The sequence below is a fragment of the Gracilimonas amylolytica genome (assembly GCF_002911695.1).
Classification (GTDB): Bacteria; Bacteroidota; Rhodothermia; order Balneolales; family Balneolaceae; genus Gracilimonas; species Gracilimonas amylolytica.
The window spans coordinates 230,686-288,356 of record NZ_PQBS01000010.1; the positions used below are offsets into that span (position 1 = coordinate 230,686).

48 protein-coding genes (2 of these 48 only partly in view) are annotated in these 57,671 nt (G+C 45.4%); 28 read left to right on the forward strand and 20 right to left on the reverse strand.

Annotated elements, in window-relative coordinates:
- The 11 genes from nqrC to C3B73_RS03415 form a co-directional block, all read right to left on the reverse strand.
- A protein-coding gene (nqrC, locus tag C3B73_RS03365; RefSeq protein ID WP_103664220.1) for an NADH:ubiquinone reductase (Na(+)-transporting) subunit C crosses the window boundary here: on the reverse strand, window positions 1-114 show its beginning. The gene continues 618 nt to the left of window position 1, outside the view; the window shows 114 of its 732 coding nt (coding positions 1-114); its start codon is at window positions 112-114; its stop codon lies off the left edge, out of view.
- Between the two features lie 5 nt (window positions 115-119).
- Window positions 120-1,310 carry an NADH:ubiquinone reductase (Na(+)-transporting) subunit B gene (locus C3B73_RS03370; RefSeq protein WP_103664221.1) on the reverse strand — a complete coding sequence of 397 codons (1,191 nt, stop codon included), beginning with the start codon at window positions 1,308-1,310 and terminating at the stop codon, window positions 120-122.
- A gap of 37 nt (window positions 1,311-1,347) precedes the next feature.
- Window positions 1,348-2,709 (reverse strand): Na(+)-translocating NADH-quinone reductase subunit A, encoded by a 1,362-nt coding sequence (locus C3B73_RS03375; protein ID WP_103664222.1) that lies wholly within the window; start codon window positions 2,707-2,709, stop codon window positions 1,348-1,350.
- A 249-nt stretch (window positions 2,710-2,958) separates the two neighbouring features.
- Window positions 2,959-3,960, reverse strand: coding sequence for a tRNA preQ1(34) S-adenosylmethionine ribosyltransferase-isomerase QueA (queA, locus tag C3B73_RS03380; RefSeq protein ID WP_103664223.1), 1,002 nt, complete (start codon window positions 3,958-3,960; stop codon window positions 2,959-2,961).
- A 15-nt stretch (window positions 3,961-3,975) separates the two neighbouring features.
- Complete coding sequence (locus C3B73_RS03385; RefSeq protein ID WP_103664224.1) at window positions 3,976-4,635, reverse strand: hypothetical protein; 660 nt, start codon at window positions 4,633-4,635, stop codon at window positions 3,976-3,978.
- Window positions 4,632-6,560: a 1-deoxy-D-xylulose-5-phosphate synthase gene (gene dxs, locus C3B73_RS03390; protein WP_103664225.1), complete on the reverse strand. Its 1,929-nt coding sequence runs from the start codon at window positions 6,558-6,560 to the stop codon at window positions 4,632-4,634. The genes C3B73_RS03385 and dxs overlap by 4 nt, the downstream gene beginning before the upstream one ends.
- A gap of 16 nt (window positions 6,561-6,576) precedes the next feature.
- Window positions 6,577-6,780 carry an exodeoxyribonuclease VII small subunit gene (gene xseB, locus C3B73_RS03395; RefSeq protein WP_103664226.1) on the reverse strand — a complete coding sequence of 68 codons (204 nt, stop codon included), beginning with the start codon at window positions 6,778-6,780 and terminating at the stop codon, window positions 6,577-6,579.
- A 127-nt stretch (window positions 6,781-6,907) separates the two neighbouring features.
- The gene (locus tag C3B73_RS03400) at window positions 6,908-8,107 is read right to left on the reverse strand and encodes an amidohydrolase family protein (protein ID WP_157939411.1); all 1,200 of its coding nucleotides are present in this window, start codon (window positions 8,105-8,107) and stop codon (window positions 6,908-6,910) included.
- A 134-nt stretch (window positions 8,108-8,241) separates the two neighbouring features.
- Window positions 8,242-10,593, reverse strand: a complete 2,352-nt coding sequence (locus C3B73_RS03405; RefSeq protein ID WP_157939412.1) for a DNA internalization-related competence protein ComEC/Rec2 — start codon at window positions 10,591-10,593, stop codon at window positions 8,242-8,244.
- A 115-nt stretch (window positions 10,594-10,708) separates the two neighbouring features.
- Window positions 10,709-11,863 carry a PQQ-dependent sugar dehydrogenase gene (locus tag C3B73_RS03410; RefSeq protein WP_232802969.1) on the reverse strand — a complete coding sequence of 385 codons (1,155 nt, stop codon included), beginning with the start codon at window positions 11,861-11,863 and terminating at the stop codon, window positions 10,709-10,711.
- 22 nt (window positions 11,864-11,885) lie between these two features.
- The gene (locus C3B73_RS03415; RefSeq protein WP_103664229.1) at window positions 11,886-12,344 is read right to left on the reverse strand and encodes a thioredoxin family protein; all 459 of its coding nucleotides are present in this window, start codon (window positions 12,342-12,344) and stop codon (window positions 11,886-11,888) included.
- A 140-nt stretch (window positions 12,345-12,484) separates the two neighbouring features.
- Between C3B73_RS03415 and C3B73_RS03420 the strand changes: the two genes are divergently transcribed.
- From C3B73_RS03420 to C3B73_RS03460, 9 genes are all read left to right on the forward strand, one after another.
- Window positions 12,485-12,685, forward strand: coding sequence for a hypothetical protein (locus C3B73_RS03420; RefSeq protein ID WP_103664318.1), 201 nt, complete (start codon window positions 12,485-12,487; stop codon window positions 12,683-12,685).
- Between the two features lie 220 nt (window positions 12,686-12,905).
- Window positions 12,906-13,325 (forward strand): helix-turn-helix domain-containing protein, encoded by a 420-nt coding sequence (locus C3B73_RS03425; protein ID WP_103664230.1) that lies wholly within the window; start codon window positions 12,906-12,908, stop codon window positions 13,323-13,325.
- Window positions 13,312-13,596: a hypothetical protein gene (locus C3B73_RS03430; RefSeq protein ID WP_103664231.1), complete on the forward strand. Its 285-nt coding sequence runs from the start codon at window positions 13,312-13,314 to the stop codon at window positions 13,594-13,596. The genes C3B73_RS03425 and C3B73_RS03430 overlap by 14 nt, the downstream gene beginning before the upstream one ends.
- A 62-nt stretch (window positions 13,597-13,658) precedes the next feature.
- The gene (locus tag C3B73_RS03435; protein ID WP_103664232.1) at window positions 13,659-14,351 is read left to right on the forward strand and encodes a response regulator transcription factor; all 693 of its coding nucleotides are present in this window, start codon (window positions 13,659-13,661) and stop codon (window positions 14,349-14,351) included.
- Window positions 14,341-15,660 (forward strand): sensor histidine kinase, encoded by a 1,320-nt coding sequence (locus C3B73_RS03440; RefSeq protein WP_103664233.1) that lies wholly within the window; start codon window positions 14,341-14,343, stop codon window positions 15,658-15,660. The genes C3B73_RS03435 and C3B73_RS03440 overlap by 11 nt, the downstream gene beginning before the upstream one ends.
- A 65-nt stretch (window positions 15,661-15,725) precedes the next feature.
- Window positions 15,726-16,970, forward strand: a complete 1,245-nt coding sequence (locus C3B73_RS03445; protein ID WP_103664234.1) for a TolC family protein — start codon at window positions 15,726-15,728, stop codon at window positions 16,968-16,970.
- A 15-nt stretch (window positions 16,971-16,985) separates the two neighbouring features.
- Window positions 16,986-18,215 carry an efflux RND transporter periplasmic adaptor subunit gene (locus C3B73_RS03450; RefSeq protein WP_103664235.1) on the forward strand — a complete coding sequence of 410 codons (1,230 nt, stop codon included), beginning with the start codon at window positions 16,986-16,988 and terminating at the stop codon, window positions 18,213-18,215.
- 18 nt (window positions 18,216-18,233) lie between these two features.
- Complete coding sequence (locus tag C3B73_RS03455) at window positions 18,234-21,323, forward strand: efflux RND transporter permease subunit (RefSeq protein WP_103664236.1); 3,090 nt, start codon at window positions 18,234-18,236, stop codon at window positions 21,321-21,323.
- Window positions 21,324-21,339: 16 nt separating this feature from the next.
- Entirely contained in the window at window positions 21,340-21,801 is a 462-nt protein-coding gene (locus C3B73_RS03460) for a hypothetical protein (RefSeq protein ID WP_103664237.1), read from the forward strand.
- On the opposite strand, the gene C3B73_RS03465 is transcribed toward C3B73_RS03460, so the two are convergent.
- The gene (locus C3B73_RS03465; RefSeq protein ID WP_103664238.1) at window positions 21,755-22,366 is read right to left on the reverse strand and encodes an NUDIX domain-containing protein; all 612 of its coding nucleotides are present in this window, start codon (window positions 22,364-22,366) and stop codon (window positions 21,755-21,757) included. The two genes, C3B73_RS03460 and C3B73_RS03465, sit on opposite strands and share 47 nt — an antisense overlap.
- Window positions 22,367-22,430: 64 nt before the next feature.
- On the opposite strand from C3B73_RS03465, the gene C3B73_RS03470 reads away from it, so the two are divergent.
- From C3B73_RS03470 to C3B73_RS03480, 3 genes are all read left to right on the forward strand, one after another.
- On the forward strand, window positions 22,431-23,024 hold the full coding sequence (locus C3B73_RS03470; RefSeq protein WP_103664239.1) for a CDP-alcohol phosphatidyltransferase family protein: 594 nt from the start codon (window positions 22,431-22,433) through the stop codon (window positions 23,022-23,024).
- Between the two features lie 8 nt (window positions 23,025-23,032).
- Window positions 23,033-23,986, forward strand: coding sequence for a signal recognition particle-docking protein FtsY (gene ftsY / locus C3B73_RS03475; RefSeq protein ID WP_103664240.1), 954 nt, complete (start codon window positions 23,033-23,035; stop codon window positions 23,984-23,986).
- Window positions 23,987-24,228: 242 nt separating this feature from the next.
- On the forward strand, window positions 24,229-27,150 hold the full coding sequence (locus tag C3B73_RS03480; protein ID WP_198597264.1) for a CHAT domain-containing protein: 2,922 nt from the start codon (window positions 24,229-24,231) through the stop codon (window positions 27,148-27,150).
- Window positions 27,151-27,215: 65 nt separating this feature from the next.
- On the opposite strand, the gene C3B73_RS03485 is transcribed toward C3B73_RS03480, so the two are convergent.
- Window positions 27,216-28,847: a M28 family peptidase gene (locus C3B73_RS03485; protein ID WP_103664242.1), complete on the reverse strand. Its 1,632-nt coding sequence runs from the start codon at window positions 28,845-28,847 to the stop codon at window positions 27,216-27,218.
- Between the two features lie 26 nt (window positions 28,848-28,873).
- Window positions 28,874-29,617: a segregation and condensation protein A gene (locus C3B73_RS03490; RefSeq protein WP_103664243.1), complete on the reverse strand. Its 744-nt coding sequence runs from the start codon at window positions 29,615-29,617 to the stop codon at window positions 28,874-28,876.
- A gap of 145 nt (window positions 29,618-29,762) precedes the next feature.
- Here C3B73_RS03490 and C3B73_RS03495 point away from each other — a divergent pair, with 145 nt between their 5' ends.
- Together C3B73_RS03495 and C3B73_RS03500 are read left to right on the forward strand one after the other, a co-directional pair.
- A complete protein-coding gene (locus tag C3B73_RS03495) occupies window positions 29,763-30,260 on the forward strand; it encodes an RNA polymerase sigma factor (RefSeq protein ID WP_232802971.1) in 498 nt (165 codons plus the stop codon).
- 90 nt (window positions 30,261-30,350) lie between these two features.
- Window positions 30,351-31,151 (forward strand): tetratricopeptide repeat protein, encoded by an 801-nt coding sequence (locus C3B73_RS03500; RefSeq protein WP_103664245.1) that lies wholly within the window; start codon window positions 30,351-30,353, stop codon window positions 31,149-31,151.
- A gap of 20 nt (window positions 31,152-31,171) precedes the next feature.
- On the opposite strand, the gene ppk1 is transcribed toward C3B73_RS03500, so the two are convergent.
- A complete protein-coding gene (gene ppk1, locus C3B73_RS03505; protein ID WP_103664246.1) occupies window positions 31,172-33,409 on the reverse strand; it encodes a polyphosphate kinase 1 in 2,238 nt (745 codons plus the stop codon).
- 88 nt (window positions 33,410-33,497) lie between these two features.
- Here ppk1 and ruvB point away from each other — a divergent pair, with 88 nt between their 5' ends.
- From ruvB to C3B73_RS03525, 4 genes are all read left to right on the forward strand, one after another.
- Window positions 33,498-34,514 (forward strand): Holliday junction branch migration DNA helicase RuvB, encoded by a 1,017-nt coding sequence (gene ruvB, locus C3B73_RS03510; protein ID WP_103664247.1) that lies wholly within the window; start codon window positions 33,498-33,500, stop codon window positions 34,512-34,514.
- A 105-nt stretch (window positions 34,515-34,619) separates the two neighbouring features.
- On the forward strand, window positions 34,620-35,744 hold the full coding sequence (gene metK / locus C3B73_RS03515) for a methionine adenosyltransferase (protein ID WP_103664248.1): 1,125 nt from the start codon (window positions 34,620-34,622) through the stop codon (window positions 35,742-35,744).
- Window positions 35,745-36,014: 270 nt separating this feature from the next.
- Window positions 36,015-36,836, forward strand: coding sequence for a DUF6962 family protein (locus C3B73_RS03520; RefSeq protein ID WP_103664249.1), 822 nt, complete (start codon window positions 36,015-36,017; stop codon window positions 36,834-36,836).
- 10 nt (window positions 36,837-36,846) lie between these two features.
- A complete protein-coding gene (locus C3B73_RS03525; protein WP_103664250.1) occupies window positions 36,847-38,187 on the forward strand; it encodes an amidohydrolase family protein in 1,341 nt (446 codons plus the stop codon).
- A gap of 22 nt (window positions 38,188-38,209) precedes the next feature.
- Here the strand turns inward: C3B73_RS03525 and C3B73_RS03530 are convergent, their stop codons facing one another.
- Window positions 38,210-38,890 (reverse strand): DUF748 domain-containing protein, encoded by a 681-nt coding sequence (locus tag C3B73_RS03530; protein WP_103664251.1) that lies wholly within the window; start codon window positions 38,888-38,890, stop codon window positions 38,210-38,212.
- A 139-nt stretch (window positions 38,891-39,029) separates the two neighbouring features.
- Between C3B73_RS03530 and C3B73_RS03535 the strand changes: the two genes are divergently transcribed.
- The 3 genes from C3B73_RS03535 to C3B73_RS03545 are packed head-to-tail and all read left to right on the forward strand — an operon-like array spanning window position 39,030 to window position 42,025.
- Entirely contained in the window at window positions 39,030-40,352 is a 1,323-nt protein-coding gene (locus C3B73_RS03535) for an amidohydrolase family protein (RefSeq protein WP_103664252.1), read from the forward strand.
- Window positions 40,349-41,539 (forward strand): amidohydrolase family protein, encoded by a 1,191-nt coding sequence (locus tag C3B73_RS03540; RefSeq protein ID WP_103664253.1) that lies wholly within the window; start codon window positions 40,349-40,351, stop codon window positions 41,537-41,539. Before C3B73_RS03535 ends, C3B73_RS03540 begins: the two co-directional genes overlap by 4 nt.
- Window positions 41,540-41,554: 15 nt before the next feature.
- Window positions 41,555-42,025, forward strand: coding sequence for an SgcJ/EcaC family oxidoreductase (locus tag C3B73_RS03545; RefSeq protein WP_232802973.1), 471 nt, complete (start codon window positions 41,555-41,557; stop codon window positions 42,023-42,025).
- 113 nt (window positions 42,026-42,138) lie between these two features.
- Here C3B73_RS03545 and C3B73_RS03550 read toward each other — a convergent pair whose 3' ends face one another.
- The gene (locus C3B73_RS03550) at window positions 42,139-44,721 is read right to left on the reverse strand and encodes a M14 family metallopeptidase (RefSeq protein WP_103664254.1); all 2,583 of its coding nucleotides are present in this window, start codon (window positions 44,719-44,721) and stop codon (window positions 42,139-42,141) included.
- Between the two features lie 145 nt (window positions 44,722-44,866).
- Here C3B73_RS03550 and C3B73_RS03555 point away from each other — a divergent pair, with 145 nt between their 5' ends.
- From C3B73_RS03555 to C3B73_RS03570, 4 genes are all read left to right on the forward strand, one after another.
- Complete coding sequence (locus C3B73_RS03555) at window positions 44,867-46,117, forward strand: Nramp family divalent metal transporter (RefSeq protein WP_103664255.1); 1,251 nt, start codon at window positions 44,867-44,869, stop codon at window positions 46,115-46,117.
- A 186-nt stretch (window positions 46,118-46,303) separates the two neighbouring features.
- Complete coding sequence (trhA, locus tag C3B73_RS03560; protein ID WP_103664256.1) at window positions 46,304-46,969, forward strand: PAQR family membrane homeostasis protein TrhA; 666 nt, start codon at window positions 46,304-46,306, stop codon at window positions 46,967-46,969.
- Window positions 46,969-49,902 (forward strand): TolB-like translocation protein, encoded by a 2,934-nt coding sequence (locus C3B73_RS03565; RefSeq protein WP_232802974.1) that lies wholly within the window; start codon window positions 46,969-46,971, stop codon window positions 49,900-49,902. Before trhA ends, C3B73_RS03565 begins: the two co-directional genes overlap by 1 nt.
- A complete protein-coding gene (locus tag C3B73_RS03570) occupies window positions 49,903-50,478 on the forward strand; it encodes a DUF2911 domain-containing protein (RefSeq protein WP_103664258.1) in 576 nt (191 codons plus the stop codon).
- Between the two features lie 67 nt (window positions 50,479-50,545).
- Here C3B73_RS03570 and C3B73_RS03575 read toward each other — a convergent pair whose 3' ends face one another.
- The 3 genes from C3B73_RS03575 to C3B73_RS03585 form a co-directional block, all read right to left on the reverse strand.
- Window positions 50,546-51,136: a porin family protein gene (locus C3B73_RS03575; protein ID WP_103664259.1), complete on the reverse strand. Its 591-nt coding sequence runs from the start codon at window positions 51,134-51,136 to the stop codon at window positions 50,546-50,548.
- Window positions 51,137-51,265: 129 nt separating this feature from the next.
- Window positions 51,266-54,079, reverse strand: coding sequence for an excinuclease ABC subunit UvrA (uvrA, locus tag C3B73_RS03580; RefSeq protein WP_103664260.1), 2,814 nt, complete (start codon window positions 54,077-54,079; stop codon window positions 51,266-51,268).
- 202 nt (window positions 54,080-54,281) lie between these two features.
- Window positions 54,282-55,226, reverse strand: coding sequence for a DUF4097 family beta strand repeat-containing protein (locus C3B73_RS03585; RefSeq protein WP_103664320.1), 945 nt, complete (start codon window positions 55,224-55,226; stop codon window positions 54,282-54,284).
- Window positions 55,227-55,349: 123 nt separating this feature from the next.
- Here C3B73_RS03585 and C3B73_RS03590 point away from each other — a divergent pair, with 123 nt between their 5' ends.
- The 3 genes from C3B73_RS03590 to C3B73_RS03600 all read left to right on the forward strand — a co-directional run.
- Window positions 55,350-56,201: a proline dehydrogenase family protein gene (locus C3B73_RS03590; protein WP_103664261.1), complete on the forward strand. Its 852-nt coding sequence runs from the start codon at window positions 55,350-55,352 to the stop codon at window positions 56,199-56,201.
- A gap of 88 nt (window positions 56,202-56,289) precedes the next feature.
- Window positions 56,290-56,670, forward strand: coding sequence for a DoxX family protein (locus C3B73_RS03595; RefSeq protein ID WP_103664262.1), 381 nt, complete (start codon window positions 56,290-56,292; stop codon window positions 56,668-56,670).
- Window positions 56,671-56,788: 118 nt separating this feature from the next.
- Window positions 56,789-57,671, forward strand: partial view of a hypothetical protein gene (locus tag C3B73_RS03600; RefSeq protein WP_103664263.1) — the 5' end (the start) only. It continues 1,250 nt past the right edge of the window; the window shows 883 of its 2,133 coding nt (coding positions 1-883); its start codon is at window positions 56,789-56,791; its stop codon lies beyond the right edge, outside the window.

Sequence of the window (57,671 nt, forward strand, 5' to 3'; positions counted from 1 at the left end):
ATTTCTGTCCTGAAGTGGTTTTAACTGCGTTGCAGCAAATGATAACAGGGCTGCTACCACAACCACCATCACCGCCGCAAACATAAATGTGTAACTGTTCTTATTTACGTCCATCGGAATTAACCCTCAGCAGTTTTTAAAGTTCTTTTTTGACGTCTCTTAATGTTCGCCTGTAATACATAGTGGTCGACCAACGGTGCCATCGTGTTCATAAACAGAATGGCCAACATCACGCCTTCCGGATAGGCCGGGTTAAAGACGCGGATCATAATAGCCAGGAATCCGATGAGGAATCCGTAGATCCACTTTCCGGTATTGGTGCGGGCACCGGTAACCGGGTCAGTTGCCATAAAGACAATACCAAAGGCAAATCCTCCTACGATCAGCTGCTCCCAGAAAGGGACTGCCATAAATTGTTGTTGTACTTCTGTGATCGCATAAGGGGCTACAGCATTAAAAATAAGTCCCATTGCAGCACCACCGGCTAATGCACTCAACATAATCCTCCAGCTTCCGATGCCGGTAAAGATCAGTAAGCCGGCTCCGATCAATATCATGATCACAGAGGTCTCCCCAACTGAGCCCGGTATGGTTCCTATAAATGCCTGCATAGCTGAATAAGAGGTTGAACCGGTTGTTGCAAGTTCACCAAGAATGGTTGCCCCTGAAAAGCCATCCACAACGGACTGCCCTTCACTTACGGAAGTATTGATCCACACGCTGTCACCTGACATATATGCCGGGTAAGCAAAGAATGCAAAGGCGCGCGCGATCAGCGCCGGGTTAAAGATGTTCATCCCGGTTCCACCAAACACCTCTTTACCGATCACAACGGCAAAGGCTGCTGAAAGTCCAAGCATCCATAGCGGAAGGTCAACCGGCATGATCAGCGGTATCAACATACCGGTCACGAGGTATCCCTCATTGATCTGATGCCCTTTGACGACACAGAACAGGAACTCAACACCGAGTCCAACTCCATATGACACCACGACCATCGGCAACACTTTAATGGCACCGAACAGGAATTCCTGCATAAAGGTGGCATCCATGCCTAAGGCTATGTAATGCTGATATCCCACGTTCCACATCCCGAACAAGAGCGCCGGAATTAGGGCCATGATCACCGTATTCATGGTTCGTTTCAGATCTATTCCATCCCTGATATGGGCACCGCTGCTTGCGGTTTTGCCCGGAACGAACAGAAAGGTTTCGAAACCATCGTATACCGGCCAGAGCTTTTCAAACTTTCCGCCCTCTTCAAAGGTGGGCTTAACGTTTTTCTCTAAAAAATTGTGTAATGCTTTCATCCGTTACTTCTGTATAACTTCGCTTATTATAAAATCACTAACCTAATTCTTTACGCATCATATCGAGACCTTCCCGAAGTATGCTTTGAACCGGCATTTTGGAGGTACATACCACTTCACAAAGTGCCATATCTTCTTCAACCACTTCGTAAATACCCAGGTTTTCCATTCTTTCGATATCCTGTGTGATCACTGCTTTTAACAGCTGAACCGGATAGATATCAAATGGAAATACCTGCTCGTACTCACCGGATACTACAAATGCTCTTCGTTCACCGTGAGTATTGGTATCCAATTCGTATTTTTTATCTCCAAATTTCCTTTGAATCCATGACGGGAGCGTACGCGAAATGCTGAACTTATCTGTTTTCGGCAATAGCCAGCCAAACAGCTCGGGTTCATCACCTTCCGGTATTACAGTTATCTGTCGCTCGTATATACTTAGGTAACCTTCATCATCCAGCTTGGTACCCGTAAGTACGTTACCTGAAATAATGCGATTCTTGCCTTCGGTCATGTTTCCTTTCACAAAATTGGCAACCGGGGCTCCAATGATCGTGTTGTGATACTTTCTGTCTTTTACCTCAGAGCCTGTTACCGCAACCCGGATCCTTGCATCAAATTTTCCTTCAAGGAATAACCGGCCAATGATCGCCACGTGTTCAGGGTTGACCGTCCATACAGTCTCGCCGCGATTGATCGGATCAACCTGCGCGATCTGAACACCGACCACTCCGGCAGGATGCGGCCCATCATATTTGGTAATGGTCACCCCTTCTGCATTGGCAAGCACGGGACTCGGTGTCTCACGAGCGCTCAATCCTAAGTGGATCTTTCCATCTGTCAGTTTTTTAAGAGCATTGATCCCTGCCTGAAATTCTTTTTCCAGGCCTTCCATCAACAGAGACATGTCCGGCGCAAGTGGTGCAGAATCAAATCCGGAGATGAATATAGCTTTTGGAGTTTTCTCAGGATCAGCGACTACATTATAAGGGCGCTGCTTCAGGAATGGCCAGCAACCGGAAGCGGTCATTTTTTCGACAATATCTTCCCGGTCAAGCGTATTTGGATCCGCTGCACCAAAATCTTCGTAGTCAATATTTTCATCAGCGATCACACGGATCTCAAGGAGCCTTCTCTTTGCTCCGCGCACCACCTGTGCCACTTCACCGCTTACCGTAGAGCAAAACTTGACCTGCTCGCTGTCTTTATGGTATAGCAGTGGGGTTCCGGCTTTTACTTCATCACCTTCTTTTACGACGGGCTTGAACCGGACACCATTAAAATCTACAGGTTTGATCGCGATCGTTTTTACGGACTTATCCGGAGCAAATTCTTTATCAGCTTCACCAACAAGCTTGATATCAACTCCGCGCTTAATCTTTTTCACATCAGACATTTATAATTCAAATAATCGATTAATTGAAAATGGAATTGAGATAAAAACTATCTCCCTTCATGAATTAGTCTCTAACAAACAATACTTGCTTAATGAAACAAGGGCAGAAAGGTACTTAATTTTTAAACTCATTTCGAGTAAAAAACACAATTACTTTACAGTAATTTACGGCCAGGCAGAATCATGCAGGCTACTCTTAAAAAATTATCAGCGGGAAGCTATCCCTCTAACATGAAGAGTACGTTAAGTCTATAAAATTAGCATGGCGTCTCCAAATGAGTAAAACCGATATTCATTTTCAATAGCATGCTTATACACTTTTTTCATTTCATCAAACCCCATGAATGCCGATACCAGCATAAGCAACGTACTTTTGGGAAGGTGAAAGTTGGTTATGAGCGCGTCCACGGCCTTGAAGTCATATCCAGGTGTAATAAAGATATCTGTATCCATCGACCGCGGCTCAAAGTGACGCTGTTCATCAGAAGCGGTTTCCAATACCCGAACACTGGTGGTACCTACAGCCGTGATGTGTTCTGCCTTGTTCAAAGTTTTGCATTGCTCCTCTTCAAGCTGAAACCACTCGCTGTGCATCTTATGCTCTGAAATGTCTTCTGTCTTTACCGGAGCGAAGGTTCCAAGCCCTACATGAAGAGTCACTTCTATTTTGGCAATACCCTGATCATCGAGCTTTTTTAGCAGTGGATCTGTAAAGTGAAGTCCGGCCGTTGGAGCCGCTTTACTGCCAAGGTCTTTGGCATATACGGTTTGGTATTCGCCTGACAGGGATTCATCCTGATCGATATATGGTGGAAAGGGCGTGTGCTTAAAGGGCTCAAGCCTTGGGTCATCCAGGTCGCAGGAAAGCTCAATGGTTCGCAACCCATCGTCTGCAACATGGGTTACAGTTGCTGTGACTCCTTCAGCCAGCTTTACCGTTTTACCGGCTTTGAATTTCTTACCGGGCCTTACCAGCGCCTCAACCATTCTGTTATTGCGGGCAGAGGTCACAAAAATTTCTTTTTTGCCCTCATCAAATAGCAGGCGGCATTTTTCGACCTTGCTGTTGTTAACCACAAGATTGGTATGATCAGGCAGGTAATTACCAATATTATAGAAATGATCGTCTGTGATCTTTCCGGTTTCCCGGTCATACACCAACAATCGGGCATGGTCTCTTGGGTTGGCGGGAGATTGAGCGATCAGCTTTTCGGGTAGATCGAAGTCAAAATCAGATAGGGTATAATTCATGTAATCGTAAAACGTTTAGGGAAGCGAGATCTCAAAGAAGTTATCCTGATTGGGCGGAACTCTAACTTTGCGGGTTTTCACAAGTACGCTATCAACCACAATATTGAATTCCAGGCTGTCAGATACCACAAATTCACTGTTGTCTGATGTGAGGAAATCCAGTCCAAATGCCAGCATGTTAGGGTTGATAAAGAACTCACCATCAGCATTGGTGGTGGTAATCGGTTCCGACTGGTTCAACAGGGAATCGGATTTACTGGTAAATAACAATTGATAGGGGCTGTCACCGCCCGGCGTCACGATCTCAAATACGTAAATGCCATTGCTAAGCAGTTCGGCCGGGATGGTCACCGTATGTTCACCGGAATCCAGCTCGGCAGTGTAAAAATTAGATAGCAAAGAATCTGCCCGATAACGGTACAGGTTGCCATTGAACTCACCTGAAGATGTGGAATTAAAGCTAAACTCATACCCCTCATCAACATTCTGTGGTGAAAAAACATCATCAGGGGTGTAGAAGTTTTTGATGTGGATCTCTGCTCCCTGAACCGGTCCGTTTTCATCTACCACTACGCCCTGTACGGGACGATAAATGTCCGGTTGTGAATCATTCAGGCATCCTGTTAGAATAAATGCCGTAACTAAAAACGCTATACTTAAATTTCTGATACTCAAACTTTGATCTCTTTTTGATGGTAATATGTTCTGATCGTTTCGGTCAACCCCTGAACTCCTATTCCTATCTCATCATGAAGTTCTTCCTGGGTACCGTGTTCTACTATACGATCCGGAACGCCCATTATTTTAAGGGTCGGGCTGTCTGACTTTTCAGCTATATACTCAGCCACCGCACTTCCAAATCCTCCCATTTTTGCACCATCTTCCAGCGTGATGATATGATCGTATGCTTCACAGACTTTGTCTATCAACTCTGCATCCAGTGGTTTGGCGAATCGCATGTCATAGTGCCCGATCCGGATTCCTTCCTGTTCAAGTTTTTCGGAAGCCTGAGTCACATATTTACCGATAGGACCAAAACTGAGCACCGCAACTTCATCACCCTGTTTCAATTCGATGCCTTTTCCGATCGCCATTTCATTAAATCCCTCGGCCTTCATTCCGGTTGCCCGCCCCCTTGGATATCGAATAGCCCAGGATCCTTCCGTGAAATTTGAAGCCGTAAACATCATATCCCTCAGGTCCTGTTCGTTGAGCGGAGATGATATCACCATATTAGGGATCGTTCGCATAAAGGCCACGTCATATAATCCATGGTGCGTCGGCCCATCGGCTCCCACCAAACCGGCCCGGTCTATACAAAACACAACGGGTAATTTCTGAATGGCAACATCGTGGACGAGCTGATCATAGCCTCGCTGCAGGAATGAGGAATAGATCGCACAAAATGGTTTTTTGCCTTCCGCAGCTAATCCTGCCGCAAAGGTTACAGCGTGCTGCTCTGCAATACCTACATCAAATGCGCGCTCAGGGAACGCCTTCATCATAGGCAACAAGCTGGATCCGCTGGGCATGGCCGGCGTCATACTGACGATCTCTTCATCCTGCTCAGCCAGCTCCACCAGGGCTTCACCAAATACATCCTGATATTTAGGTGCCGGCTGTATCGTAGCAGAAACGGGTTTGGCCAATGATTTTCCGGTGATCTTATCAAACGGACTGCTGGAGGCATGCCATTTGGTTTGTTCCTTTTCGGCCGGACCAAAGCCCTTTCCTTTCACCGTCACAATATGCAACAGTTTGGGGCCTTTAACTTCTTTCAGGTCTTCAAGGATCGATCTCAATCCTTCCACATCATGCCCATCGGTCGGCCCATAGTACTTGAAGCCAAGGGCCCGGAAAAGCCCGCCCGGTGTAAGGGCAGCCGTAACGGCATTTTCGAGTTTTGAGGCCACCTTCCGCATTTTTTCACCGGCCGATTTGAAATGACCGAGCATGTCGTAGATCTCATCCCTCATCTTGTTGAAGGTCCTACTGGTCGTAATATCTGCCAGGTATTCCTTCAAAGCCCCCACATTGGGGTCAATGGACATGTTGTTATCATTCAGGATCACCAGAATATCACTGTTCATAGCGCCGGCATTGTTCATGGCTTCAAAAGCCAGGCCGGCAGTCATGGCGCCGTCACCGATCACCGCCACAACTTTTTTATCGGACTGATCCAGGTCTCTTGCCACAGCCATTCCCAAAGCGGCTGAAATGGAGGTACTGGAATGACCCACTCCAAAGGTATCATACTCACTTTCCGATCGTTTTGGGAAACCCGACAATCCCCCATATTGGCGGTTCGTATGAAACTGATCTCTTCGACCGGTCAGGATCTTATGCCCGTATGCCTGATGCCCTACATCCCATACCAAAAGATCTTTGGGAGTATCGTACACGTAATGCAGTGCTGTGGTAAGTTCAACTACTCCAAGACTGGCTCCAAAATGTCCGCCATTTACTGAAACCTGGTCGATGATATATTGCCGAAGTTCGTCGCAGACATCCTGCAACTGTTCAGGATTTAATTTTTTTAGATCGGCAGGAGAATCAATGCTCGCAAGCAGTGTTCCCGGCTTCGGCTGTAAGCTCTCCATAATGTCTCATTTGAAATTATTGGGTATCAGCTTCGTTCACTTGTTCGATTCGCAGTTCAGCTTGTTCCAATATCTCGGTGCAGAACCGAGACATTTTGACTCCCTCTTCATACAATTTAACGGAGTCTTCAAGTGTGATCTCCTCATTTTCAAGCTCTTCAACTATGCTTTCCAGCTTCTTTAAAGCTTCTTCAAAGCTTGGTCGTTCCTGATCAGCCATTAAGTTCTTTTGGTGCGTTTATGTAATTATTTCTTCTGCCCTAATAATACCGGTTATTTCCCAAAAAGACATGCATTAAAGCTTACTTGCCGGTATCAGAAAACGCACTCCTGAATTGAACTTTAAATCACTCCGATATCTGAAAAGGCAATCGGTTAAAGACCATGTGCCCGTTACTCATAACGAGGATCACATCCTGTGTTGCCTTCATATCCTCTATCGGATTACTGTTCAACACCACCAGGTCTGCCTCATATCCGGGCGCTAATTGACCTGTTTCGTCCTGAATTCTAAGTAACTCAGCCGCTACCGTTGTAGCACTGCGAATGGCTTCATACGGGGTGAAACCCAGTTCTACAAAAAAGGTCATTTCATGACTTATCCGGGTGAGGCTGTTTGGGCCATAACCGGTGTCAGCCCCAGTCACGATCTTCACTCCTTTTTCGCGGGCGCGTTGTACCGTATTACCCAGCTCCGGTAGCATATGGCGACCTCTGTTTCTCAGGATCGGATTATCGTAGTCACCACCCGGCTGGGTCAGGTCATACACCGTACTGTAAGTTGGCACAAAAAAGGTTCCTTTCTGCACCATCAGGTCAAGGGTTCTATCACTCAGGTATGTTCCGTGTTCAATACTTCTGGCGCCGGCACTCACAGCTGCATAAGATCCTTCATCACCGTGACCGTGAATCTGAATAGGTACATCATATTTTGCAGCTTCTTCTACCACGATCCGGAGCTGCTCATCGGTATAGGTCTGTTTTCTTGGATCGGTATTGGGCAAGCCGGCTCTTTCCGTGCCCCGTGTTTTGATAAATTCCGCACCCCGGTCCACATTGATCTGAACTAATTTCCGAAGGGCTTCTTCTGAGGTCACACCTCCTGAAAGCTCAGCGAGCCTTGGATCGGCTAAAATGGATTCCCCCAGATCAGGCGTGACAAATACACCGGCCGGGATCATATCCGGCCCCGGAATATAATTTTCATCAACCAGGTTCTTGATGGATACATCCTGAAAGTAGGGTACACTTGAGCTCCGAACGGTGGTTACTCCGGATCTGAGAGCCCGGTCAGCGGATGATAATGAATTCAAGTGCGTATGAGCATCAATAAAACCTGACATCACATACTTCCCTTCCAGATCAACAACCTCATAATCTGACGGGATGGTACTGCCTCTTTGCAGAATGCTTTCGATCTTACCTTCTGAGATCAGGATGGTGGAATTTCTGAAGATCTGTTCAGCTTCCTGATCGATGATGTTACCGTTAGTGAGGGCATACTTGTTATGCGTCAATTTAGACTGAGCATGTGAGTGGGCAGTCATTAAAATGGAACAAATCGTGAGGAGTAGAAACGAGCGGATCATGCAAGAATAGGCTTAATTTAGAGTTTCGCCTATTATAGTAAAAGTAGAACAGGAATCCATTTACCGGGTCATGCAAAAACTTTCTTTAACAACTATTCCCAGAATACCCGCCTGATCTTCTCTCCATCTGTCTTCAAAATTACCGCCTTCTCTAAGCTTGTGAATAACAATCTGGAATTGGTGCTCGAAAGTCTCCTGACTGCTTCCCTATGCGGATGCCGATATCGGTTCGGTTCAGAAAGTGAAACTATGGAATAATCAGGGGTCACCTTACTCAAAAAATCGAGACCGGAACTCGTTCTGCTTCCGTGATGCCCTACTTTCAGTACATCAGTGTCCAGCAGATCATCATATTTTGCTAAAACCCGTTCTTCCTGATGCATACCCGCATCTCCTGTAAACAAAAACTCAGATTCCCCATAGATCACATTCAGCATCACGGAATGTTCATTCGGATCCGAATTATACACGGTCTCTTCCGGGCCTAAAACCAATATCAAAAGCGCAGGGTCTATCCCCAAAGTATCCCCTTCTTTTAACGCTTTTACAGGGATCTCTTTTTCCATGGCCAACTCCAGATAGCTATGATATAATTCAGAATCATACTTGAAACCGGAGTTGTATATCGTTTCGATCTCTATCTCATTTATAAGATCAATGATGCCTCCTATATGATCTGAATGAGGATGACTCAAGACCACCGCATCTAATTTTGACACACCACTTGCCCGCAAATGAGGAAGGATCACACCCCGGCCGGAATTAAAACCGGGTGACCATACTCCCGCATCGATCAGGATATGCTTTCCGGTAGGGGTTTGTAACAATGCAGCATCACCCTGACCAACATCAAAATATGTGACCGTCAATTCAGCCGGCTTTAATTGTTTAGCCAGACCCCAGATCATCAGCATACACCCGGCTACCATCAACCCATTAAGCATCTTCCACCTTAACCTTGCAATGTGCCATGACGCAATTGTCAGGATCAGGATCAGCCAGAACACAAAGAAAAAGGAACTCTCAAGCGTGGCGGTGGTCCAGGCCCAATCCCATGATGCGGCCGACATCACAAAACTCCTCATCCCTTCAAGAAAATAATATGATGGAGCATTGACCCAATAACCAACTGCAGGCACTATAGCTGACATTCCAAGGGCCAGTAACGAAAGCGGCACGATGAGTCCCAAAAGGGGCACAAAAAGGGCATTTGCCAGTGGACTGACCAGCGATATCTCCCCAAAATAATACACTTGTAAAGGGTATAACCCGAACTGAACCACCAGCGAAACGATCACCACCATGAGTGGCTTTCCATACCAACGGATCCTCACCCAATATGGCAGCATATTCTGCACAACCGGCAGAATCAGCAATATGATGAGTACGGCAGAAAATGAAAGCTGAAATCCGATCTGAAAAAGCTGCTCCGGGTCAATGATCAATAAAGTGATGGCGGCAGCAGCAGTTAGGTTTATAGAATCGTTGATCTTGTGATATAACTTACCATAGGTCAGAAAAAAGGCCATGACCGATGCACGGCTCACAGAAAGTGAGAATCCGGTGATTCCGGCATAACAGATCAGTATCGCAACCAGTAAAAATAACCCATACGCTTTCCCAAACCTCCGGGTCCAGAAGTAGGGAATGATCACCCAGAAGGGTGCAATGATGAACCCCACATGCAAACCTGATACCGCCATGATATGCGACAAACCCGCTCTTGCAAAGGCTGACTTTGATTGGGTATCCAGGTCTTGCTTAAAGCCTATGAGCAGTGCCTTGGCAATGGGAGCTGTTTGTTCCGAGAAATTACGATCAACCAGCTCCAGGGCCTGTTCTCTCCACCATATCCACTCTGCCATTGTAGTATTTCGGGAAACATGTATCAAGCTGTCTGCCTTCAATTGCAGCACAATTCCCTGAGATTCTAAAAAGGCTTTATAGTTAAAATCCAGGGGATTTCTTTTTTCTGTGATCGGGATGTTGGTGGCTCTGAATTGGACCCTATCTCCCAATGTAACTTCCTCTCTACGACCGATCTCATCCGCCAGTATTCTTGCTTTGTAAGCCTGCAAGATCCTGACTCCATCATAGTAGGTGGTATCTACCTCCACATCCCATCTCTCTTTTCCGGCTGTTGTGTATGAAATGGAAACAACCTGTCCGGTGGCTACTACTTCTTCCCAATCCAGATTCTTTAAGAGGGAAATGGCTGTACTGCTTTCACTTTTGTGAAGCACACCCATCCTGAAGACGCCAAAACTCATGATGAGAAACAGAAAAAGTCCGGTTGAGACCCTCGACCAAATAGTGAGAGTAAACCTTTTTCCTATCCACTCTGAAACAAGATATAACAGTATTATTCCTGCCAACACATACAGAGTGAGCGTGAACCCCGGTTCATAAAAATAAAAAAGCAGAATACCTGCAATTAAGAACAATGCTATTCTCACTGCAGGATATCTGCTAAATGGAAATCGATATGTCCCCCGTCGCTCCATAACAGTTAGAGCGACTTAAGGGCAATTCCTTACAAAAAAATTTTACCGTTTTTTATTACTCCGTTGCCTCAGTAACAGTAGGTACTAAACGATACACTCCGTCGCCTTCAGCTGTCAGGTAGATGTAGCCATCGGGACCTTGAACGACGTCGCGAATTCTGCCTACGCCTTCAACCAGTTTGGTTTCACCTAAAATATCGTTGCCTTCTACATCAAGGTGAGCGATATAAGAGAATTTAAGGGAGGCTACCAGCAGGTCACCTTCCCAGCCCGGATATTTATCACTGTTCACAAATGCCATACCGGCCGGGGCTATGGATGGATCCCAATATAAAATGGGCTGCTCCATACCTGCACGAGCCGTGTCTTCAGCGAATTCGGTTCCGTTATAGTTGATACCATAACTGATCACCGGCCATCCGTAATTATTACCGGCTTCAACAATATTGACTTCATCACCACCTCTTGGTCCGTGCTCATTAGCCCAGATCTGCCCGGTATTTGGATTCATATCCATTCCCTGTGGGTTTCTGTGCCCGTATGAATACACGGCATCAATGCCTTCTTCCCCTACAAATGGATTATCAGAAGGAACCGAACCGTCGTCATTCAGTCGATACACCTTACCGCCATCCATGGTGATATCCTGAGGCAGTACGTCTCTGTTTCCTCGATCTCCAATGGAGAAGAACATGTATCCGTCGTTATCAAAAACAATTCGGCTTCCGTAATGCTGTCCACGTGTTGAATTTGGTTCGGCCTTATACAACACCTCAGAGTCAACCAATGCATCATTCTCCAGTTTGGCTCTCATGATAGCAGTATTACTGCCTTCCCCTCCACCGGCACTTGAGGCATAGGAGAAATAGATCCAGCCGTTGCTTTCATAATCGGGATGCAGGGTAATATCCAGGAAACCACCTTGTCCGTTTACCTGAAGATCTGATGGAATACCGTCCGTGATCTCAGCCACCACTTCACCGCCATTGACGCGATATAGCTTTCCGCTTTTCTCGGTCACCAGCATGTCACCTTCAGGTAAAAATGCGATGCCCCAGCCAATACCGTCAAGTGATACCACTTTTTCGGCTTCTACACTCACGTCCACGGGGGTGCTATCCGCTTCACCTGACTGACCATTACAACCCACACCTGCCAGCAGCAATGAGAGTACCATTAATGTTGACGTATTGAATTTTTTGAAATTCATGATTGACCTCAGTTTGTTGATATTATTGATATAGAAATTGTCGGAACTCATCCACGCCCATATAACCGGTTTTTTTCTTCACAACGTTTCCTTCTGCATCAAGGATCAGTGATGTCGGAAATACGTAGGCGCCTTTACTTTGTGCAAAATCTTTTGAAGGAACCTGTTCGTTATTAAAGGTGATCATTTCGGTGGAGTTCCCATCCAGCCTGACGGGAATGTAACTGGCATCCAAAACCTGACGAACCGTGGAATCAGGAAATACCTCACGGTCCATGGCCCGGCAATACCGACACCCGATCTCAAATACATCCACAAAAATGAGCTTATCTGATTCTTTTGCCATTTCCTGAGCCTCATGGATAGGGATCCAGTCCGGAGAGTTGTCATTGACCGGGGCCTGAACGTTACTCAGCGATATATACGCAAATATCCCAAGGAACAAGCTGACAGCAATGATGATGATCGTTTTCTTCTGCATGGAAATAAATTTTCTTGATGAGTACTATGATACAAAATAATGACTTCAGATTGGCACTAAACGCATTTATTTACAGTTTTAACAAAAACGCTGAAATCATATTTCTTTACCTTCACTCAAAAATAATAAAATTACCCTTTATGAAAGAAATAGACTCCTACAAATTGGGCAAAGTTCAGGTCACCATTTCAGAAACAGACCGACCCAATAAATTAAAAGTGGAGTGTTTTGACGGAGAATACCGATCTGAGTTTACAGTTAGTGAGTATGAATTCACAAATTATCGGCGACTCATGAATCAACGTATTACCCAGGCTTATAAAAATGCAGGGGAAGATTAAAAAGAAAGGCAGGTCAGACCGAATCTCGAAGGCATAAAAAAAGCCGACTCTTTTTTGAGTCCGCCGCTTCGTTTTTTGAATAACTGCTACCAATATACGGCGGGATTACCCCCTCGACCAAATCAAATTTCTTTTGTATAACTAATAGAAAGTAATCAAATATTATTCTTAGTTTAACCGCCTACTTTAACTAATTCAAAGCAGTCAATATTTAGACACTATGCCTAAGAAGATCGGTGAACTAACCCTTTATTCCGTTGATGATCTGCACGAGATACTTGGAATTTCCAAAATGACGCTTCGGACCTACCTCCGGGAAGGGCGGCTTCGTGGACGAAAACTGGGGGTGAGCTGGTACGTGACCGAAGAAGCCATCCGCGAGTATTTTGATGAACCTCAGGCTGAGTCCGGTTCAACCCAGAATACGAAACCTTCAGGTGGCCGACGTTACATTGTGCAGGGCATCAACGACCTGGTGAGTGAAACCGAAGAATGTGATACCATTGAGCAAGTGATCTCTACTCTGAAAGAGCAGGCTATTATTAGCTTGTTTCAGGTGCAAGTGGTGGATCGCGATACCAACGAAATAACCGAAATTATCAAAGCACGAGATTTTTTAGACCAATATGCTAAAGCTTAAAGATACCGGACTGGAAGAATTTTCTTTCGGCGACAACCCCGACGACCTGTTCTATATCCTGGTAAACAAAAAGATCAGTCCCGACGGGATCGATGTTGAAAGACTCAGTAAGGCAGACCCGCGTAAATTTGATGCCGTTCTGGGTGAAATGGGCTGCATCCTGATGCTGAATGGACTGGAAGTGACTGAACTGTGTATGCGTGGAGAGCTGGACAATGAAAACCTTCACGAAAGCATGTTCGACCTGGCTAAAGATGAGGGCATCATCTAATTCATATTCTGTACACTTTTCTGCCCTACCTTTTTCCGTTGATCATAAAATAACCTGATACTATGCGTGCATTGGTGGTTGAAGACGAGGTTTTGCTAAATGAGGAGCTTGAGGAACTGCTCCTTGAAGAGCACTTTACCGTCGATACCGCCCTGGATTTTGATCAGGCCAAGGATCTTTTACTCGGTGAACAATACGACCTGGTTTTGCTGGATCTAAGTCTGCCGGGTGGCGATGGTCTCGATCTTTTGAAACTGATCAAGAAGCAGCGCAAAACTTCTGATGACACGGCCGTCATTATTTTAACTGCCCGTGGTGAACTTGAAGACCGGGTTCAGGGACTTGAACTTGGCAGTGATGACTACCTTTCCAAACCGTTTGCCATGCCGGAGCTTCGTGCACGTATTCACGCCGTTTTGCGCCGGAAGTTCAAGATCGATGATAACGAGATCAGTATTGAAGGTGTATCGATTCACCTTGATCAGACCGAGGTAAGCTACAAAAATGGATTCCTTGACCTGACAGATACGGAGTACAAAATGCTTCGGTATCTCTTTCTCAATAAAAATAAGACTGTCACAAGAATTGCACTGTCTGAACATATATGGGGTAACAAGATCGACGACCGTTTTTCACTGGATTTCATTAATTCCCACATGAAAAATATCCGTAGAAAATTGTCGGATGCAGGGGCCCCTGACCTCATCGATACGGTTTATGGAGTCGGATATAAAGTAAAGGCGCATGAAGCTTAACAACAAAATACTGATCAGTAATTCACTGCTTTCCCTGTTCATGTTGGTGGTAACCGGACTGGGCACCTATTATGTTGTGAACACCACCATCTATGATGAACTCGATTTCCATTTGCTTCAGCACAAAGCTGACATACAACAGCAGCTCATGGAAGACCCTAACAGCCTGGACGAGGTAAAGAGACTTGGTGGACTAGGCTCCTACGAATGGGTTGAGATCAGTGACTTCGATCAAAGTATCACCCTTCATTCCAATAATTTTTCGACTATAGATACGGTACGGTATGCGGAAGTGTCTGAACTTCCTGAATCGTACCGCAAGCTAACCACCACTTTATCAGTTGGAGGCTCTCATTTTCTGCTCGAAATTTTTGAGGAGGTGGCCGCCTGGGAGAAGATCAGTATGACGGTAATGCTAAGTGTTCTGGCTGCTTTATTTATGTGGGTGATCTTGCTGTATGTGGTCAACCAATACGCCTTTGGCCGGATCCTTTCTCCCTTTTACGACACTGTTGACCGGCTGGAGCATATTTCATCACCCAATGAGTTAGGTGAACCGTTTCCTGAGCCTAATACCTACGAGATCAGGGTATTGAATAATGCTTTGAACACCATGCTCACTCAGATCAAATCTTCTTTTGATGATCAGCGGAAATTCATACAAAATGCCTCTCATGAATTACTGACCCCTCTCTCCATCATTCGTCAGAAAGCGGAGAAATTGATCTCAGATTCTGAAGAACCGGATCCTTCCAGCCTTGAACGCCTGCATGAAATACAACAAACAGCCGTCCGGCTCACTCGTCTCAGTAACACACTTCTGCTTATAAGCCGGGTCGAAAACAAACAATATGAAATGAGTGATCAGATCGACATCATACAGATCGTTGAACGGGTGCTAAAGGAGCTGGCTGATTTTACGGAGATCAAAGAGATCACCATTGAAACAGAATTCTCTCGGGCGGTTAACATTAAAGGAAACCGGGAACTCATTCACTCTGCGGTTTATAACATCATCCAGAATGCCATTAAATTTTCACCGGATGGTGGTAAGATCCGGATATCGATTGCTGAAAATGCATCAGATCAGATAGTTTTATCCGTTAAGGACGAAGGGCCCGGAATACCCGAGGATCTGATCGACCAGGTGTTCGACCGGTTCAGAAAAGGGGACAAACTATCAGGGCACGGCAGCTCAAGTCCCGGCCTTGGATTGTCCATCGTCAAAAGTATCTGCGAGCTGCACGGGTGTGAGTATAAAGCAGTAAATAACCCTGATAAGGGGGTATCTTTCAGCCTTATCTTCTGAATCCATTTTCTCTACAGATTTGATGATTAGCTTGGAGTGAAAATTAATGCTCTAAGTTGATCGACATGATTCATTCTGTAATTCTTGCGGCCTTGATGTTGTTTCAGGCTGCCCCTGCTCCCGGTGATACCACAGATCTATCGACCCTAAGTGTTCAGAAGGCACTTGAGATCGCCTACCGTCAGAACCCCCAGATCAAACAGCTTCAGTACCAGATCAGAGCTCAGGAAAAACAGGAAACACTGAGTTTTGGTTTAGCAGACCCAGAGATCAGCTATATGAGAGAAGGGATTGACAACGGCGATTTCAGTGAACAGCGGTGGTCGGTTTCACAAAGCCTTGAGTTTCCGTTATCAAGTATTTATCGAAATAAACAGGAAAAGGCGACCACCGGATCCCTTCAGCTAAAACTTCAGGACCTGCAGAATCAGGTCAAAGCCGAGGTTAAGACCGCCTACACCCAACTGGCTTATGCTTTGCAATCAGGCAACCTGGCCGGTGAGAGAGTGCAGCTGTTTGAGAACCTGAGTGAAGCTGCTCAGGCCCGGGCTGATATGGGAGAATCATCCGAGATCGATGCCATGCAGGCCGACCTACAATTGCAGGAAGCCCGTAATAATCAGGAAACTACGTTCAAAGAGATCATGAATGCCCGGTATGATCTGTTTCAAACCATCGGCCTCGACCCTGAGGATCAAACCTATGATATCGGCTTCACGGATACCCTGAGTTACAAAATAGTTGATATCGATCAGGATGAAGTGATGATACAGCTTGAGGATCATCCTAAACTCAAACAAATTCAACGGGAAGTGGATGCCACATCATTTGGCAAAAAATTGGCAAAAAGCACCTACTTGCCTGACCTCAATCTGAGTTACTACCGTCAGGACTTTGGGAATGATTACGAGTTTTATGGCTTCGAGGTCGGCGTCAGTATTCCTCTTTGGTTTATGGCAAAACAATCACCCGAGGTACAAAAAGCCAACGCCGTTCAAACTGCCACGGAGTGGAAGTACGAAGACTACCGGCTCCTCCTGAAAAAACAGGCCGAACAAACCTGGCACAGTTATGAATCTGCCAAAAATAATATCGAACGGTTCAGAGAAAATATTCAGGCCAAATCCTATGACCTGGTTCAAATGACCCAGAAGGGTTACAGCCTTGGCGAACTAGATCTGCTCACACTCCTTGAAGCCCAGCGCACCTACCTAAGAACACAGGAAACCTACTATCAAACACTGAGGGATTATTATTTGACCGTGATTGACCTGGAGCGCTACCTGCAAACTGACATCATTTTTAACTAGCAAAAGAAAACAGCCATGAAAGCATCACCCTTCAATATTCTAAAACGATCTCTCTTAAAAGCTGCTGTCGTGCTATTTGCCTCTGTTTCTTTGGCATTCAGCGGATGCTCGGGGAGCTCAGATTCACCAACCACTGAAGACACTGGAGCCCCTCCTTCTTTGAGCGCTGAACAAACCGTCCAAAGTGTTAAACTGACGGAGGAACAGGCCAACAATCTTCATATTGAAACCTATACCGTCAGTGCTGAACCGATCTCATTTTCTATCGAAGCGCCGGGAGAGATATTCCCTGCACCTGAGCGGTTCTCAGTGGTCAGTGCTCCTATCGATGGACGGGTATCGAATATTTATGCTCATGAGGGTGAACGCGTCTCAAAAGGCGATCCTTTGTTGGAGCTGGAAAGTCTCGAATTCGCCAACTTAGTGGCTGCTTACCTGGAAGCGACGGCTGAAATCACCTATCAGCAACAGCAGGTGGAGCGACTTGAAGTGTTGACAGAGGATAAGATCAGTCCACTCCGAAACCTGGAACGGGCACAGGCCGACCTTCGGCTCGCCCAAACCCGGCAAAGTGCCGCATTGGCTCGCTTAAAAGCGGTTGGGATCACCGAAAGCCAAACCAGACGCTGGGATCCATTTGCCTCAGACCCTAATGCCAAACTGACCATTTATGCCTCTATTGACGGAGTGTTGAACGAACATCTTATTGAAATGGGCGAGTCAGTTACGGCTTACCAACGGCTGTTGGATATCATTGATAATACGGAAGTGCTGGTTCGTGGATTTATCGCCCCTGAAGACGCTTATTTCATCAAGCCGGGCACGCCCCTTACCATCACTGAACGTGGCAGCCGGAATGGTGTTTCTGCTCACTCTCTTGATGCAAGAGTCACAACCGTCAACCCGGCACTGGACCAAAATAACCGGTCCGTGGTATTGAACTCTATTGTCACCACAAAAGACAATTGGCCATTAGTAGGACAAAGCGTAAGGCTAACCTATCAGGCTCAACCCGATGAAAATACGATAAGTATTCCTATTGCAGCCGTTCAGTACGAACAATCGGACGCCACGGTATTTGTTCAGATCTCTGATATGGAATATGAAAAACGAACCATTGATATAGCCCGCATCACCGATGAACATGCCATACTGAACAGTGGCCTGGAACCGGGTGAAAAAGTAGCCGTTACTCAGGTTTTCAGCCTGAAAGCTCTTGAACGTTTTGAACAATTTGCAGACTAACCTCACATCAGCGAAACCATGTTAAACAATATCATTGATTTTAGTCTTCGCCAAAAATTCGTGGCTCTCTCGCTGGTCGTTTTGATGGCCGCCGGTGGTATCTTCTCACTACAGGATATCCCTATCAACTCGCAACCTGACGTAACGCCCGTTCAGGTTCTGGTTATTACCAAAGCCGGACGTTACTCTCCTTATGATGTAGAACGGTTGGTGAGTTACCCGATCGAAACAGCCATGAACGGACTGCCGGATATCAAAGAAGTTCGATCTATCTCACAGTTTGGGTTATCTGCGGTTACCATCGAGTTTGACGAGGGCACCGATATCTATTTTGCCCGGCAGCTGGTGAGCCAAAGAGTTCAAAGTATAGCCGGTGAATTACCCGAGGGTGTTTCCTCACCTCAGCTGGGCCCCATTTCCACTGCTTTAGGTGAGATCGTTCAATATGTGGTGAGGGGACAAAATCATACGCTGACTGAGCTTCGCACCATACAGGATTGGCTCATTGCTCCACAACTGAAGACCGTGCAAGGTGTGACCGAGATCAACTCTTTCGGTGGTTTTGTGAAGCAATACGAAGTACAGGTCGATCCCGACAAACTTCGGAATTTTGGGATCGGGCTGAAAGATCTGACCGAAGCCATCTCAAATAACAACAGCGTATCGGGTGGTAATTATCTGGAACACAATCGTGAGCAATACATCATACGCGGATTCGGGCAGATCAGTACGCCAAAAAATATTGAGGACATCATTGTTAAGGAACTGGACAACCGCCCCATTTATGTGAAAGACATTGCCGACGTGACCCTTGGCCGGCAGCTACGTCAGGGTGCCGTAACTCAGGATGGTAATGGTGAGATCGTGACCGGTATCGTGATGATGCTCAGAGGTGGAAATGGCCGGGAGGTGATCGAGGATATTGATGTTAAGATCGATGAGGTGAACAAGAGCCTCCCTGAAGGTGTCACCATTGAAAAATTTTATGATCAATCCGATCTGGTAGACCGAACCACAAGCACCATCATTACCAATCTCGTTGAAGGAGGCTTCTTTGTGATCGCAGTGCTTTTGCTGTTATTGGGTGAAATTACCGGCGCCATCATTGTTGCCTCTGTGATCCCACTTTCCATGCTGTTTGCCTTTATTGGAATGGATCAGCTGGGGCTTGCTGCAAACCTGATGAGTCTTGGTGCCATTGACTTTGGTATGGTCGTGGATGGTTCCGTAGTGATGGTTGAAAACGTCGTTCACCGGCTCAACCATGATAAATCCGAAAAATCCAAATTAGTGATCATTCGGGAAGCCGCACACGAAGTGGCTCGCCCCATCTTCTTTGGCGTGCTCATTATCCTGATGGTATATGTACCTGTCATGACCTTTTCAGGCATGGAAGGGATTCTCTACCGGCCTATGGCTATCACGGTTGCAACCGCTGTATTCGGCTCATTGATACTGGCATTGGTTTACATCCCCGCGATGTCTGCCATCGTTTTCAAGAACGGAGTGAAACTCAGAAAGAACTATGTGATCAACTGGCTGCGTCCCCGATACAAAAAATTCCTTGAGCTCAGCCTGAATAAAAAAGCCATCACCATTGGTTCAGCTATTGTCATCTTTTTGTCATCCTTAACTTTACTGCCGTTCCTCGGCACTGAATTTTTACCGGAACTGGATGAAGGCTCCATCCTGGTAGAACAGGTCCGTATGCCTTCGGTAACCCTGGAAGAGTCTGTTGAAAACGCAAACTGGCTGGCCGGCAAACTCACTCAAAACATTCCTGAAATAAAAACCGTGGTACCTAAAACGGGTCGCTCTGACCTTGCCAACGACTGGATGGGTATTCACCAAACCGACGTATGGGTCGTCCTTAAACCCCGGGATGAATGGCGTAGTGGTCTATCCAAAGAGGATATTGTTGACCTCATACAACCCTATCTGGAAACCGAACCCGGGTTATCCTACAACTTTACCCAACCCATCGCCATGCGGGTTGATGAACTTACAAGCGGTGTGAAATCTGACATCGCGGTCAAGATATACGGAGAAGAGCTGGAGGTATTAGACCGCGTTGGACAGGATATTTCAGCCATTTTAAGTGATCTGGAGGGAACCGATAATCACTATCTGGAACAAAGCAGTGGCCAACCCTATTTCAATATTGAGATTGACCGGGAGGCCGTGGCCTCTTATGGCCTGAATGTGAATGATGTTCAACACGTCATTGAAACCGGTATTGGTGGAAGTGTTGCCGGCGAGATATTTGAAGGCCAACGCCGCTTTGATGTCGTCGTTCGTTTGCCTGAAAACCTTCGTAATACGTTTCAGGATATTATGGAAGTGCCATTACAGCTGCCTAACGGTGGTTACATTCCGCTTAAACAGGTGGCTCATATTTATGCTGAAGAAGGCCCTCGTGAAATAGCCCGCGAAAATGGATGGAGGCGTGCCATTCTGGGAATCAACATTCGCAATATTGATACCGGGACTTATGTGGCTAACCTTCAGGAAGCCATTGATACTCAGATCGATGTGCCGGCCGGTTATTTCCTGCAATATGGTGGAGCCTTCGAAGATCAGCAGCGGGCCATGAATCACTTATTCATCGTGGTTCCAATTTCGTTAGTGATCATTATCGGCCTGCTGTACCTGATGTTTGGTAAATTTCGGTTTACCATGCTCATATTCCTGAATCTCCCAATCGCGCTCTCCGGAGGTATCTTTATTCTGTGGATGCGGGGCATGTATCTCTCCGTTTCAGCCAGTATCGGCTTTGTAGCCCTATTTGGGGTGGCTGTTCTTAACGGTATCGTGCTCATCTCTCACCTGAATGATCTCAGGATGAAGGGGACCGATTTAAAAGAGGCCGTCATTCAGGGATCTGCTGACAGGCTACGTCCTGTGCTAATGACCGCCCTGGTTGCCAGCCTCGGTTTTCTTCCAATGGCCTTTAATGTAGGGCCGGGTTCAGAAGTTCAGCGCCCATTGGCCTCTGTTGTGATCGGCGGTCTGGTAACCTCCACCTTACTCACCTTGCTTGTACTTCCTACCATCTACCACTGGATGGAAAAAGGGAAAAAATTAGTGGATAAAACTGAAGAGTTCTAAACACAAGGAGATCATTATGAATCCTGCTCATTTACATTTGATCGTTAATCATATCCCAATATTCACCACGGTGATCGGGATCTTTATCCTGATCTGGGGGATGTATAAAAGCAACTCCTCCATCCGAAACATAGCCTTCGTACTATTCATTTTTGGTGCCGTGGGCAGCTATGTAGCCATCGAAACCGGAGAATCTGCAGAAGATATCGTGGAAGAAGTTGCGGCCGTTTCTCACGATGCCATACACGACCATGAAGAAGCCGCTGAATTATCTCTGTGGTTTGCCATTGCAATGGGCCTGCTAAGCATCGGCGCCCTGGCCGCGAAGCAATTAAACATCCGTTTTGAAACCGGCCTGCACATCGTAATTCTCGTAACCGCATTGATCACAGCCGGCATCCTGATGTACGTTGCTTACGAAGGTGGCGAGATCATGCATCAGGAAGCTTACACCGAACAGGTTCAATCAGGCAACTGACCTGATCTTTCGGTTCGTGATCATTCCACCATTTCCAGGCCCTCAAAAGGCAGATGACCGTTTTCCCATCGTTGATCTCTCCGGAGTGTACCATCTCGATGGCCTCACTGAAAGGTAAACGGTGCCGGGTTACAAATTCATCATCATCTACTTTTTGAGGGACCTTTTTTAAATCCCAGGCAATGTAAATATGTATCACTTCATCTGAGTACCCAATACCCGGGTAAAAGTGCCCCACATACTCCAAGTTTTCAGCTGTTAAGCCGGCTTCTTCCCTAAGTTCACGCTCAGCCGTTTTGTCCTGTACCTCCCCTTTATCAATTTTACCGGCAGGAACCTCCCAGAATATCTGCTCCATCGGGTACCTGAATTGCTTCAGCATTTGAATGTCACCATTCTCGTAAACGGGCACTACCGCACAGGCGCCGGGGTGTTTGATCCATTCACGTGATGAAACCATACCATCGGGCAGCTTCACTTCATCATAAAAAACATGGAGAAGCTTACCCTTAAAAACTTCCTTGGTATTCAGCTTTTTCTCTATCAGTAATTTATGGTCCTTCATATTGGTTTTAGAGCATTAATGACTGTAAATTTGGTGCGTCAATATCGCAAATAAAAGACAAGGTTTGGCTACTAACATCAAAAATATAGACGGAAAAAAGGTACAGGTATCGGGCCGGATCATGACCTGGTCTAATATGATATCCTTTTCCAGAATTCTGGTAGCTTTTCCTATCGTGTATTTGCACTATATCAACAACCTCCAGGTGACAACAGCGTCAGGCATCCTGATCTTTTACGGGGTGATCTCAGATTACCTCGATGGCTTTATTGCCCGAAAGACCAATACTATTTCAGAGGTTGGCAAAATGATTGACCCGATCGCTGACAAATTGTGTGCCCTTGTCTTGTTTGTCTATACGGTATGGATCGGCTGGATTCCCCTGTGGTTCCTGATATTGGCAATGATACGCGACATTACCATCATGCTCGGCTCTTATTTTATTAAAAGTAAGTATGATAAAGTGGCTATGGCCATTATGTCCGGAAAGATCTCCGTTAATGTGCTGGCTCTTTACTGGATCGCTGTTTTCTTCTTTCAGGAGGCCACGAATGTGCATATGTTTTTAATGGCTTGCTCAATTACCTTAATGGTGATATCGTGGATAGATTATTTTAACCGCTACCGCCTCATCATGCGCGGAGCAAAATTCAATTAGTGTTATTTATGGGATTTCTTGAAAAACTTGGACTGAAGAAAAAAGAAAAGCTGGACGAAGGTGTTCAGAAAAGCCGTGATGGATTATTAAATAAGATCGGTAAAGCTTTTGTTGGAAAAGATAAGGTTGACGACGCCATTCTGGATGATCTGGAAGAGATCCTGATCACTTCTGATGTGGGTGTGAATACCACCATTGAGATCATCAAAAAGATCGAAGAACGGGTAGCAAGGGATAAATTTGTCACACAGGATGAGCTTCAAAGCATGTTAAGGCAGGAGATCGTGGACCTGCTTGAAGATAACGCGCCGGACAAACCTGCCGAATTTAATGCCGACTTCCCCGTTAAACCGCACGTAATTTTAGTGGTTGGTGTGAATGGTGTGGGTAAAACTACCACTATTGGTAAACTGGCTCACCTCTACAAAAAAGCCGGCAAGAATGTGATACTTGGTGCGGCCGATACCTTCCGTGCTGCAGCCGTCGATCAGCTCAAGATCTGGAGTGAACGTGCCGATGTGCCTATCATTCAGCAGGGGCAAAATGCAGACCCTGCCTCTGTAGCCTACGATACGGTTGCTGCCGCCAAAGCACGTGGCGCTGATGTTGCATTGGTTGACACTGCGGGTCGACTTCACAACAAAAAAGCGTTGATGGAAGAACTTGCCAAGATAAAGCGAGTAATGGGCAAAGTGGTTGAGGGAGCTCCTCATGAAGTGATCCTGGTTTTAGATGCTTCTACCGGCCAAAATGCCCTTCAACAGGCACGCGCCTTTACTGAAACCGTTGAGATTACAGGTTTGGCTCTCACAAAACTGGATGGAACCGCTAAGGGCGGTATCGTGATCGGAGTGTCTCATGAATTGAATGTCCCCGTAAAATACATTGGCCTGGGTGAACAGATCGAAGACCTGCAAGTATTTGACCGGGCTGATTTTGTGAATGCTTTATTCGGAGAATAAAAAACGCCGGGTTTAGCCGGCTAATTCTGTAACATTTCTACCGGTGGAATCTCTTAACTACCACTACCTTTCCCTCCACCATCCGGGTTAGAATCGCCATCGGTTTTATCGTCTTCGTCAGGTGTGTTTAAACTAATGTTGTTATAAGCTAATGTTGCCTTCATAATTCTGATATTTTATAATTAATGTGCTCTGAGAAAAAACAATATATTAATATCTGCTGCAATATCGATAAAGACATCATGAAGGTATTTTTTCTCAGTTTACTGATACTCTCCCTGGGCTCGCTTTCAGGTGTGAAAGCCCAAGAGGCCAGTCCTGATTCTTTGTTTAACTTAGGGCATGATTATTACCGGCAAGCCAAGTATGATCTTGCTGCTGATCATTTTCAGCGATCCGCAGATCTATTTCTTCAGAGGGGCGATTCACTGAATTGGGCCGATGCTATTCGAAGACAAGGCGATACCATGATGAATCGTGGGCAGGTCCGTGAGGCATTAGACCTTTTTCTTTTTCTGGATAACAACCTTCCGGAGAATACGTCTTCCCCATTCAAGATAAGCTTCAACCGGGACCTAGGCAGAATTTACAGAGAACTGGAGCAGTATGATAAAGCCAAAGAATATTACCTAAAGGGGATCGAATTCGCCGAAGCTTCCGGAGATTCTTCTCAGATCGCTATTTTAAATAATAACATTTCGTATCCATACCTCTACTCGGGGGATTATCAGCAAGCCATCGCCTATCAACAAAAAGCCATTGAAATGTATGAGTCACTTGGTGATGAGTACTCGTTATCATTTGTACTGAATGGAATATTCCTCACGCTTAGAGATCTTAACCTGCACGAACAAGCCAATACCTACATCCGCAAAAGTAAAGATTTAGTGGAGCAGTTTGATAATCCTGACCGCCTGGATATTGCCTACCACAATATGGCTCTGAGTTATAATGACCTTGGCAAACGAGACAGTGCCATAATTTTTTATCACAAATCGCTTGAATTGTCCCGGATGCTGGAGAATCCTTTCGATATAACACAGACGCTTATAAATATCGGCTTGTTATATGAACGATCCAATGACTTCGACAATGCACTCGCTTACTATAATGAGGCTCTTGAAACCAATTATCAGACGGAACGCCCGGTTTCCATTGCTAAAAACCTGATGAGGTTAGCTGACGTTGCCACCAAAAATAACGATCTGGGTAATGCTGAAACGTTCTATACCGAGGCCTTGAACTGGATGGACCAAGCTGAATCACCCCAAACACTGGCTGACCTCTATCTTGATTTTTCCCAACTTGAAATTAAAAAGCACAATTACAAAAATGCGAAAAGTTACCTCGACGAAGCTTTTAGCATTTCAAATGAAAAAGATTTTAAAGACCAACAAGTAAGAGTTCACACTATCAGAGGTCAGCTATTTGAGGCTCAGGGTGAAACCGATAAAAGTTTGCAGGCTTTCAGAAATGCCTATGAACTGGCAAATGAAAGAACTCTCCCGAATCGAATTTTTCCGGCCATTGATCTTGCCAAAGCATATCACAAGGCTTCCTCAGATAGCTCATTTATTATAGCTGATAAAGCTTTTTCTATGATCGATGAGATCCGAACCAATGTGGCAGGACTCACTTTCCGTTCGGGATATTTTAGTCAGTATGCCGGCTTCTATAATGAGGTCGCCTCGTGGCATATCCTAAAAGGTAATGATGAAAAAGCTTACGACCTGGTTGAATCGGCAAAAGCCCGGGTCCTGATGGACGAGCTGGCTGAAGCTGAGAATAATTTCATTCAGCAACTGGATGAATCCACTATGATCAAGAAACAGCAATTGAGCAAGCAGATCGATCAGCTGTATAACAGGATCTACGAGTCTGATAATGAGAATGATATTCAGGAAATGAAAAACAAACTCAAAGACCTTGAGTTTGAGCATCAAAGCTTTGTAAATGAGATCAGGCAGAACATTCCGGAGTGGAAGAATTTTGAGTACCCCGAACCATTGACCTCCAACGACGTCATGGCTATGGTACCCGAAAACTCGGCTATCATCGAATTTGCTTATACCGATCAACAATTGATGATCTTTCTGATCACCTCCAAAAAGATCCATTCTAAAATCATTTCTGAGGTAGATGGGCAAGCTCCCAAAGAATATTTCACTGAAAACATCAGCTCTTTCAGAGATGCTATTACCGAACAGCTGCCTGTCAGCAGCCTTAACGAGATGTCCTATCCGTTATACAACCTGCTGGTCGAACAAATTCTCAATACATCCGACGAACAGATTGAAAATCTTGTGGTCGTTCCGGAAGGGAATCTAACTTTTTTACCCTTTGAAGCTCTCAACACAGGAAATAATTATCTGATACAAGACATAAACCTAAAGTACCTGCCATCAGCCTCCATTTATCCTTTTATTCAAGCCCCACATCGATCAACTCAATTTGACTTATTGGCGCTGGCCGGGTCGGGTTTTACAGATGGAACGGTGGCTTCTGAGTCGAGTTCACAAAATAATTTTGCCTCCCTCCCTTCCACCTTATTAGAGGTTGAGGCTATTGGAAAAAGCTTTGGTAATGCCAAGATCCTCAAAAATGATGACGTTACCGAAGCCGGGTTAAAATCGCACGACCTAAGTCAGTTCAGATTTCTTCATTTTGCAACCCATGGCAATATTGATGAGGTCAATCCATCCCAAAGCGGGTTGATCCTTTCCAAGAAAGCCGATGTAGAATCCCTGTTTGGGGAAGACGGTTATCTCAACAGTTCAGAGATCTCTGCTTTGACCCTTAATGCTGACCTTGTCACTCTAAGTGCCTGTAACACAGGCATGGGAAAGATCATTACGGGGGAAGGCCTGATCGGGCTTCAGCGTTCTTTCCTGACGGCCGGCTCTTCTGCCGTTATGGTCAGCCTATGGAACATCTACGATCGCAGTACAGCCGATTTCATGGCTGAGTTTTACAGTCAACTCAAGATCCATGAAGCCAATGATTATGGAGTGCTGAACCGTACTTTAGACTGGTTTGGTTTCTATGAACACCCCATGTTTGATTACAAAGCCAGAGCTCTACAGGATGCTAAATTGGCCATGATCGACCACCCATATTACAATCATCCCGTTCACTGGGCTCCTTTCATCCTGATCGGAAAATAAAAAAGGATGAACCCGCATTGAGTTCATCCTCTTTAATCTGAAAATATCCTAAACAGTGCTCAGTACTATCGGGGCTGAACCTGTGTCTTTTCAATGAATTCCTGATTATCCACCATCGGTCGCTCCGGACTGTTAGCTAATAAAGCGGTCAGGTTATAGACCAGATGAGTTCTTTCCAGAAATGGTTGAAAGGTGATCTTTTCAATATGGTCTTGCGGGCGATGGTAATCTTCATGGGTTCCATTAAAGAAGAATACAAATGGAACTCCTAACCGACCGAAATTCCAATGGTCACTTCGTCTGTAAAACTGGTTAGGGTCGTTTAGGTCGTTGTAACGCTTACTCAATGTCATATTAGGACCCATCTCGTTGGCAACCCGAGCCAGGCTGTCCATGCCTGATGAGATGATCTCACCGCCAATGATGTACACATAACTGCTGTCCTCAACATGCTCAGGGTCAACCCGGCCGATCATATCCATGTTGATGTTTGCCACCGTATTCTGAATGGAATAGATCGGATGGTCTGAGTAATAGCGTGAACCTAACAGGCCCTTTTCTTCTCCTGAAACGTTAATAAAAAGCACGCTTCTTTTCGGGCCAACACCGGCATTTTTGGCTTTCATCATGGCTTCAGCTGTTTGAAGTGATGCGGTGGTTCCGCTTCCGTCATCGTCGGCACCGTTGTAGATATTATCACCGGTTGAATCGGGCCGGCCTACACCAACATGATCGTAATGGGAGCTCAGTATCACTACCTCGTGTTTCATGGCCGGATCGGAACCTTCCAGGAAAGCCACCACATTTTGCGTTTCAACAATATTCTCGTTGATAACCGGACGGTGTTCTAATGTGAAATTCAGGTCATAAGCTTCAAATGACTCAGGTTGTGAAAATATACGTTGCTGCATTTCTTCCAGGGCTTCCAGGCTTTGTAAACCCAACATTTCGGCTCCAAGCTGCGGATGAACCCGGTTAAATGCCGGTGCATTACCGGAGTTGTTATCCTGCAGGTATTTAAGAGAAAGCCCTCTACCCTGACCAAATCCTGACATTCTGCTTTCAGCTTCCTGCTCAAAATCTTCCACATCGGTACCGATCACGAGAATGGTTCCAAGTGCTCCTTCATTTGATAAGACCGATTGCAGATATCGCATATCAGTCTTTCCTTCTTCATAAAACACCAGTACCCATTTTCCTTCCAGGTTTTCCGGGAAATGATCAATGCCTGCCTCTTCATCGATCATGCCGGCTCCTACAAAAGCCACCTTTCCTTGTAGTGGATCATTACCGCCAAAAATTGTTACGAAGTTACCGGATTCGGTTTTGTTGTGAACCGATCTGTCGGCTACTTCACCTGTTTCTGAATTTGTGAGCGTATAATTGATCTCATCAACCGCAGGCTGTATTAATTCATAATGCTGAAAGTAGGAATTGTTGTCTCCTACCGCTTTCAGGCCCATTTCCTTGTATCGTTTTGCAAGGTAATTTGCAGCTTTTTGTTCACCAATGGTTCCGGTTTCACGCCCTTGCAGTGAATCATGAGCCAGCACAGCCAGGTCGCTGTGTAGCTTTTCTATTGTGATCTCATCCGCAAATGAGAAGATATCGACATTTTCTGCTTGTTTGGAGCTGTTGAGTGTACTGCATGATACAAAAGCAGCCAACAGTGCAGTGATCAGTATATTTTTAGTCATTCTTATTTATTTAATGTGATTGGATATTAATTTGCGCCAATGATCTCATCCACAGGTTTGAGATCGATATAAAATTCAGTGGGGTCGTCTTCCAGAAACAGATTGACCTGTTGCTCCTTAATCATCTCAAGTACTGCCAGAAAGGTAACCACTACATAGATCTTGTTTTGTAAAGTTGAGCAAACTTCCATGAACGACTGCTTTCCCTTTTCCTGCAATCGGTTCAGTACAAATTCAGATTGCTCCTCAACGGTGGTACTTACCTTTTCAACGTGATGGACTATATTCTTTCTCTCAATATCCTGAAGGACTTTCTTAAAGGCTGCGATCAGATCAAACATGGTCACATCCTGTAAGGCTTCGCCGGAGGCTTGTTGCTCAACCGTATCAGCTTCAGGATAGCCTCTCATATATTTTTTCCGGGTTTCTTCATCCATGTCTGCCATCTTCTCAGACATTTCTTTATACCGTTTGTACTCCAGAAGTCGCTGAACCAACTCATACCGGGGATCTGATTCATCCAGTTCCTCTTCATCGGAATCCTCACGGGGTATCATCATTTTTGCCTTGATGGACATGAGCATACTCGCCATCAGAATAAACTCACTTGCTACATCAAGGTCCAGCTCTTCCATTAAATGTATATACTCCAGAAACTGCTTGGTGATATATGAGATGGGGATATCATAGATATCCAATTCGTCTCTTTTAATGAAGAAAAGCAGCAGGTCTAAGGGACCCTCGAAATTATTTAACTGTACTCTATACATATTCTATAAAACTACACTCTTGGCCAATCAATTTCCTGTTTTCTTTTACACAGCTAATGTTATTTTATGGCTTGGTTGAATCAAGTGCCTCAAACTAATGGATTACTCGAAATTTGTTGATGCGGTCCTGAATAATGATGAATCAATGATAACTGAGCAAGTCAAGGTTATCACTGCGGTTCTCATTAAATTTCTTACTGTACGTATGAACGCCTCCTTTGAGGACGCACAAGACTGCGCACAAAATACGCTCTTGATCGCATTAGAAAAAATCAGAAATGACGATCTGACCCACCCGGATGCCCTCATAAATTACCTGTTCACCACTTCCAAACATGAGTACTTTAAGGTGCTTTCAAAAGATCGAGAAGTAAATTATGAAGAGCTTCCCGAGCACCATTCTGCCAATGCCGACCAGCTTCACCGGTTAGTGAATAAGGAGAAAATGTCGCTTTTAAAGCGCTGTATGGAAGCTTTAAAGAGTGATTACAGAAAATACATTGAATTTTGGTTTCAAAACCCGGGCTATGAAACTTCAGTGGTTGCCGACCATTTTGGGATCTCTGTTAACAATGCCTGGACCAAGAAACACCGCATCATTAATGTCCTAAAAGAGTGCATTGAAAAAAAATTTCAAAAATAGTGTAAGGAATTGCATTCTCATCGCTCTAACTATAGGAGATCAGAATGTATTTAAAAATACATTCTGGCATATTGATTAAAGTTTAGAACAATGAAAGATTCGAGAGAAAAAGACATTCGGCGGAAAATAGATGCCTACATAAAAGGCAGTTTAGGGGAAGAAGAAATTCAGGGCCTTTGGAATGAGTTTGCTAAAGATCCTGAGCTTCTTGACTTGCTTGAATTGGAGGTCAACCTAAAAGAAATTATAGAAAGGGAATCAGGAACCGCTGGAAGTGAAGATGTCGCTCCGATTCGCAAATTGCCTAAGTGGACGTGGCATGCTGCAGCTGCCGCAGCTATTATCCTGGTTGCACTGGTACAGTTTTTCCGGGTTGACAGTCCCGCAACACTTGATCAGTTAGTGGTTCAGAATATTGAGCCTTCACAGATTGAAACTTCGAATGCTGTACGGGCTGCCAAGGATATGAGGATAACCTCGGCAGATTCACTGCTTAATCTGGGTTTTCAGGCATTCCTTTCCGGAAATGACGACCGGGCTCTGGATCTGTATGAGGAAGTTATTGCCAACTATAATGAAGAACCCTATGGCTCTAAAGCTTATCTGAATAAAGGGATCATACACTACAACGAATTTGAATTTCAGACCGCTATCCATTCGTTTGAACAAGCCCTCGAACGCGTTGAAGACAGCCGCATGATAACCGAAAAAGCTTATTGGTACCTGGGTAATGCCCTTGTCAATATTGGCGAACTTGAAGAAGCAAGAGTTGCTGTCACTAAAACATATCAGCTTGATGGGGTATTCAGAAGCCCGGCGTTCAGATTACTGAAAAAGTTAAATCAGGAGCTGGGCTATTCTGATTATGAGGAAGTGGATCAGGTTGACTAAAAACTTTCTGTTCTCATTCTCTATGCCATGGGGATTGGTTCGTCCGCATCTTTCATGTGGCGCATGAAGAACTCGTGAGCACTTAGCTTGGAGCTCCCTTTCTCCTTTTCCGCCCGTGTATAGCTTCCGTCACTATTCAATAACCATCGCTGTTTGTTGTCATTGAAATAGATGTTCAACACAAACTGCAGATATTTCTTCAGCTTTTCGTCCTCAATTGGCGCGATCACTTCTACCCTTGCATCTAAATTGCGATGCATCCAGTCGGCAGAACCAATAAAATATTTGTGTACCCCTTTGTGATTGAAGTAATACAATCTGGAGTGCTCCAAATATCGCCCTATGATGGAGTGAACCGTGATATTTTCACTCATCCCTTCCTTCCCGGGTATCAAACGGCACACCCCTCTCACGATCAGATCGATATTGACTCCAGCCTCCGAGGCTTCATACAGTTTTTGAATGATCAACGGATCTTCCAGGCTATTCATCTTGGCAATGATCCTGGCTGGGCGACCATTTTTAGCTTCTTTTATCTCAAAATTAATGAGTTCCGTCATTTGCCGGCGCATGTGGTGAGGGGCAACCAATAACTTCTCAAACTTTTGCTCAGGTGCGTAACCGGTCAGCAGGTTGAATACATCTGTTACATCTGAACAAAGAGAGTCCTCGCAGGTAAAAATAGCCAGATCTTCATAAAGCTGAGCGGTATCAGGATTATAATTGCCGGTTCCAATGTGGCAATAGGTCTTCAGTTCATCACCTTCTTCACGGACCACCATAGTTAGCTTGGAGTGGATCTTTAATCCCGGTATTCCATAAGCCACATGTACGCCGTAATTCTCCAGCTTTTGAGCCCAGTTAATATTTCTTTCTTCATCAAAGCGGGCTTTTATCTCAACCAGAACAGCTACCTGCTTTCCCTCTTCAGCTGCATGCATCAGCGAGTGCATCAACGGTGAATCCTGTGAGGTTCTGTACAAGGTTTGCTTGATAGCCAGTACCTTGGGGTCTCTTGCCGCTTCTTCAATAAAACGTTGTGTGGTAAGCTCAAAACTATGGTAAGGGTGATGGACCATCAGGTCCCCTTTGCGGATCACCTCAAACATGCTTGGCATTTCCTCATCCGGAGCGTGACGCAGTGCGGGGTGTAACACCGGTGTCCAGTTTCTTTCCTTGAGCCGGTTGAATCCCTCCAGCTTGGCAATATCGATCACATCTGCCAGGCCTATGGTCCCCTTCATTTCGTACACATCACTCCAATGGATATTCAGATGATCGAGTAAATATTTCTTGATGTGTTTAGGCATGTCGGCATCCAGCTCTAACCTGACGATCTCAGCAAATTTTCGTTCCCGCAGCTCGTCTTCTATCGTTTCCAGCAGGTCTTCTGCTTCCTCCTCATTTCTATCGACAGAAGCATTTCTGGTGACCCGGAAGGTATGGGCTGAGATCACTTCCATCCCCGGAAAGAACTGATCCATTTTTTCACGAATGATATCCTCGATCGGTACTAAAACGACTTTATTCCCCTTTCTGTGCACCTGTATAAATCGATTCCGGTTAGCCGGGATCTTCAACCGGGCAAAAGATCTCTCATTAGACCGCCTATTGATCAGTTCAATCGCAAACGACAGGCTTTTATTCGATATAAATGGAAACGGATGAGATTCATCAACAGCTAACGGAGTGACGATCGGGTAGATCTGCTTTTGAAAATAACGGTCGCACACGCTTTTCTGATAATCAGTGAGTTCCTGATAGGATCTTATCTGAATGCCTTTTTCTGCAAGTTTTGGTACCAGGTCATCGAAAAAACACGACCGGTACGACTCGATCATTTCCTGTACTTCACTTCGAACGGCTTTCAGCTGATCGGTGGGTGTCATTCCATCCACGGATAATTCTTTGACCTCAGCTAATTGCTGCCTTTTTAAACCACCGACTCTTTTCTGAAAAAATTCATCCAGGTTTGAACAGACAATGGATAGGAACTTGACCCGCTCCAATAATTTATTTTTATCATTCCATGCCTCTGAAAGTACCCGCTCATTGAATTTGAGCCAGCTTAACTCGTAGTTAAGAAAGTAATCACTGCCGAATATTTTCAGGCTGCTGGAACGCAGATCTTTATGAAATCCCTTTTCTTTCAGGATCTCATTTTTTTTGGGATTTGCTAATTTCTTGGCAATCTTTGCCTTCTGCGTGATCGAGGGATCAAGGCTGATCTCATCCGGTGAAAGTGATGTCTTTTTCATGATTGCTTCGATTATTTAGCATGCGCAATTAGCTCTGAAACTAAGTATTATAATATAAACTTAGCGTTAACAAATACACGGTTATAACGTGAATAATCCCCTTTTAAATCCCGAGGAAAAGGAAGAAGCCTTTGAACAGACCGTTCGTCCCGGTTCGCTTGAGGAATTTATTGGCCAGAAAAAGGCCATTTCTAACCTCTCTATATTCATTAAAGCCGCCCGCCAGCGCGGTGATGCCCTGGATCATGTGATCCTCTCCGGACCTCCGGGACTTGGTAAAACCACCCTGTCATACATCATAGCCAACGAAATGGGCGTTAAAATACGGCCAACTACCGGTCCGGTCCTGGAAAAACCGGGCGACCTGGCCGGTATGCTGACCAACCTTGAAGAAGGCGATGTACTCTTTATTGATGAGATCCATCGGCTGAACCCGGTAATCGAGGAATATCTGTATTCAGCGATGGAAGATTATAAGCTGGACATTGTGATCGATTCCGGCCCCAATGCCCGCAGCATTCAGATCGAGCTGAACCATTTTACCCTGGTAGGGGCCACCACGCGTAAGGGACTTCTGACTGCCCCGCTTCGTGCCCGTTTCGGTATAGATATGCGACTGGATTATTATGATGTGGAGTTACTGCAGCGGATCGCCCTCAGAACCGCTGACCTGATGGGAATGGGAATTACCGAAGCCGGCGCTCATGAAATTGCACGGCGGAGTCGCGGTACCCCTCGGATCGTAAATAAACTACTGCGCCGTACCCGCGATTTTGCTCAGGTTGATAACGTTGATACCATCGATGAAAAGATCGCCGACAAAGCCCTGAACGCTTTGGATGTAGACCAGAACGGCCTGGATGAAATGGATATCCGTATCCTCAAAGCCATCATTGAAAATTACGACGGCGGTCCTGTTGGGCTAAGCACCCTCGGTGTAGCGGTGGGAGAAGACAAAGGAACTATTGAAGAGGTTTACGAACCTTTTCTGATCAAAGAAGGCTTCATGCAGCGCACACCCAAAGGACGGATCTGTACCAAAAAAGCCTATCAGTATTTGAATATCAGCCCGGATAAATCGAACGGGGATTTATTTGATTCCTGATATTTTTAACCCAAAATCTTTTTTAACTTCGCATCTCAATTTATTGAGTCTATAAACGACAGTTATTCCTAACCGAAAGCACCTTATTTTAAGTTTATTACACACATGAAAAATCTCTTTACTTCTGAATCTGTATCCGAAGGCCATCCGGATAAAGTTGCCGATCAAATATCAGATGCCATTCTTGACGCCCTCCTCACTGACGACCCGCATTCACGTGTTGCCGTCGAAACCCTTGTAACTACCGGTCTTGCAGTAGTATCCGGAGAGGTAACCACTGAATCGTATGTGGATGTTCAGGAGATTGTCCGCGAAGTGATCCGTGATATCGGATATACCAAAGCCTCCTATCGGTTTGATTCAGACAGTTGTGGGGTTCTTACCACCATTCACACACAAAGCCCTGATATTGCCATGGGTGTGGATAAGGATGGCGCCGGAGATCAGGGAATGATGTTTGGCTATGCCACCCGACAAACACCGGAATTCATGCCGATGCCATTACAGTACTCCCACGACCTGCTGCGAGAACTGGCGCGGATCCGTAAAGAAACCCGACTGATGCCTTACCTAGCGCCGGACAGTAAAAGTCAGGTAACCATTGAATATGATGATGCCGGTCAGCCTAAGCGCATTCACACCATCGTTCTATCCACTCAGCATGATGCAGGCGTTAAGCAAGCTCAGATCCACGAAGACATTAAAAAGCATTTGATCCATAAAGTTTTGCCTGAAGACTTGCTGGATGAGGATACGATCTACCACGTGAACCCAACCGGTAAGTTTGTGATCGGAGGCCCCCATGGCGATACCGGGCTGACCGGGCGTAAGATCATCGTGGATACCTACGGTGGGTTCGGGGCTCACGGCGGCGGTGCTTTTTCTGGAAAAGATCCTTCTAAAGTGGATCGAAGTGCAGCCTATGCTTCACGTCACATTGCAAAGAACATTCTGGCAGCAGACCTGGCGGATGAGTGTCTGGTTCAGCTAGCTTATGCCATTGGTGTAGCAGAGCCCGTGTCTATAAATGTGAATACCTATGGCACCGGAAAAATGAGTGACACCGAACTGGCGGCCAAAGTCAAGAAAGTGTTTGACTGCACACCAAAAGGGATCATTGATCGGTTCAACCTGAAATCCCCTATTTACAGGCAAACGGCTGCTTACGGTCACTTTGGGCGCGAGCAATTCCCCTGGGAGAAACTCGATTACGTGGATAAACTGGCTTAGTTTTACTTGGCTGTGCGGCCCTATCATTCGTTCCAAAGCAGAACGTGTTGAACGAGACGGCAGGCAGGATCCTCAATTGATCTAAGCTATGGCACTTTGTCGGCTCATTGAGTCACAACTCTCCGCCCTCTCACCTTAAAACCTTGCTCTGACGCTCTGCGTCGGAGCAACCACAGCCTACTTAACCCCGCAGATCACCATCCTAATTCTTTCTGTTCGACAATCTCCGCTTTTCTGTTATTTTCCAACGATTCTTTAACCGATGAGTTCATGGAAAACAAAATTATACAATCAGCTTCGGGTCAGCCTTCCATAGAGATGTTCGGCATTACCATTATGGAGCCGATGGTCACTTTTACTGACCTGTGGATCACTGCAGTCTGTGTTTATGCATTATTCAAGCTGATAAGACTGAACAAAAAGGGCAAGGTTCACCAATACATGCGCTGGTACTTTGGCATCATGGCGCTGGCTACTTTTTTAGGTGGAATTTTAGGTCATGCGTTTCAATATGCGGTCGGGCTGGAATGGAAACTGCCCGGCTGGCTCATCAGTATGCTGGCCGTGATGGCTATTGAACGGGCATCGATCATGCATGCCCGGCCGGTGATCAATGAGAAGTTTGGCAAGTTCCTGGAAATAGCCAATGTGGTAGAGTTGCTTACTTTTGCTGTCATAACTTTTTCGACCCTTAACTTCTTTTTCATTCAGGTTCACTCTGCCTATGGACTTGGCCTGGTTGTTCTTCCCCTTCACTTCCTCGTCTATTGGCGAACCCGAAATGAAGGCAGCCGTATTTTTTTCCTGACGGTTATTTTCGCAACCCTTGCCGCTTTCTTTTATACGAGTGAGATCGGCTTGCATACCTGGTTTAACCATCTTGATGTGGCTCACACTGTCATGGCTATCAGTATGTATTGCTTTTACAGAGGCGCCCGTAAGCTGGAAGTTTTAAAACCGGAGAATATTCGTGAAGAAAAAAGTACTTTAAGTGATACCATGCGCGAGGCAATAGCCGGCCTTAAGAAAACCAAAGGGGTGAACCGGTTCAACCTAAATAATTTACATCCGGCCCTCAAAATTTCAACCTAATATCAGCATCATGAAAACATTTACTACTTTGGTCCTTAGCCTGTTCTTGATCGGTTGTACCGGCGATACATCCTCCCGGGAAACGTTGACGGTGTTCACCAATGTGAATGTGATCCCTATGGATAGCGAACAGGTTTTGATGGACCAAACCGTGATCATTGATGGCGACCGGATCGTGGATGTGGTACCGTCCAGTGAGATCACTGTGCCAGCCAGTGCCATGGTCATTGATGGAACCGATAAATATCTGATGCCAGGTCTGGCTGAGATGCATGGACACGTTCCCCCAACAAATCCCGGACCGAACGCACCTGAGTATTTTAATAAGGAATACGTTGAAAGTACTTTGTTTTTATACGTTTCAGCTGGTATTACAACGGTTAGAGGTATGCTTGGATATGAAGGACAGCTTTCCCTGAAGGATAGTGTGAATTCAGGGGTACACATCGGTCCGAATTTATATCTGGCCGGACCAAGTTTTAATGGTAATAGTATCTCATCTCCTGAAGAAGCGAGAGAACGGGTCGTTAAGCAACATAAAGAAGGCTGGGATCTGCTTAAAATTCATCCGGGCGTATCTCTTGAAGAATATGATGCCATGGTGGAAGCTGCGGATGAGGTTGGCATAACCTTTGGCGGACATGTTCCAGCAGACGTCGGGGTGATCCATGCCATAGAATCCGGACAGATCACCATTGACCACGTGGATGGTTATGTAAGTTTTTTGAGTCCGTTTGAAGACCAAGAAAAGGGAGAAAAATTGGACGAAGTAATTCGGCTCACCAAAAAACATAACGTGTGGATCGTCCCAACCATGGCACTCTGGGAAACCATCATCGGGGCAGCCGATTATGAAACTATGAGAACCTATGATGAACTGAAATACATACCTAAAGGCGTAAAGCAGAATTACTTCGACTTTGCGGAAAATCCACAAACCGGATATGCGATTGGAGATCCGGCTGAACAGGCACAACTCAGGTCACGGATCCTCGGTGAAATGAATAAAGCGGGAGTAAAGATCCTGATGGGAACCGATGCCCCACAACTGTTCAGCGTGCCCGGTTTTTCCATTCATCGTGAATTGCCACTCATGAAAGCGGCCGGGATGAGTAATTATGAGATACTGTTAAGCGGCACGAAAAATGTAGGTGAGTATTTTGCGGAAAAGGATCAATTTGGAACGGTTGCGGAGGGTCAGCGTGCGGATCTAATTTTACTGAGTGACAACCCACTGGAAGATCTATCGGTCATTAAAGATCATGATGGAGTGATGGTTCAGGGTAAATGGTATCCCCGTGAAATGATAGATCAGAAATTAAAAGAGATCGAAGCTTATTACGCTGAATGATGAACAGCTGAAGTAATACAGGTCAGTTGCCAAACAGGTCTCTTACCTTATCCTCAATTTGCTCAGTAACCCCACTTTTCAAGGCATCCTCTATGGCTTTCTGAAACAGGGGCCTTAAGATCTCTTCCACACTTTGTTTTACAGTATTATTCCCATCACGACCAATATCATTTACGGTTATATCCGATAGTGATACTTCAGTTGACCCATCCCTGTTCAGACTGCTATTGACCACGATTTTGCCCTCACTGATCCTGAGATGCTCTACCACAAGTTTGGTTTCTGACGATTCAGAAGGCTCCCCGGAAGCTGCATCCATATTATCACTGAGCCTTTTGAGGTTGATCCCCACTCCTTCCTGCTCAAATAGAATCTCAGGGCTGTTTATGATGATCTCATTTACAATCACCTGATCGGATAATAGTGATCCCAGGTCAACCTTGATCGAAGCATTTTGAATGAACAGGGCCGACTCATCACTGAAACTCTCAGGGTTCTTTATTGTTAATCCCTCTATGGTCCCACTGCCACCAAATACCGATATACTAACTTTATCAACGGCTACTTCAGTTTGTAACAGCTCTGATCCACTCTCTTCAATTCCCGTTTTTACTACCCGGTCCACCGAAAAAGTGATCAGAAGCAGCGTCAAAATTATAGCTGCAAAAATTCCTGATAATACTTTTAACGTATTCTTGCTCATGTCTTTATTCTGTTTTTTATCTGATTAAATATGAATCTGTTGATAAAGTTCCATTTTCCTCTTTTTACGATTGCCCTCTTTACTACCTGCTCAATTTTTATAAATTGAGCACAGCTAATTTTTAACTAACCAAAATCTTATGAATAAACCGATACGAAGCGTTTTTCTCGCTTTGGTTTGCGTATTGTTCTTTGCGGTGGAAGGGTTTACCCAGTCCACTCCTCAGGCATTTAAAGGTGCGCAGATCATTCCTATTTCAGGCGAGCCTATTGAAAATGGTGTACTCGTAGTTGAAGACGGTAAAGTCACCGCCGTTGGTGGTCCTAATACCCGCATTCCACGAGGAGCCGAAGTACACGATGTCTCAGGACATGTGATCATGCCGGGACTTGTTGACACCCACTCTCACATTGGCGATGGCGACGGCGGTGACCGTTCCGCAACCCTGCATCCCGATGTTCGCATCATGGATTCCATCGATCCAAGAAGTCCCTCTTTTAAAAGAGCCCTTGCCGGGGGTATTACCTCTGTAAATGTTATGCCGGGCTCAGGTCACCTGATGAGTGGCCAAACGGTGTACCTGAAACTGCGCAAGGCTAATGTCATTGAAGACATGCTGCTCTATACGGATGACGAAAAAACTATTTATGGCGGACTCAAAATGGCCAACGGAACCAACCCGAGGGGAAATCCACCTTCAGCCGGCACCCGTGGCAAAGCGGCTTCCATGGTTCGTGAGTTGTACATAAAAGCTCAGGAATATAAAGATAAGATCGAAGCAGCTGACGGCGATGAAAGTAAAATGCCTGCACGTGATCTTGGGCTTGAAACCCTGGTTGAAGTCCTTGAGGGCAAACGCATTGTACATAATCACACGCACGAGCATCAGGATATCCTGACCGCTATGCGACTTGCCGAAGAGTTTGGATACCGATTAGTACTTCAGCACGTCAGTGAGGCATGGAAAGTGCCTGAAGAAATTGCCAACTCTGAACAAGTTCTCGGCGCCTCTATCATCACACTCGATTCTTTTGGTGGAAAAGTTGAAGCCGCTGAGATCAAGAACTCCAACGGTAAGTACCTGGAAGATGCCGGAGTATTAGTTGGGTTTCATACCGATGACGGCGTAACAGATTCCCGAATGTTCCTTCGGCACGCAGCCCTCGGAATTCGTGAAGGCATGAGCCGTGATGAGGCTCTCAGAGCCGTAACGATCGCCAATGCCATTATGATGGATATTGATGATCGGGTTGGTTCTCTGGAAGAAGGTAAAGATGCAGACTTCATCATACTTGATGGTGACCCATTCAGCGTGTACACACATGTTCAGGAAACCTGGATCGAAGGTCAAAAAGTCTGGGATCGCAGCAATGAGGAAGACAAGAAATATGCAACCGGTGGGTATCAGATATATCCCGGTACCATTCATACTCACCAAGGTGAAGAAGGAGGCTTGAAATGAGATATTTAAAACAATTATTACTGATACCGGCATTATTACTGGTATTCAGTTTTTCAGCAGAAGCACAGATCGCTGTTAAAGGCGAAACCGTTTACACCATGGCGGGTGATCCCATTTCAAACGGTGTGGTATTAATTAAAGACGGTAAGATAGAGCGTGTTGGCTCTGGTATTAATATTCCTTCCAATTATGAAGTATATGAAGCCAAAGTGGTCACACCCGGACTGATCGATGCTCATTCGGTCGTTGGCCTTGCAGGTCACCTGAATGTAGATGCCGATCAGGATCAGCTCGAGACTTCCAACCCCATACAGCCGGAATTGCGGGCTATTGACGCTTACAATGCTCAGGAAGCCCTCGTTGGGTTTTTACGGGATAACGGGGTCACCACGGTTCATACCGGACATGGACCCGGAGCCCTGATAAGCGGTCAAACCATGATCGTTAAAACTACCGGAAATACGGTTAACGACAACCTGATAGAACCGTCTAAAATGCTGGCGTTTACTTTAGGCAATAACCTGAGCCGTGCGTTCAGCAAACCGGGAACCCGAGCCAAAGGGATCGCCATGTTGAGGCAGGAACTGATCAAAGCCCAGGCGTATCTTGAAAAAAGAAACAGCGGCGAGGATTACAGCAAGGACCTCGGAATGGAAGCCCTGGCTGACTTACTTGAAGGTGAGAAAACGGCCCTTGTTACCGTTCATAAAGCCAACGATATCATGTCAGCCATTCGCCTTCAGGAGGAATTTGGCTTTCCAATGGTATTGGATGGTGTAGCGGAAGCATACCGTGTCATGGATCAGATCAAAGCAGGAGGTTATTCTGTGATCATTCATCCATCTATGATCCGTCCGGGCGGCGATGCCAAGAATGCTTCTATGGAGACTGCCGGTAAACTGTACAAAGCCGGAATCCCTATCGCATTCCAAAGTGGATATGAAGGATATGTCCCTAAAACCCGCGTGGTTCATTACGAAGCCGGAGTGGCTGCGGCCAATGGTTTAGGTAAGGATAATGCTCTTAAGGTATTGACCATTGACGCTGCAAAGCTTCTCGGAATTGACAATCGTGTAGGTTCACTGGAGCGTGGTAAAGATGCCGATGTGGTTATGTACAACGGTGACCCGCTTGAATATGTTAGTAATATCACCGGCGTATTTATCAATGGTGAAAAAGTGAAATGACACTTAAATATACTTATGAGTATATCATATAAAGTAGCTACTGAGCCGGGAGAAATTCCGGCTCTTTTTGTTGACGCATGGATGGAAAAAGATGCCGATTACCTCGCCTCCCTGTTTTCAGTAAATGCAGAGTTTGTGAACGTGGTAGGCCTTTGGTGGCATAACCGTGAGGACATCAGAAAGGCTCATGCGTTTGGTTTTGAAAAGATCTTCAGTGAATCGAATCTGAGGCTTATGGAAACCTCCGTTAAATATCTGAATGATGATATTGCAGTGGTTCATGCACGGATGCGGCTAAAGGACCAAACACCCTCTAAGGCAGACGAGACTCCCTCGATCAGACAAAACATCTTTAGTTTTGTGGTAAAGAAATCAGATGATAAATGGATGTGTGAATCTGCCCACAACACCGATATCATTCCCGGGGCTGATACTAACCTTGTGGATGAAAACGGAAAGCTAAAGTCGGTGAAATACGGAACGTAGCGAGCTGCTTTCCCCTAACCTTCGGCTCAGCGAGCTGGTGAACTTAAAAAAAGCCCTGCACAACTTTATGCAGGGCTTTTTATCTATCCTAAATAATTGATTGGGAAAACTTATCAGTTGGTGGTGGCCCCACTGATCGTATTTCCAAAGAAGATGGCATTGGCAAACAGTTTATTGGTGCCGTACCAGAATGCGCGGAAATTTGGGTTATCGGTCATGGCAATGACTTTACCTCCACCAAAACCACTTACTACCACAGCGCCGGATCCTTTGATAAGCTCCAGATTTTCATCGTTGCTGTAACCACTTGCCAGCGGATTATCCTCAGAGTAATAAACCGGTGTAGAATATGGATTTTCACCCTTCTGAATGAACAGTGTATTGTTCCTGAACAGGGTCATATCTTCCCGGTTAAATCCATAGGCCATTGGGTGGGTCAGGTCGAGTTTTGCATTAAAGATGCTTCCCCCAATAACCCCGGCACCTCGGTCTTCACCGGCTTTATCATAAGGGCGAACGGTTACTGTTGAGTCCTCATCTTGCTTCCGCTCTACATATTCTACATCAGCAAGTCCGTGCGCTTTTGCCCAACGAATGGCATTCTTGAATACAAGCAGCGTTCCACCGTTTCTAACCCATGTTTTCAGGTTTTCCGCGGCACCATCGGAGATGCTGTATGTACTCGCTATGATCACGTTGTAGCGACTCAGGTCCATGCGATCCATGTTTTCATTCTTTAGAATGGATAAAGGCATATGATAACGCTGATCCAGCAGGTGCCATGCTTCACCAACTTCGCTTGAGCTGCTGCCTTCTCCTCCGATCATGGCGATCTTCGGTTCCACTAAATTTTCAAAGTTACGGCTACCCAGGTCCATACCGGAAGGTGTTAAACCGGTTGGCAGATTATATACCGTGATCCCATCTTCTTCCACGATCGTGTTTATAATATCGTGTACTGTTTCCGGATCATCCTGCGTTCCCATTGATACCAGAATGGTACCGTAATCAAACTGCTTGGCACCATTGGTTATCACAGATTGAAATGGCTTGGATGCCACTTTTACGCGAGCTCCATTGGCTAACAATCGATACACGGCTCTCGGAGCATAGTATTCATCCCACTCAAAGGCGTAGGCATAATCCGCCTTTCCGCCAATCAGCTCACCGTTTAACTCGGCGTCTTCCAGGGTAAAGTCCGAACCCAGCATGTTGGAGTTGTAATCACGGTTCAGCTCGGCAAACGGCAGGTTAAAGGCATATGGCATGGTCCACGTAGATACATCGTAAAACAGACTATCCGTAAACTCGGTTCTGCGCTCAAACATGGCTGTCAGCAACTTATATTGTTTTTGATTCGTCGGTACGATGTAAGCTTTACCGGCTTTGAAATCATTGTAGTCTCTGCCCAGCTCATACACATCGATCTGATTCCGTTCCAGCATCTCAGCTAAATGCATGCCACGTGCCTGGTCGGCTTCTTCACCGAAAACATAAGCTTTGATCGGGGCATCCTCAGCCTCTTCAGCTGCTTCCTGATAGAACTCACGGGTGTTGGCCAGCAATTCTTCTTTGAGTCCCTGTACCGCCTCAAGTGTTGAAAGCGAGGTCACGAACTGATTTCTAATGGTGAAAGGAAATTCCAGGATACCATGAATACTTTCCTGTGCATGTCCGCGCGAACTTCCCTGCTCAAACAAAATACCCAATGACCCATTTACATCCGGATAGGTCGAACCTTTACCGTAGTAGAAGTCATCAAAACTCTCTTTAGAATAGTAGAGAGATTGGATATCGTCCAAAGCCTCGGCATGATATTCTGCAATCGCGCCGGTCAGTGCCTGATTTCGCTGTGGCGTCAAAGGGTGTGTTCGGGAAGGAATACCCGGCTGAAAGAAGAACGTGGAATTGGTTCCCATTTCGTGATGGTCGGTCAATACCTGTGGCACCCACTCATGGAATTTGGCTACGCGGCCCTGTGATTCAGGGTGGATCATAGGCATCCAGTCGCGGTTCAGGTCAAACCAATAGTGATTGGTACGGCCACCGGGCCAGGTTTCATCAAACTCACGACTTTGCGGGTCGGTCACTAATACATTCTTACTCTTGTTGGTGTTAGCCCAGTGCGCAAATCGGTCCAGGCCATCCGGGTTGATACTTGGATCCACGTTAATGATCGTGTTGTTCAGCATCTCATTGATCTCAGGACCTTGTGCCGCTGCCAGGTAGTACACCACGGCAAGCGAGGCGTTTGATCCACTTGGCTCATTACCATGAACGCTGTAGCTCATTGTCACAACGGCCGGCATTTCAGAGAGATTCAGATCGTCAGAAACAGAAGCATCAGTCAGTTGCAGATGCTCTTCCTTGAGCTGATCGATGTTTCGGTGGTTTTGCGGCGAAGTGATCGTCAGCATGAGCAGCGGACGATTCTCATACGTTCGGGCATATTCTGTGATAGTTACACGGTCAGAGGCTTCCGCCACGGCATACATATAATTAACAAGCTGATCGTGCCGAACATGCCACTCTCCCAGTTCCGCTCCTAATATTTCTGCGGGCGTAGGAATGCTTTGGTTATAGCTAACATCATCGGGAAGAAAATAATCGAGCGTGACGGGCTCAGGATTCAGTACCTGAGCTTGAGCCATCACCCCAAATAGCAACGAAAAAACGGCTGTAAATATCGCTTTCATGGAATTTATATTTGATTGGTGGTTAGGTCTTTAATTACGAATAGTATGGTACTACTTCAAAATGAAAAATGTTTTTAAAATGATTTAGTGAGGTTGGCTCTGATTATGTATCATCTCACTCCCATTTAACTATAATGTATGCTTCTTGAATAAGGTACATTCCACCTTCAAATATGCCTTCGGTCCCGGACTTATCCTTGCAGCTGCGGCGGTCGGCGTCTCTCACCTGGTGCAATCTACCCGCGCCGGTGCTGACTATGGATTTACCCTGGTTTGGGCGGTCATTCTTGCCAGTTTGATGAAATACCCCTTTCTCGAATTTGGTCCCCGTTTTGCAGCCGCCACTGAAAAGAGCCTGATCGAGGGTTATGAAAGAATGGGTGGGTGGTCATTATGGATCTACATTATCTTTACGGTTGGAACCATGTTTGCCATTCAGGCGGCCGTGACTATTGTAACCGCAAGCCTGGCCATTGAGCTAACCGGAATCGACTTACCACTTTTAGCCTGGTGTGCGATCATTCTGGCAATTTGTATCTCTATATTGATCAAGGGGCAGTATTCTGCTTTAGACTCGATGATCAAAGTAGTCATAGTCGTATTAAGCCTGTCAACATTGGTCGCTTTTGCCGTTGCCTTTTTTGATGGCCATACCCCAACGATCACCGAAGCTCCATCCATCTGGAATGTAGCCGGCATCACCTTCCTGATCGCCTTGATGGGTTGGATGCCGATTCCTATTGATGCCGCGGCCTGGCATTCCCTGTGGACCCTCGAGCGCAGCAAGCAGACCAATCACCGATCAACACTCAAAGAAAGCCTGCTGGATTTTAACATCGGATATATAGGTTCAGCCATACTGGCTTTGATCTTCCTGGGTCTTGGAGCGATGGTCATGTTTGGAACTGGGGTAAGTTTTTCATCGGCCGGAGCAGCCTTTGCCGGACAACTCATCGACCTCTACACTCAAACCCTCGGGGAATGGGCGCATTGGATCATCGTTATTTGTGCTTTCACAACCATGTTCAGCACCACGCTTACCGTCACCGATTCCTACCCAAGAGTCAGTCGTGAGATCATTCGGGTACTGAATCCCGGATCGGTCAAGATCTCAAGGATATTCTCTTACCGGAACCTGATGATCCTGATATCACTGACTTCAGTTGGTTTACTTTATATCACGGGCAGTCAGTTTACTTATATCATCGATCTTGCTACCTCACTCTCTTTTTTAACGGCGCCGGCCCTGGCTTACATTAATTATAAACTCATCACATCAGATCAAATAGATAAGGAGTTCAAGCCTAAGAAATGGCTGATCGTCCTCAGTTGGTTTGGTATGATATTCCTTACCGCATTTGCCCTTACCTTTTTTTACTGGCGATTTTTCATGTAGAGCACCTTTCCAGCGTGCGGAGCTCCTGGAAGCGTTGCGGTGGTGATTCATGAATACCTGACCATTTCAATCAGCGAACGCTCCAAGGTCTTTTCAGACGCTTTGAGGTTCTTTTTCCGTTGTTCATTATTTACTGATAAGCTCTATATTTAAGCTCAAGATTTACAACAATTCTAAGACTCCGCTTTGCAACAATTATACCCTCCAAGAGAGCCTTTTAATGCCTATTCCCATTACTTAGGGGCTTTAATATCCGCCGTTTGGCTTTTCTTTTTGATAAAAGCCGGTTCCAATAGTCCGCTTTCTTATCAGGTTTCCTTTTTTGTGTACGGGATCTCGGTGATCCTCATGTTCCTTTCAAGCGGTATCTATCACACCCTGAATGTTCAGAATAAAACCGAAGAATTATTCCGTTTATTCGACCACATCATGATCTATGTGGTCATTGCCGGCAGTTATACCCCTATGTGTGTCATAGCCCTTCAAGGTGCCTGGCAAACAGGTATGTTGATCGGTATCTGGGCCTTTGCCCTGGCCGGGATCCTCAAAAAAACGCTTTGGCTGAATGCGCCCCGCTGGCTCTCCACTGCTCTTTACCTTTTGATGGGATGGGTTTCCGTGATCATCCTTCCTCAGATCTGGAAGATCCTGCCTCATGCCTTTATTTACTGGATCGCTTTAGGTGGGTTGTTTTATACCGTCGGGGCTATTATATATGCCATCAGAAAACCGAATCCCATTCCAACTGCTTTTGGTTTCCATGAGATCTGGCATTTATTTGTAATGGGCGGGGCTTTTTCTCATTATTGGGCGATCTATCACTATTTGCCTGAATTTAAATTTGCTGCATGATGAAGTTATTTAAGGCTGCAGTTCTGACTGCTCTACTCCTGTTTCCATCCCTGGTGTTCTCTCAACTGTATGTGCCACTGACCGTTAACCGCCCCGGTGGACTTGACTGGCAAGAGATAAAAACCGCCCATTTCCGGATCATCTTTCCGAATGGAGAAGATTCACTGGCTTACAGGTCGGCGGCCATCCTTGAAAGTCATTATGCCAAAACCTCAGAACTGACAGGCGGTACGCTGAAAAACTTTCCGGTCATACTGAATAATTATAACGATCTCTCAAATGGGTATGTAACCTCCATAAATTTCCGGTCAGAGATCGAACTGCCATCTATCAGAGGTAAAGGTATGAATCCCCAATCGGGGGATTGGCTTGAAACGGTGCTGCCCCACGAACTGATCCATGCGGCTCACTTTAATGTTCAGATGCCCTTAAAGGAAAAGAAGGTCAGTTTTTCAAATCTAATCAGTCTTTTCTCTCCTGACCTGGCCAGAACCATTCATGGCTTTCCGCCTTACGGTTTACACGAGGGGCTGGCAGTATATTATGAAACGGAGTCCGTGGCTCCCATGGGTGGACGGGGAAACTATACCTTTACCATGAACCGGTTCAACTCCAATTTTGCCGGCCCGAACCGGTGGAATATGGGACAGACTCTTATTCCCTCAGATTATTCCCAACCTTTTAATCGTCACTATATCTCGGGATATGCCTTTGTGGACTGGATGCAAAACAAGTATGGAGAGGAAGTCACTAAAAACGCGATCCGATATCACTACCATAACTTCTTTTTAGGATATGGATTTGCCCTACGCATGAAAACCGGAGCGTGGCCGGGTGAACTATATGATATGTATGAAGCCGACATTGAAGCTGAAGAAGAACAGCGTATTTCCGGCATCTCCTTAAATACCACTGAACGGTCACAAATCATAGATACGCCTTTCAAGGGTGAAGAAACCCACGCCCCCAAATGGATCGATGATCAGTCGTTTCTTTTTTACGGGTCTTATTACAATGGACGCGTAGGATTTTATCGATTTGATCTAAGCACCGGAAAATTTAAACTATTAAAAGAAACATTTGGAGTATCCGATTACAATTTTGAGATCGAGGACAGCAGCTTGTTTTACAGCAGCTATCAAAGAGACCCGTTATACCCCCGAACATACATTTCAGATATCAATAAGCTTGATCTGTCATCTCGAAAAACTCAAAAACTCACTACAAATAAACGAACCTTCGCTCCCACTTCAAATGGTGAAATAACACTCGCTCTTCAAACTGATGGTACCAACGGACGAATCGTACAGATCACAGATAACAAAGAAACCCGGGTTATCAAAGAGTTCACGAATGCCAATCCCATAAGCCTGGAATTCAATCCTAATGATCCTGATCAGCTGGCAGTCATCGTTAACAGAAGAGGTGTTCAGGCATTATGGATCACGTCCCTTAACTCTCTTTCCGGTGACCTGGAAAATGCTCCAACCCTCGCCTTTAAAGATGCCTCGGTTCATGACCCCGAGTGGCACCCCACCGAGAACAAACTCATGTTCACACTGGATGGAGCGCCGGCCATGAACATCTTTGAGTATGATCTCGATAGTGACCGTATCATTCAGCTTACCAGTTCTTTATTTAATGCTTTTGAAGGCAGTTACTCCCCCGACGGTGATCGTATCGCCTATATCATTCAGCAGGATAGTGAACGAAAATTGGCTTTATTAGACCGAAAGGACTTCTACAGTCAACCCTTATCCCAATCAAAATTACTGACCGGTTCAGAACTTAATAGCGAGCTGAACCGGCCGCTTTTGGGAAGTGAGATCATGGATGAGATCAAAACCATCGAAAAATCACCCTACCGGGGTAACCTTAACTGGCTCAAACCGAGGTCTGTATTACCATCCTATGAAGAAAAATCCGGAACCCCTCAGGTTGGTGCGATCATATCGAGCATTGACCCGCTTTCCTCTCAGGCATACTCGGTTGAAGTATCGGGTATCCAAAACCGGATCTGGTATGATGCTACTTATATGAATAAAACCTTTTATCCGGGATTTGAACTCTCAGCTTACAGCGACCCCAATTTCTTTGTAGCCCGAGACCCCAACACGACGGAGCTCTTTTCCCTGATGAGACAAGATAGAGGCTTTGGACTTACCCTTCCCTTTAACTATGCCTTCCGGGGAGACACCAGATTCAGCTCACTCAGTTTTTATCCATCCATCAATGCTGAACAATTCAAGTATTATGATCTGAGCGCCAATTCACTCTCCGATTTTTCTACCCGGTACAGTGCCGAAGTCTTTACACAATTAAGTTTGGGTATTCTAAATCTTTCAAGAGATATCCAGCCTTCGTCCGGTATTTCCTTTTTTTGGATCTATGAAAAAACCTTGAATGAACCGACAGCCGTGATCCAATTTCCCGGAGGACCGGCAAACCGTGTTTTTACAGACCAGTGGTCGGCTTACTATGGGGCTTTTGGTTTTGTATCCCCATTAAGACGTTGGAATCAATCCCTAAGAATGGATCTTCAGTTTTTACAACAAAGTGATGCACCCATTTACAGCAACGATACCATTGTACCGCTCGGTTTTGATGATGAGGAGTTCCCTAATTTTGACCTGACCTCCGGAGAAGGCTATAATCACATTGGCCGGTTCAGTACACGCTACACCATTCCACTTTTTTACCCTGATAATGGTGGGCTCACGGTTCCTTTTTATCTTAGCAGCATCTATTTAACTGCTTTCTCTCATACACTGACTGATATGGAATCATCAGACCTGCTTGATGACAGCCGCAGTATTTTCGGTGGCGGACTTCATCTGCAATTTAAAGTCTCGAACGTCCTGTTCGACCTTGGTGTTGGGCTGGCATATGAACCAACCAGAAATCGCACACAATTTATCTTTGGGCAGTTTTAAATGGACCGATCATACCACATATATTTTCTTGGTACTCTGACCATACTTATAACATTGGTTTTGTTTAATGGGTGTGGAAATGGAAATACCGAAAATAATGGGCCTTCTGTTGAAACCAGAAAGAGTCCTATTGCCATTGCCTCCATCAAAAGTAACAGTACCTATATTAAAGTGGTTTATGGGCAGCCATATCGTAAGGGAAGAACTATTTTTGGGGATCTTGAACCATGGGGACAGGTCTGGAGAACCGGGGCCAATGAAGCCACTGAAATGACCATTACAGATACAATTCTGATGGGGGATGAAGCCATTTCTCCCGGGACTTATGCCCTGTTAACTATTCCTGAACCGGACTCATTCACAGTTATTTTGAATCACGAACTTGGTCAATGGGGGGCTTTCAATTATAATCCTGAAAGAGATTATAAGCGTATGAAATTCCCGGTTACTGATCTGGATGAACCTGTTGAAGCCTTTACCTTCGAATTTTCTAAGGCAGAATATAGCATGACCACTATGTCACTAAAATGGGGATTGGTTCAGGTTGATGTCCCCACTCGATTATATGGAGAGTAAATTTTAGGTCATAAAAAAAGGCAATGATCTCTCATTGCCTTCCAATTAAAATAATGTATCAGAGTTTTTAGAAATTAATGCCTACGGCCAGAGCAAACGCTCCGTTCTTCTCACCATCAGCATAGGCATCTTCAAACACGTCGGTTAGACCGGCTGTATATCTCAATTCGAAATTAAGTTTTGACACCTGCAAACCTGCCCCAACAACTACGCCGAAATCAGAGTTTTTGAAAACTTCATCGGCATCTACTGCAAAGCCGGCATCTTCAAGTTCAGAATTGATCGTAAAGCCGGCATATGGACCAAAAAATACTTCCGGTTTAATATTCACCCCTGGTGCACCAAAACCAAACTTGGCTAATACCGGTATCTGAATATAATCGACTGATAATTTCCCATCAGTACCCTCAGCATTGGCTCCGTATTGGGCGTACAGAAGTTCGGGCTGAATTGCAGCAGGAGAACCCGGGATATTAATATTGGCATACACACCACCTAAAAAACCGGCTTTATATTCGACTCCATCTGCATTGTTGAAGGTTGAGTAATTAAGGCCGGCTTTTACTCCGAATTTAGGTAACACCTGTGCCTGAGCCGTTGCGCTGAACAGAAGTATAATCCCTGTTACTAAACTTAATATGGTAATCTTGTTTTTCATTTTGTCCCTTGTTTTTATTCATATTTAGTCTTCGTACCGAAGCCCTGTAGATACATCAGATCATTTTAATGAATTTAGCACCTATTCACAACGTTAACGATCTGCCCTTGTACTACCTTCAGAGTGCTCTTAAGTTCCTAAATAGTCCTTCAAAAACCGACCTGTGTGGCTTTTCTCCATTTTCATGATCTCTTCAGGAGTCCCTTCAGCTATCACCTGCCCGCCTCCAAAACCACCTTCCGGACCAAGGTCTATCACCCAGTCAGCACATTTTATGATATCCAGATTGTGTTCTATGATGATCACTGAATGTCCCTGTTCTACCAGTTCATTGAACGAATCCAGAAGCTTGGCTACATCTTCAAAATGAAGACCCGTTGTAGGTTCATCAAAGAAGTAGAGGGTGTGGTCAGTAGATGTTTTAGAAAGGAACCGGGCTAATTTTACCCGCTGAGCCTCCCCACCTGATAAAGTGGTGGCACTTTGCCCAAGTTGAAGATATCCAAGTCCTACGTCTTCTAATGGCTGTAGTTTATTCACAATGGTGGTTTCATCCACAAAGAAGTCTATGGCCTCTGAAACCGGCATTTCAAGCACGTTGTGAATATTCTTGCCACGGTATTTCACATTCAATACATCTTTTCTGAACCGTGTCCCGTTACACACTTCACACGTCAGTTCTATATCAGCCATGAATTGCATTTCTATGCGCTGCACCCCTTCTCCCTGACAATTTTCGCACCGACCGCCGGGTACATTGAATGAAAAATGCCCGGGTGTATACCCCATAATCTTTGCCTGTTTGGTGTTTGCAAACAGATCTCGAATCCCATCAAATGCTTTGGTGTAGGTGGCAGGGTTTGATCGTGATGACCTGCCGATAGGACTTTGATCCACCATTTCCACGCCATGAATAGAAGACATTCCTGACAGGTCAGAAAATCGCCCCACTTTATCATTATAGGATCCGACGTGCTTTTGAATACCGGCATACAACGTGTCGTGAACCAGGGTTGATTTACCTGATCCTGAAACTCCTGTCACAACGGTCATCATCCCCAGAGGGAATTCAACATCAATATTTTTGAGGTTATGCTCTGATGCCCCAACCAGTGATATCGATTTACCATTACCTTTTCTTCGCTTTTTGGGAACCGGGATCTCCTTTCTTCCACTTAGGAATTTACCGGTCAATGTATCAGACTTGACCAGCTCATTAACCGGGCCCTGAAAAACGACTTCGCCACCATGAATACCGGCAAACGGACCAATATCGATCACGTTGTCAGCTGCCTTGATCATTTCAGGGTCATGTTCAACTACCAGAACCGTATTACCAATATCCCGAAGTGATTCCAGTATCTTGATCAGCCTGTCATTATCCCGGGGGTGTAAACCAATGGTCGGTTCATCCAACACATATAAACTTCCAATCAGGGAACTTCCCAGTGCATTAGCCAGGCTGATTCTCTGCGATTCCCCTCCGCTAAGTGTATTCGCAAGCCGATCCAGCGTCAAATAATCGAGCCCTACCTCATCCAGATACTTCAACCGCTTTCTGATCTCATACAAGATCTGTCCTGCAACGCCCTCTTCGAATTCGGTAAGCTTTAGTTCATCAAAATATTCCCGCGCGTGACCGATGGTAAGTTCTGACACCTCCCCAATGTGAAGGTCACCGACCTTAACATACAATGCATCCTTACGCACCCGATACCCCTCACATTCCGGACATCGGCTGTACCCACGATATCGGGAATACAACACCCGCATATGGACTTTGTACGATTGATTTTTAATTTCATCAAAGAACTTCCAGATTCCAATGTATTCATCCTTTCCCTTCCAGATGATGTCTTTCACCTCTTTTGGCAATTCTGCATAGGGGGTATCTATGGATATTTTCTCACGGGCACACACTTTGATCAGATCCCTCAAATGCATACTGAATTTTTGAGAGGTAAAAGGAGCTATGGCTCCATTTCGGATCGTTTTCTGATGATCCGGGATCACCAGGTCTTCATCAATTCCTGCTACTTTTCCAAAACCCTCACACTTGTCACAGGCACCAAATGGGTTGTTGAATGAGAACATTTGAGGCGTTGGCTCGTGAAATTCCATACCATCCAGCTCAAATCGCTCACTGAATGGCAACTCTTCCCCGTTACGCATTTTGATGGAACATCGACCGGCTCCCTCCTGAAAAGCCGTCTCCAGAGAGTCTGCAATTCGCGTTCTGGTGGCCTCATCCTCTTTTAACACCAATCTGTCGATCAGAACCCGGTGTTTATCTGCTTTGAATTTTTTGGGATCGATGGCATCTGTGGTCAGATCAACTATGCTTTCATCATCGATGTTAAGTAAGCGGGTCAACCCTTTCTCCTTCAACACCTTTAATTCCTCCTCCAGCTTTTTCTTGTCGTGATGAGGTATGGGGTGAACCACATAAAACCGACTGCCTTCCTCCTGAGTTGCATATAGCTTTTCAATAGCGGTCCTTGGCGAATCTTTTCTGACCTGTTCACCGGAAATAGGTGAGATCGTCCTTCCAATTCGGGCAAATAAAAGCCTCACATAATCATAGATCTCTGTGGTAGTACCGACTGTTGACCTTGGGTTGCTGGAAGTCGTTTTCTGTTGAATTGCCATGGCCGGTGAAATACCCTGCATGAAATCCACATCCGGTTTATCCATGCGTTCCAGAAACTGGCGGGCATAACTGGAAAGGCTCTCTACATAACGACGCTGCCCTTCGGCATAGATCGTATCAAAAGCGAGACTGGACTTACCGGAACCGGACACACCTGTAACCACGGTCAGTTTACTGCGCGGGATCTCAACATCAATATCTTTCAGATTATGAGTCCGGGCACCCTTTATAATAATGGGGCGTTCTTCTTCCTGCTTTTTTGCTTCTTTAGAGGCCGTTTTTGTATTAGACATGTATGATCTTTCCTGAATTTATCGAACCTTGAATATAAGGATTTACCGGCGGCAAACCGACATAAGGTTCCAACAAAAAATCTGTCAGGAGCTATCCAAATAGATGGATTTATTTATAAATGATAACCGGCAAGATGTAAAACAAAAAAGCCGGACACTTGGCCCGGCTCCTCTGCTTCATCTTAACCTGTACCTGTTCTGACTACAAGTATTCTATACGAACGGACCCACCGCTGGTCTTTGCTTCAATTTGGGTGCCACCGCCATTAAAGTCACCTACAATTCGGTCTCTTTCGGCCCTTCCGTTAAAATTGATCAGCTCGGCATACACCCGGTTTGCATCAAGATCAAGGTCGTATCCATTCTCCTGAGGCACCTTAATTCTGATGCTTCCTCCACTGGTTCTAAGCACTATCTTTTCTGCAGGACTTACAACTTCAGCCTCAATGGAACCGCCACTGGTTCTGGCTTCCACATTACCGGCTACCTGCTCCAGGTTAATGCTTCCACCGGAAGTTCTCACATCCAGGTTTCCTGTCAGGTATTTGACCCGGATCGTGCCTCCACTGGTGTTAGCTTCTACATCGCCCTGAGCATCGGTTATATTGATGCTTCCGCCGGATGTACGTAATACCATATCTCCATTTATGCCTTCAACACTTACGCTTCCACCACTGGTTCTCAGTTCTTGTGTTCCGGTCAGGTTTGTTGCAGATACACTGCCTCCGGAAGTTCTGAGACGCGTACGTGTATCATTCGGGGTATACACGATAAAGGAAATCGAATACGAGTTTCTGTTGATCCAGTTATTACCCTTTCGTTCAGCTACTGCTGTTATTGTATTTCCACTTTGGGATATATCGATCTCATAATCACTTAGGTCTGCTTTGCCCGGATCGATGTATCGGCCTCTTTTTCGTACATACATTTCAACTTTGACTTCATCATCATTGGATCCGATCGCCTTGATGCTGCCACCGGCCGTTTGTACTTGCAGGCTTACATCGCCGGATACATTGAATTCCTCCACCCTGTAAACATCATTTGATGACTGAGCCAGTCCGGTTTGAACAGCCAGTAATAACAACGCGCCTACGATCAGCCATGAAACGGTCAGGCTCCATATAAATCTTTTTTCTCCACTCATAATTTTATCCATTTGATTGAACATGTGCTTGTTACACGAATTTTTTTTTAGATAGTTACACTATCTGTACTGATTGAGTCTGTAATATTGTTTAACTTTTTCGCCTAACCATTTTGGAGTTTTATGAAGTTACCTTTCATTTTTGCAAAACGATTTGTTGCCGGTGAGTCCTTTACCGAGTCGATACCTAAAGCCAAAGAGCTGAATAAAAAAGACCTGAAACTGACTCTCGACCTTTTGGGCGAGAATGTGAAAGACAAGCAAACTGCCACCGAAACGGTTGATAACTATATAAAGCTTTTGGATGGCATCAAGGAGCACGGTCTGGACAGCAGCATATCCATTAAGATCACGATGATGGGATTGGATATCGATGAAGATTTCTGCCGCGAAAATCTATTTCGGTTGCTGGATGTGGCCCAAAAGCACGATCAGTTCGTTCGGATCGATATGGAGGGTTCAGATTATACTCAGATCACTCTCGATATCTTTCAGGAAGCCTTTGAGAAATATGGAAAACACGTGGGCACGGTCATTCAGTCTATGTTATTGAGAAGCAATAACGATATTAAAACCCTGGCTGAGTTAGGAGCAGACATTCGTTTAGTGAAAGGAGCTTACAAAGAGCCCTCTGAGATCGCCTTGCAGAACATGCCAGATATTAGGGAAGCTTTCAAGGATCAGGCCAAAGTGCTTCTGGAGAAAACAAAATTTCCACGATTCGGCACTCACGATGATGAACTCATAGATTGGCTAAAAGCTTATTCGGCTCAAAACAACATTCCCAAGGACCGTTTCGAGTTTCAAATGCTTTATGGGCTTCGGGAAGACACCATGGTACAGTTGACCGATGAAGGTTTCAAAACCCGGATCTATGTTCCTTTTGGCACGGATTGGCTTCCTTACTTTACCCGTCGCTTGGCTGAACGAAAGGAAAATATCTGGTTTGTATTAAGCACCATGTTCAAGAGTTAGTTTGGGGTTTTGATGTACGGGTGTTAAAGGCACTGTTATTTCAATACCGCAATCCCTCCGCACAAAATACCTCAACTTACATGAGTACATGAGTATATTTTTAGATCCTCAGCTTCACCGGTATCTCATCGGCTCCTTATTTGTCATCGCCGGAGTATTACACTTTCTAAAGCCCGATCTTTTTATGAGGATCATGCCGAATTATCTGCCCTGGCATAAACCCCTGGTGCTGGTGAGCGGGTTTTTCGAAATAACCGGCGGGATTGGATTAATGATCCCTGCTCTACAGTCCTATGCCTCCTGGGGTTTAATATTATTGCTCCTTTCTGTACTCCCCGCCAACATTGAGATGTTCAGGAAATACCATAAACGACAAGGCTTCACATTTTTTGTTTGGGCACTTCTGCTTCGGTTACCCTTACAATTTGTTTTGATCTGGTGGGTTTATTGGGCGGGATCAGTGAGTTAATTATGAAATGAAGTAACCTGAATTGGTTCATTTACCTTGAGCTTGTTAGAAGTTCTACTTCCATTCGATCCGTTTTCCTAACTTACATAACCCATTTCATCAAAACACTCCTTAACTATTGAAAAAGGCCCTGATATATATACTTCCGGTGTTAGCCGGGGTGGCACTACTACCCATCCCGCTTCTTCGTGACCTGCATTTTGAGTCAGCTATGCTGGCAGGGACCATCGGTTGTTTCTGGGCCGGATTCATAGCCGTGTCTTCATCATCGGATCGGGACATATTCAGCTCACTCAATATATTAAGCCGATTATATCTCGCCTCGATCCCTTTATTCATTTATGCCTGGTTCTCAGGATGTCTAACTTTTGATGGAATTGCCTTCTGGATCCTTATTCCCATTCCAAGTGTCTTTTTGGGTACCTCTATCGGACGATTTATTCGGAAGATGAACCTGCCCTTTCCAAGACTGCTCCTGACCTTCACGCTCCTTTTCTGTGCCGCAGCCGTTTTACTGATCGAGTTTTTTACGCTTCCCCAGGTCTATTTTTATAACCATGTATGGGGCGTTTGGCCGGGCCCCATTTATGACGAAGCTGTGGTGGTATCAGGTTCATTCCTGATCTTTCGGTTTGGCACCCTGCTTTGGATCAGCCTGCTTTGGGTGACACCTGATTGGATTAATTCTTTAAGGTCAAAGGTGACATCCGGAGTAATACTCATTTTTCTTGCGTTCTTTTATCTGAACCTGCCTGAAACCGGTATTACAAGCCCAGCGCATTCCATCCAGAAAAAACTTGGTGGTCACTTTCAAACAGAGCATTTTGAGATTTATTTTGACAAAGATTTTTACACTCAGGATGAGATCCGGTATTGGGCAACGCGACATGAATTCCATTTTCAGCAGATTATAGATCAATTAGAAATTGACTGGCCAAAAGATCGAAACATTCATTCTTACCTTTATGCACATGCCTGGCATAAAAAGGAGATCACCGGAG

Bases quoted from the DNA above. Each gene is read 5' to 3' on its own strand.
- C3B73_RS03370 (WP_103664221.1), bottom strand. From the start codon at position 1,310: ATGAAAGCATTACACAATTTTTTAGAGAAAAACGTTAAGCCCACCTTT.
- C3B73_RS03375 (WP_103664222.1), bottom strand. From the start codon at position 2,709: ATGTCTGATGTGAAAAAGATTAAGCGCGGAGTTGATATCAAGCTTGTT.
- queA (WP_103664223.1), bottom strand. From the start codon at position 3,960: ATGAATTATACCCTATCTGATTTTGACTTCGATCTACCCGAAAAGCTG.
- dxs (WP_103664225.1), bottom strand. From the start codon at position 6,560: ATGGAGAGCTTACAGCCGAAGCCGGGAACACTGCTTGCGAGCATTGAT.
- xseB (WP_103664226.1), bottom strand. From the start codon at position 6,780: ATGGCTGATCAGGAACGACCAAGCTTTGAAGAAGCTTTAAAGAAGCTG.
- C3B73_RS03400 (WP_157939411.1), bottom strand. From the start codon at position 8,107: ATGACTGCCCACTCACATGCTCAGTCTAAATTGACGCATAACAAGTAT.
- C3B73_RS03410 (WP_232802969.1), bottom strand. From the start codon at position 11,863: ATGAATTTCAAAAAATTCAATACGTCAACATTAATGGTACTCTCATTG.
- C3B73_RS03415 (WP_103664229.1), bottom strand. From the start codon at position 12,344: ATGCAGAAGAAAACGATCATCATCATTGCTGTCAGCTTGTTCCTTGGG.
- C3B73_RS03420 (WP_103664318.1), top strand. From the start codon at position 12,485: ATGAAAGAAATAGACTCCTACAAATTGGGCAAAGTTCAGGTCACCATT.
- C3B73_RS03425 (WP_103664230.1), top strand. From the start codon at position 12,906: ATGCCTAAGAAGATCGGTGAACTAACCCTTTATTCCGTTGATGATCTG.
- C3B73_RS03430 (WP_103664231.1), top strand. From the start codon at position 13,312: ATGCTAAAGCTTAAAGATACCGGACTGGAAGAATTTTCTTTCGGCGAC.
- C3B73_RS03435 (WP_103664232.1), top strand. From the start codon at position 13,659: ATGCGTGCATTGGTGGTTGAAGACGAGGTTTTGCTAAATGAGGAGCTT.
- C3B73_RS03440 (WP_103664233.1), top strand. From the start codon at position 14,341: ATGAAGCTTAACAACAAAATACTGATCAGTAATTCACTGCTTTCCCTG.
- C3B73_RS03445 (WP_103664234.1), top strand. From the start codon at position 15,726: ATGATTCATTCTGTAATTCTTGCGGCCTTGATGTTGTTTCAGGCTGCC.
- C3B73_RS03450 (WP_103664235.1), top strand. From the start codon at position 16,986: ATGAAAGCATCACCCTTCAATATTCTAAAACGATCTCTCTTAAAAGCT.
- C3B73_RS03455 (WP_103664236.1), top strand. From the start codon at position 18,234: ATGTTAAACAATATCATTGATTTTAGTCTTCGCCAAAAATTCGTGGCT.
- C3B73_RS03460 (WP_103664237.1), top strand. From the start codon at position 21,340: ATGAATCCTGCTCATTTACATTTGATCGTTAATCATATCCCAATATTC.
- C3B73_RS03465 (WP_103664238.1), bottom strand. From the start codon at position 22,366: ATGAAGGACCATAAATTACTGATAGAGAAAAAGCTGAATACCAAGGAA.
- ftsY (WP_103664240.1), top strand. From the start codon at position 23,033: ATGGGATTTCTTGAAAAACTTGGACTGAAGAAAAAAGAAAAGCTGGAC.
- C3B73_RS03480 (WP_198597264.1), top strand. From the start codon at position 24,229: ATGAAGGTATTTTTTCTCAGTTTACTGATACTCTCCCTGGGCTCGCTT.
- C3B73_RS03485 (WP_103664242.1), bottom strand. From the start codon at position 28,847: ATGACTAAAAATATACTGATCACTGCACTGTTGGCTGCTTTTGTATCA.
- C3B73_RS03490 (WP_103664243.1), bottom strand. From the start codon at position 29,617: ATGTATAGAGTACAGTTAAATAATTTCGAGGGTCCCTTAGACCTGCTG.
- C3B73_RS03495 (WP_232802971.1), top strand. From the start codon at position 29,763: ATGATAACTGAGCAAGTCAAGGTTATCACTGCGGTTCTCATTAAATTT.
- C3B73_RS03500 (WP_103664245.1), top strand. From the start codon at position 30,351: ATGAAAGATTCGAGAGAAAAAGACATTCGGCGGAAAATAGATGCCTAC.
- ppk1 (WP_103664246.1), bottom strand. From the start codon at position 33,409: ATGAAAAAGACATCACTTTCACCGGATGAGATCAGCCTTGATCCCTCG.
- metK (WP_103664248.1), top strand. From the start codon at position 34,620: ATGAAAAATCTCTTTACTTCTGAATCTGTATCCGAAGGCCATCCGGAT.
- C3B73_RS03520 (WP_103664249.1), top strand. From the start codon at position 36,015: ATGGAAAACAAAATTATACAATCAGCTTCGGGTCAGCCTTCCATAGAG.
- C3B73_RS03525 (WP_103664250.1), top strand. From the start codon at position 36,847: ATGAAAACATTTACTACTTTGGTCCTTAGCCTGTTCTTGATCGGTTGT.
- C3B73_RS03530 (WP_103664251.1), bottom strand. From the start codon at position 38,890: ATGAGCAAGAATACGTTAAAAGTATTATCAGGAATTTTTGCAGCTATA.
- C3B73_RS03535 (WP_103664252.1), top strand. From the start codon at position 39,030: ATGAATAAACCGATACGAAGCGTTTTTCTCGCTTTGGTTTGCGTATTG.
- C3B73_RS03540 (WP_103664253.1), top strand. From the start codon at position 40,349: ATGAGATATTTAAAACAATTATTACTGATACCGGCATTATTACTGGTA.
- C3B73_RS03545 (WP_232802973.1), top strand. From the start codon at position 41,555: ATGAGTATATCATATAAAGTAGCTACTGAGCCGGGAGAAATTCCGGCT.
- C3B73_RS03550 (WP_103664254.1), bottom strand. From the start codon at position 44,721: ATGAAAGCGATATTTACAGCCGTTTTTTCGTTGCTATTTGGGGTGATG.
- C3B73_RS03565 (WP_232802974.1), top strand. From the start codon at position 46,969: ATGAAGTTATTTAAGGCTGCAGTTCTGACTGCTCTACTCCTGTTTCCA.
- C3B73_RS03570 (WP_103664258.1), top strand. From the start codon at position 49,903: ATGGACCGATCATACCACATATATTTTCTTGGTACTCTGACCATACTT.
- C3B73_RS03575 (WP_103664259.1), bottom strand. From the start codon at position 51,136: ATGAAAAACAAGATTACCATATTAAGTTTAGTAACAGGGATTATACTT.
- uvrA (WP_103664260.1), bottom strand. From the start codon at position 54,079: ATGTCTAATACAAAAACGGCCTCTAAAGAAGCAAAAAAGCAGGAAGAA.
- C3B73_RS03585 (WP_103664320.1), bottom strand. From the start codon at position 55,226: ATGAGTGGAGAAAAAAGATTTATATGGAGCCTGACCGTTTCATGGCTG.
- C3B73_RS03590 (WP_103664261.1), top strand. From the start codon at position 55,350: ATGAAGTTACCTTTCATTTTTGCAAAACGATTTGTTGCCGGTGAGTCC.
- C3B73_RS03595 (WP_103664262.1), top strand. From the start codon at position 56,290: ATGAGTATATTTTTAGATCCTCAGCTTCACCGGTATCTCATCGGCTCC.